We start from the raw sequence: 57,671 nt of genomic DNA, 5'->3' as shown, positions 1-57,671 counted from the left end.
TCTTAGATTGAGCACTTAGCGTCAAATCTTATAGTAAGTACTTAAAGTTAGGACTTGGAATGGAATGAGCACTTAGAGTCCGTTCTTAAAGTAAATGTCTTAAGCAACTGTTAAAATAGCGCCGAGATCAGCATGCTACTTTATCCGCGCCATATGGTACACACTGACAAATTCACCATTTCTAAAGGCAAAATCCTTCGACTCACCTTCAATCACAAAACCAAACTTTTTATACAGACCAATGGCGGCATGATTGTCGGTATAAACCGTTAATTCAATTCGTTTTATATTCATCCATTTATCGGTAAGCTCAAGCATAGCGTTAATCAAAGCGCTACCAACACCGCGGCCTTGATAGCTATCCTTTACCCCCATTCCAAAGGAGGCTGCATGCCTGCGACGGGGTTGCTCGTACACCTCGAAACCCAACTCGCCGACAACTTCACCTTCAATCTCTGCGACATAGCGATGAATATTATTCGATGTTGCCGCAAGGCGTGACTCCCATTTATCGGTCGATGGCCAAGGGAGTTGTAAGGTTCCAGTATAGGCATTTGGGCAGGCATATACGGCTTGAATGGCTGCGGCGTCACGCTTCTCTGCATGCCTAATCGTAATCTTTTCCAATGAGTCCCCTCTATGGTTTTCTAATAAAAAATACCTGTCCGGTTCAACGTACACAGAGCTAAATCCACGAATTAGCTTAGGCACATGAACGAACACAATAGAAAATCGCAACTCTGCCCGCTTCTTATCTAACCGACTTTACGGATGAAGCTCGCATAAGACAAGTATGAAATTTAAAAACTATTGATAAACCTAGTTTTTATATGGATAGGTATCAGTTGATATGAGCATTTAAAACCACGGCGCTATCTCCACAGCCCTACCACACAGCCTCGACAATCCTGCCTCGACATCTAGATTGAAACACTAAGCAAATAAAAAACCCGCTCAAGATAAGTTCTTGGCGGGTTTATGGGATATCGCGACACTTAAGTCGAGCCGAACCGTTCAGCATTAAAATTAAGCTAATATAATCAATCACATTACACTAACTAAACTGAGTCACTGTGTTCTGTCAAAGCGGTAAACGACCATTAAATGACAAGGCTAACGTCGTGCTATCCACGTATTCAAGCTCTCCACCAACGGGTACGCCGTGGGCGATGCGACTGATCATCACCTTATGGCGTCTGGCCATATCAGCAATAAAATGCGCTGTGGCCTCGCCTTCTACCGTCGGATTGGTCGCTAAAATCAACTCGGCAACATCACCCGAAGCCAAGTGGCGCTCGAGTAACGCTAAACCTAGCTCTTCTGGCCCAACACCATCGAGTGGCGATAAATGACCTAAAAGCACAAAGTAGCGACCGGTGAAATGTCCACCCGCCTCAATGGCTAACACATCGGCCGGCGTTTCCACCACACAAATGGTGGAAGACGTGCCGCGTTTATGGCTAGCACAAATCGGACAGAGGGTTTCTTCAGTGTAGGTTCGGCAAGACTGACAATGACCGACGTCACTCATCGCACTGGACAGCGCACTGGCTAATTTAAGCCCTGCTTTTCTGTCGCGCTCGAGTAACTGAAACGCCATACGTTGCGCCGATTTAGGCCCAACCCCAGGTAAACAACGCAGGGACTGAATTAACTCATCTAACAGTGGACTAAATTTCATCGGCTATCTCAATTAAAATGGCATTTTCATGCCTGGAGGTAATTGCATACCACCAGTGACTTCGGCCATTTTAGTTTTTTGATTTTCTTCAATTCGACGGGCAGCGTCATTACAAGCTGCAGCAATCAAATCTTCCAGCATTTCTTTGTCGTCTTCCATCAGGCTTGGGTCGATTTCGACTTTACGCACTGTGTGCGCGCCTGTCATGGTGACTTTCACCAAACCTGCACCCGATTCGCCCACCATTTCCATACGGGCGATTTCTTCCTGCATTTTGGCCATTTTTTCTTGCATCATCTGGGCCTGTTTCATCAGATTGCCCATACCGCCTTTTCCAAACATAGTCTTTTCTCTTCTATTAGGGTTAGTCGCAAGCATTAACGCGGCTAATCTTACTTAAATAAATGGGATTGGCAATCAATGCCGTTATCTTGTTAATAAACTTATGATCTCGATGCCGAGTTTCTCAGCAGCATTACTATAAATAGGTACTTTAAGCTCAAATTTAAACCACGGCGTAACAAATTAACGACCAAACTTTGCCCCTAGGACTCGTTGATTGTCGATAATCGATAGTGGTTAACTCGCGGCCTCAGTTAGCTCAGGTAAAGCTTGTATTTGCTGACTGCGTAAATTCAACAACTCAGGTGGATACACTAAACTATCGGCATCGAGTTCGGCGCCCATACGTTGGATCAACCATTGCACATTGTCATCATGGATCAATGATTGATGCGCCTGTTGCAGCAACTCTTGGTGGAAACGCTTACGTAACTCTAAAGGCGTTTCCCGCTGCGCATCGATTCCTATGACCACTTGTACCCGTCTTGGGTTCCCGAGCGCAGCACTTAAGGCTTGCTCGAGCTGCACTATGGCCACATCGGCCGCTAAATGCTTCTGGTTTGGCTTAAGCAACAGCGGCAAAGGATCGCTCTGGGATTGGCAAACGGAATTCACCGCCAGCTGCCGCACTCGTCCGCCGATCTCTAAGCTCGCCATCAACTTGTACCAATGCAAATCTAATGGATGACCACTAATAGGCTGAGTCGAACTGAGTGCAACGTGTGTCTCCTGCGTGTGTTCAGCATTAGCCGTCTGATTCGGTGCATCATTAGCAGTGTTGTTAGCCTCTAAAGATCCTTGGTCACCGCTGGCTGAGTCGACCTTAATTTCTGAGCCTTGAGCCACCATAACATCAGCAACATCAGCAACATCAGCGATATCATTATTGCCGCACTCAACCTGAGTCGTTTCGATAAGCTCTGCGGTTAACTCTGCTTCTGGCTCAGCCTCCCAAGGCGGACGATCATATGCTGCCGGTTTGACTGGAACAGCAGAAACAGAACTAGCTGAGTCTGCGATCGAAGATACAGATTGATTCAAAGTAATTGGCTCAAGATCTAAGTCAAAATCATCATCGAAATCTATTGTTAAATCGGGATCTAAATCAGCGGCGGGATCGGCAGAGAATGACGCACTTGTCTGACTTGCATCACTTTTACTGGCAGGTTTTGATAAAGTGATCCCATTGGCTTTACTGTTTGGTGTCTTTAATTTTGAGTCCAGTGACGACTTTTTTTCATCACCGTCCTTAACACTTAAGGCATCAAGATCTGATAACAGTGAATCCCGCGCCGCCAACACCGCCGAGAGAATATCATCATCGGCTAAGGATGCGGAGGCTGGTGTTGGAATTGGAATTGATGTCTGAGGAGACACTTGAGCCATTACTACTGACTGACTATCAACTGAGCTTTGCATGCCTACAGCACTTTGGATACTTGCTGCGCTTTGAACATCAGCAGAATGTTGAACACTATCTGAGTGTTGAACATTAGCTGAGTGTTGAACATCATCAGGCACAGCATGAGAGTCAAAACTGTGATGAAAATCATCGTCATTATAAGAGTCAGAAGAAAATTCAACATAAGCATCTTGATAGGAATCGAGCGGTGCTGACTCTTGGGCATAAGCTCCCATCGCTGGATATGAATGCTCGGCTTCAGTTCCATAGGGGCGATGTTCATCTAGCCCCTTTTGCTCAAGCGTATTGTTAGCGGTGGGATTGTTATCCAGTGTGTTCTCAGCTGCGCTGTTGTTATCAGCAGGTGTTGAATCAACAACCATTTCAGCCGCTGCTGGATTAACAATACTCGACTTGGCAGTTGCCCCAATTAATTCAGGAACTTCACTATTATGAGCATCAAGACTGGCAACCGATGCTTCAATGTCAGCAACGGGTTCAGAAATGTGTATAGAAGTCGCTTTAGCGGTTGATACTGTTTGAGTTTGAGGCTCTACCTCTGCATTCACTGTGTCAGTGTTTAAGCTGTCAGCGTTAAATCCCTGACTCTGAGCCTGACTTAAAATCACCGCCTGTTCGGCAATTAATGCCGCATCCGCTTCGAGCTCAGCATCAAGCCCCTGCTCTACAGCATCAGCTGGCTCAATTGACACTTCAGCCGTTGTAACAGCGACCACTTGCGCGGTTTCAACTTGCTGGTTAGCGCTAGTTTGCTCAATTAATGCTGTTTTTTTTTCAGCAGGCACTGTTTCAATGGTATGCGGTTCAGTGCTATGTGGTTCAGCAGTATGTGTTTCTGCAAACTTTTGTTCATTTGCATGGGGAGCTTGCGCTGCAGCAGTTGCCGCAACGGGCGTTTGCCCTTCGGGTAAACGGATCTCAGCGACCGCATCAGGCAGCCAACGCTTTACCGGCTTTTCTGGCACAAATGCGACTGCGCGTAACAGCGCCATCTCAAGACCCGATTTAGGGTCTGGTGCATGGGGTAAATCTTTGCGGCCCGTTAACAGAATCTGATAATAAAGCTGCACTTGCTCCGGTGTCAGCTGCTCGGCAAAGGCGCGAATTTGCGCGCTATACAAAGATTGCTGCGCGGCCGCGGGGGCAAATTGGGTCAAGGTAATTTGATGTAACAGTTCAAGTAAACTGCGCAGCACTTCTTGGGCATCGGCGCCGTACGCGAGCACTTGGGCACAAGTGTGCATTAACACGCCAATATCGGCATCGGTTAAGGCTTTAAGCAAGGCAACCACATGCTGCTCATCAATACTGCCCAGCATAGTTTGCACTTGAGTGAGCATCACATTGCCGCCACCAAAGGCGATCGCTTGATCGGTCAAACTCAAGGCATCACGCATACTGCCATTGGCGGCTTTAGCAAGAAGCTTTAGGGCTTCAACATCAAAGGGAAATTGCTCTTGAGTCAAAATATGATTGAGCTGAGTGCCAATTTCGCTTTGGGTAAGGCTTTTTAAATTGAATTGCAAACAACGGGATAACACAGTCACGGGCAGTTTCTGTGGATCAGTTGTCGCCAAAAGAAATTTAACGTGCTCGGGGGGTTCTTCTAAGGTTTTTAGCAGTGCGTTAAAACTGCTGCGCGACAGCATATGCACTTCGTCGATGAGATAAACCTTAAAACGGCCACGGGTCGGGCGATACTGCACATTGTCTAACAGCTCACGGGTGTCATCGACCTTAGTGCGGGACGCAGCATCGACTTCAATTAAATCGACAAAACGGCCTTGAGCGATTTCCACGCAGCTGCCGCAAACACCACAGGGAGTCGCTGTCACGCCTTGTTCGCAATTTAAGCCTTTGGCAAAGAGTCGCGCCAAGCTGGTTTTACCGACACCGCGCGTTCCCGTAAACAGGTAAGCATGATGTAAGCGCTGCTGGCTTAACGCATTGGTCAAGGCATGCAAAACATGGCTTTGGCCAACCATTTGATCAAATGTGGCAGGGCGCCATTTTCTGGCTAACACCTGATATGACATGGAACTCCCCAGAGTATGTGATACAAGAGCGGGAGCATGCGCCCCGAGAACTTTGAAAGATAACATGCCATGATTTGACATGCCATCAAACTATCCCAAGGCGCCTTTAGCTGCAGATTTATTCGCCTTCAAACTCACAAAGTTTAACCAACTCAAGCCCTAAAGCGGTTAAACGTGCTTCACCACCTAAATCAGGTAATGAGATCACAAAGGCCGCATGTTTAACTTCACCGCCCAGTTGGCGAATGAGTTTAACGGTCGCTTCAATAGTACCGCCAGTCGCGAGTAAATCGTCAACCACTAGCACTTTGTCATTTGGATTAATCGCATCGGTATGAATTTCTAGGCTATCGTGACCGTATTCCAGTTCATAGCTTTGGCTGATAGTCGCACGCGGTAATTTACCCGGTTTACGCACAGGCACAAAACCCACACCCAATTCTAAAGCCAGCGGCGCGCCGAACAAGAAACCACGAGCCTCAGTGCCCACAATTTTGGTAAAGCCTTGGCCACGATAATGTTCAACTAACAAGTCGATGGTCGCTTTATAGGCGGCTGCATTCTCAAGCAAACTGGTGACATCTCGAAATAAAATCCCTTCCTTAGGATAATTAGGAATCGTTTTAATGCTTTGCTTTATCAAGGATAAGGTTTCTGTATTCATAGCCATCATATTTACTTAATAAGTTACTTAATCAATTCACCAACCTAGCGTTGGCGGTATAAAACAAAACGTCCACACTGGGTGGACGCATTGTCGAAAGTCGGACAAAGCTTATGCCGCTTTAGTTTTAGTTGCAACAATCACAACGCACAAGTGATGGAAAGGTTATCAATTTGTGCCTTAGATCAAACCCTGTCGGCACAGTGTTACATCCCTTCACCCATGACGCGGCGAAAACGATTTGCCACACATTGAATCCATAGTGTCGCTCAATCATCCCTCTATTTCAGGGATCCCTTTGAGATACCAGAGTAAGACGAATGCCATCACGAGCAGCAAACCTTTTACCCAAATGATAGGCACCACAATAATACTGACACTAAAACTCAGCGCGCTGACGACCATGGCTTTGCGTTTCAACCCCTTACGCATTGCTCGCTGCTCTTGCCACTGGGTTAAGGCATCGGCAAACCAAGGATGAGTCATCAACCAATGGTGTAAACGTTCACTGGAGCGGGCAAAGCAAAAAGCGGCAAGCAGGATAAACGGCACGGTCGGTAGCAAAGGCAGCACAATACCGAGTAAACCCAAGGCTAACGCGGTTAAACCTAACAATAAAAATAATCCGCGCTTTAATACCATCGATTTACTTACCCTTTATCGGAAAAACAAAAGCCACTCTAAGAGTGGCCAATAGTCTATGCGCTCGAGATTAACGCTCGCTTAAATTAGACCTAAGTGCTTTAACCAAGACAGGCTTGCTGGCAGAGTCGGCAACAGTAAAACTAAAATAAAACCAATAAAATACAAAAAATTAAATGGGTCTTTGAACGGCTGACTACTCATTACAGCTCCTCTAGTATGTGCAAGTATAAGTGCGCAGGAATCGTACAGTGATTGAGATCACAAAACGGCCGACATTGTAGCGGTTTGTCAAATTAATAAAAACCCTCTAACTGTAGGGTTATTGCATTTATTTCGGCAATAATCCCCACCTTAAGACTGACGACCGCGCACTATCCCTTTGGCCGCTAATTGCTCGAGTAACTGAGTACAACCTTGCGCAATAATCTCTGGCGCCATTTGAGGGTAAGTGATTGTTAACCAATCAAGTATCTCTTGAAAACCCGCTTGGCTTTGAGCTTGAAGAAATGCCAGCACCTGCGCACTTAAGGGATTTAACTGTAGGAAACACACTTCGCAATCAACATCTTGATAGAGACAAAAAAACACTGGCGTATCGAGTTGTTGCTGCGGACGATAATCCTGACGAATGTGCTGCACCTCAAAATGATACTGCGCCACCCTCGCCGTCTTCGATAAACATAAGGCCTGCGTCGGAATTTGCGCTGGGCTAAGTTGAGACTCATCCCCACTCACCTGTGCGACCGCAACGGCCAACTCTAGCCATTCATAGTGCGCTAATTCGAGCATAAAAACGGGATCATTTGCCGTGGGCTGATATTGCTGCTGTAAAAAATCTAAAAACTCGCCCGCGATGTCGATAAAAATCGGCGATTGGCAATCGTGCTGGCTAAAAAAGCTCTGCACTAATGCCAACCACTCTTCCTCAGAATACAAACTTTTCAGTACGGGAAAGCCGTTCGACACAAATCCCAGCACATTATTAAAAAATAACTCGCGGTAAACCTGCATACACCGGACATCGGTATCCGCGGGCAATGGCGAAGAGGGATCGCGGATATAATCGATAAAGGATTGCTGCACTTGCTTAAAATCCATTAGGCGATCCTCTTTACAGCATGAGTGCTATTTTGAATTTGGGAACTGACCGCTGCTTGATAAGCGTGGATTTGATTTAGCTCGAGCAACAATTCAGCGGTTGTCGGCAGATTAAAGTCACGCTCAAGCAAGGTCGGCTTTACCCCATGCAAGGCATAGCAACGTTGCAACAATGCCCACACGGGATCGTTAATTGCAGCGCCATGGGTATCAATGAGCAGATCTTCAGCTTGTTTGTAGTGCCCAGCAATATGCAGATAAGCGATGCGCTCCGTCGGCATGGCCTGTAAAAAGGCATCGGCATCGTATTGATGGTTTATCGAGTTCACATAGATGTTGTTCACATCGAGTAGCAGTTTACAATCGGCTTCTTGCAGCACGGCATTAACGAATTCAAGTTCGCTCATTTGTGCACCTGGAGCGGCATAAAAAGACACATTTTCTAAAATAAGCGGCCGCTCTAGAATATCTTCTACTTGCTTGACCCGCGCCGCCACATGCTTTACCGCTGCATCGGTAAAAGGGATAGGCATTAAATCATATAAGTGACCTTGGCCTGAGCAATAACTTAAATGTTCGGAATAGACTTGGATTTGGTGTAAATCCATAAAGGTTTTGATGTTTTTTACAAACGCGAGATCTAAGGGCTCGGGGCTACCAATGGATAAACTCAAACCGTGGCAGTAGAAAGTATGTTGCTCGGTTAGTTCACGAAATTGGCGGCCAAATTTACCACCTAAGGTCATCCAATTCTCAGGCGCCACTTCAAAAAAATTAATCGCTTCAGGCACCTGTGTACAAAACTCACTGAGCATTTCTCGCCGTAAGCCCAGTCCTACCTGTACCGCATTTTTTTGATTATTCATAAAACCTCACGAACGCTTGGTCATCGCTTTAGGATAAAACAAAAGAGACCAGCGCGGGCTGGCCTCTTTAGACTCAATAACCCCCATCACAGCGGGCTCAGTGCAGTCAGATTTATTTCATTTCTTTTTTAACGGCTTCGACTTTAACGTCAACTTTCTCTGCGGTTTTCTTCATATCAGCGCCACATTTCGCTTCACCACACTTACCTTCATGGGCCTTATCCGCGGCTTTTTTCATGTCAGCGCCGCATTTCACTTCGCCACATTTGCCTTCATGGGCTTTATCTGCGGCCGCTTTCTTCATATCCGCGCCACACTTAGCTTCACCACATTTACCTTCTTTGGCTTTTTCAGCAGCGGCTTTCTTCATATCCGCGCCGCATTTGGCTTCACCACATTTGCCTTCTGAGCCGACAATTTGATAACCCGCATCCATTGCTTCAAAACCAAACGGGTTAGTTTGGGCATTGACAGCAAAAGCTGTACTCATGACGACTGAACCTAAGGCCACTGCAACTGCTGTTTTTTTAACTGAATTCATAAATAATCCCTTCTTGTTTATTGAGTAATGTTGACCAACAACAGTATAAGTAGCTGGCTTACTGCAAAAGACCTGCCCTGTTTCAATTCTATTGCAAAAAATATCACTAAATCACAGAAATGGTCAAAATATCCTGCTGGGACAATCAGTTTAGCGTGGATTTTATTTATGGGAGCGCATAATCATCCGCATTCACTCGGCCACTTTGTAACTTAAGGCCGATAAGGTAGAATGCTCGCCCTTTGCAAATAGATATGGGTTTACTGCAGTGCGTGTGATTTTGGCTCCAATGGAAGGCGTAGTAGACGCTTTAATGCGTGACATTCTATCGACCATCAATCCCTACGATTTGCTCGTCACCGAATTTGTGCGTGTGGTAGACCAACTGCTGCCTGAAAAAGTCTTTCTCAAACTTTGTCCTGAGCTACTCAACAACGGCAATACCCCTTCAGGTACGCCAGTGCGAGTGCAGTTACTCGGCCAAGAGCCCCAATGTATGGGCGAAAATGCCCTGCGGGCGATTGAACTCGGTTCACACGGTGTCGATGCCAACTTTGGCTGTCCGGCTAAAATCGTTAACCGCAGCAAAGGTGGCGCCGTATTACTGCAATATCCTGAGAGTGTGCACGATATTGTCAAAGCCATGCGTCAAGCGGTACCGAAAGAACATGCCGTGACCGCCAAAATACGTTTGGGCTACGAAGATAAGTCACTGTTCATGGAAAATGCTATCGCAGTGTATGAAGCCGGAGCAACTGAGCTTGCCATCCATGCGCGTAGTAAAGTCGACGGCTACAGACCGCCCGCCTACTGGGAATACATCACAGAAGTACGCAAACGTTTGCCTATCCCGGTGATCGCCAACGGCGAGATTTGGAACAGCGATGATGCTAAGCGTTGCATCGAAGTCACCGGCTGCGACAGTATTATGATCGGCCGCGGGGCGATTTCATTGCCGAACTTGGCCGATACCATCAAGACAGGTGCAACCCCTTATACTTGGGCGCAAACCTTAGGGCTGATGCTCAGTTATACCCAAAGGGAACTCAATGGCCGCAAGAGCGACTATTATCCCGCCCGAATCAAACAGTGGTTTACCTATCTCAATCGCCAATACCCTGAAGCCGATACCTTGTTCAGAGAGCTGCGCGTGTTTAAAACCACAGAAGAAATCGTCGCGGTATTAGAAGCTGCGCAGCGAAACTTAGGCAACGAATCATAGATGAGTGAGCTACCACAGAACGGCAACAAGCCATATAAGCGTTAGAAATCGAGATTCAATGCGCGGCAATGTGAGCCATGAAAGGGACTTCGCCATAGCACACATAATGCGATAGGAATGAAGTACTTTTTCGATTTTTAACGGCGAAAAAACCTAAAATGTGGCAGATACTTGATCTTTATCATAGTCGTTGGTAGTGGAACTATTAGACTGGACGCCTAGAGTCAAATGAAATAGGCGATTTTACGTGAGCACCACCCATATCAGACATGAATTGTCAGAGCTTGAAGCTAATCTAAGGAAAGAAATCGGCGCGCTCCCTCCGTTCCTCGAAGCCATAGGGGAGCATTATGCTAGCCTGAGTCTGGCAGAATTAATTGATAAATTGGCGCAAACGCCACTGGCCGATCACCCGCTATTTTGCCAGCTGAATAAACTTGATGCCGCCTTTTGTCAGCTCGACTTAGGCCTCTACGGCCTTTGTTCCGACTGCGAAGCGGAAATCGAAACCGAACGCTTAAGCCAAGATCCCACAGAACAACGCTGCGCCTCCTGCGCCGAACATTATCAACACGAACACCGCCACGAGCTGCGCCTCACCCATTGATAGCACTGTTTCGACATCCGGTAAGCAGCCTAATAAGTAGGCAAAAAATAAGCAAAAAAACCTCCGCAAGCGGAGGTTTGAGTTATCCAGGGAGGGCGGACAACCTAAAACTTCTGGTTTATTCTCAGGTAATACGTTCTACCTAACACATCATATAAACCCACATTCACATCGCGATAATCGGCGTAGGTATAATAGTTTGGTGTTTCAGCATCAAACACATTATTCACCCCTACTGTGATAGAGCCGTTATAAGCATGGGTATAACCAAATTGGATATTGTGTTTAAAGTAATTATCGTAATCGACATAACGGTCGGTTTTTTCTAACTCGTTGAAATAACTTGCTGATTGACTACCAATATAGACGACTGTCCATGCGGCAGAGAAATCATCGTATTTCCAACTTGTCGCAAAGTTGCCACGCCAATCGGGTGAGTCTGTTGTTCCTGCGTAATCGATCATCTCTGATTCGGCATTATCCTGCTTCTTAAAATCAAGCACGTGAGTCAAATCCAGTTTGAAATTGAAATCACCAAAGCCAGTTTCTAAGTTATAAGCCGTTACAAAATCGATACCAGAGGTCTCAACTGTGGCTAAATTACGTATTCCCGCCTCAATATACTCAATCTTGCCATCTGGACCACGGGTCACATAGGGAGACGATCCATTCTTGATTTCATCACGCAGAATATCATCTACATCGATCGACTCGATTTTATTGTCGTAGGTGATTGAGTAATAAGATAACTCCAAGTTCCATGCATCAGTGACATTCCAAACACCACCAAAGGTTAACGAGTTACCCTCTTCAGCCTCTAAGTTTGGGTTACCACCAAACCAAGTTTTATGCTGATTATTGGTAGCGCAATATATGGCATCCACGTTACCGGGTTCATTACACCATAGGGAATCCACCGCCTTCTCAAAACTCAAAGATTGAGACGAGAACATTTCACTCATATTTGGCGCACGGAACGAATCACCGTAACTGGCACGCAGTAACAAGCTATCCACTGGGCGCCAGCTCAAACCAAATTTAGGCACCACGGCATCGAAGGTCGATGAGTTGACCACTTCACCTTGAGGCCCAGTCAGAGAGCCTTCCTGCTCATAGCGCTCGTAACGAACCGCGGCAGATAACTCAACATTAGCAGGTAAACCCACTTGAAACTCGAGATACGCAGCACTACGGTCACGCGTGGCATCGACATCATCACCACCCGAGCCACCGGAAATAATCCCCGCCGCTGATTCTGGATCACTGGTTTGCTTAAACTTGATCATTTCATATTCAAGACCACCGACCATAGCGACCGAAAAATCACCGTTATCGACAAGTAATGTCGACGCCAAACCATCTAATTGAGTGCTTTCAAACTTACCTTGATACACCCCAGTATGGGCAGCTTTACGATACAGATCTGTCATCTGTTGCTCCCACTGCTCATAACTCATTCCAGAGGTATTGAAAATATCATATTGCTCTGAATCTATTTCTTGCTGAATAATATTGTCATTGAGTAAATTGTAGTTAAAACTGTTTGTTGTTGAGGTCGCATGCTGAGCATTTAATTCCCAATCGATACCATTACCTGAATCTATTGTGCCAACAAAGCCTCCGAGAATATCAAAATTGTTAGTTTCAGTTAATGTATCTCGCTCGCCAAGTTGCGCACCTCGCATAGAAATCACTAATTCTTCACCAACGGGGTTGTACTTATTATCGGCACTCATCACTGGGGTATTCGTTGATACTGGCGTACCCGCATAACGAGTTTCAGTTTCAGCTAAAGACGCAGAAGCTCGGCCTCGGAATTTAATATTTTCTGAAATTTCATAGGAGAAATTAGATAATAGCGAGTTACGGGTTTGATCACCAAATAACTTAGTCACATTACCATGATTATATAAACAACGACCATCACCTGAGTCTATGGTATTTTCCGTTTTTTCACATATATCTGAATTACTATACCAGCTACCATTGCCTGGTCCATATTTACCATTTGGTACTGAGCTATATCCGCTATAGGCGTTATAACTTGAATCATCCATTCGCCAAATATCACGATCCATTACTGCTTTAGTATCATAATATTCATAGGTGAGAGTGATATTGCCTTTATCTGTATTAAAGCCAGTTGCAAGCGATAAACGGTTAGCATCGCCCCCTTCTACGCTTGGTTGCTCTGTACTGTAATCAAGCTGAAAACCTTCAAACTCTTTCTTAGTGATAATGTTTATCACGCCCGCCACCGCATCGGAACCATAGACTGCTGAAGCGCCATCCCGCAGGATTTCAATACGCTCCACGATAGCCATAGGGATAGAAGATGTATCCGCCACTGAGCCAGAGCTCGAACTCGTGCCTGGCATACGGCGTCCATCTAATAACACTAAGGTCGCAGACGATCCTAAACCGCGTAAATTGACATTACTGGTTGAGCTTGCACCAGAGCCATAACCTGAAATACCACGCCAAGAACCAAAGCTATTTATCGCAGAGTTATTTAATACGTCAGCAACGGTTTTTTCACCTGTCATAGCAATATCTGCAGCATTGATGACAGTCACGGGTGAAACGGTTTCCATATCAACTTGTTTAATACGAGAACCCGTTACTTCAATGCGTTCAACTTTGGTATTTTCTTCTGCTGCATTTATCATTGCAGAAAAACCTAATCCCGAAAAAACCACACTGCTTGTCGCTGCAGTAATTAAACTAGTACGAACGGCTTTGGCCGTCAAACTTAAATAGCGCATTAATCTCTCCTTGAGGTAAATAAAACCCTATGTTTTTATTTTTATATTTAACCAGCGAACTCTATTTCGCTGTAGAGATAATGTTAATACGCTACATTCAAGTCAACTATTAAAACAAATTTATTCCACAATAAAACAAATTGATACACAATCTGATGTATGAAATATCGTCAACAGCAATTAAAAAGTTGATATACATCATGCCATTAAGAAATTAATACCAATTAAAGGAATTAAAAAAATGGCTTGATACAAATTAATTCAATCGTAAACGAATGCAGTGATATACATTTAAATGATACAAACAAATCTAAATGTATCACTAATAATTATTGAGCATTATTTTATACTTCATCAAATATAAAAAATGCCACTCTATTGAGTGGCATTTTTATTTAAACACTAAGTAGTTTTCGATTACTTAAAGTTGGCAACCTTCAACACTGTTTGAGTTTTCATAAACAATATCGCCTATCGGACTGTAGTCAGCAGCTTTAATCGCTTGTTTCTCTTTCAAGAAAGAATAGAGTAAATCAGCATCAACAAAACCCGTTTGGATTGGGCTTTCTAGCTTAGGATAACCGTCACCACCTGCAGCGTTAAAGCTAGGTACAGTGAACTTATAAGTTCCTGTTGGGCTGAAGTTCTCACCATTGATGACACTGATATTGGCAGTCTTAGCTACGCAGTCAATGGTCATTTTCACGCCCGTGATTTGTGCATAACCACCTGAACCAATTTGAATACTACCTACCGCGCCTAAATAAGCCGCAACTTCAGTACCTGTCATTTCGTTCAGAGTCACCATGTTACCGAATGGCTGAACAGTCAGCACGTCACGGTAAGTGATATTGCCAGGTTGAATAGAGGCACGTACACCGCCGGAGTTCATCACGCCAAAATCGGCTTTGACTTTATCACTTTGCGCCATCGCTAACATACGGCCTAAGTTAGTTTGCTTATTACGAACGTTTGCACGCTCGCCATCTAACAGAGCATCCGTAGTTGCTATGACTTCGTCTAACTTAGCTTGACCTTTCTCTTGGTAGTAAGATAGCAGCTCTTTTAACTCAGCATCAGGCTCAATCTTAGTGCCAGCTAAATCAGCAGTCTTCTTGCCCGCGTCATCCAGTTTACGCATATTCACTGGCACAAGTTTATAGCTTGCTAAATGAAGCTCACCGTTAAAGTATTCAAAATCTGCACGACCAACATATTTACCCCATTCATGGGCTTGCATGATCCAAGTACCATTCTGTTTATCTGGAGCACATTCATCGCCTGGTTTAAAGTCAGCGTAGGCTTTGTTGTCAGTACCTGGTTCCATACACACTGGATTTTGTGAATGACCACCAATAACCACTTGCAAATCGCCTTCTTTCAATGCGCGAGCCATAGCCACATCACCAGGGGCATTACTACCGTTATGGCCGTCAGCATAGTGACCCATGTGCGTGGTAGCGAAAATAATATCGGCCGCTTTGGCGTCTTTAATTTCTTTAATCACTTTAGCGACTTCAGTCTTTGGATCGGTGAACTCCAAGCCACTGATGAATTCTGGATTACCAATCTTAGCCGTATCTTCGGTAGTTAAACCTATTACAGCGACTTTAAGACCGTTTACGTCGAATACCTTATAAGCATCAAAGTAACGTTCCCCTAGATTGCCATCTGCATCTTTATGGTAAATATTCGCCGCTAACATAGGGAATTCCGCAAGGCGGCGCTGCATATCAACAACGGATAATGGATTATCAAACTCATGGTTACCAACAGCCATAGCGTCGTAACCAATTTTATTCATACCCGTGAAATCTGGGATCGCATCTTGTAGATCCGATTCTGGCACGCCAGTATTAATGTCGCCACCAGACAGCAATAATGTTTGACCACCATTCTTACTGACTTCTGCACGAATGCTGTCAATTAAGGTTTTACGCGCAGCCATACCGTATTCGCCGTCACTGTTTTCCCAAAAACGGCCGTGGTTATCATTGGTGTGTAAAACGGTAAATGTTGTGCAAGCGCTTCCCGCTTCAGCACATGTTGTTGGGACTTTATCGTCATCACTATTATTACAACCCGCAAGCGCAGCGACAACAGCAGTTGCAACTAGTCCTTTAATAAGCATATGTCTCATTACATCAACCCCTTGATTTTAATTATTTTATCATAGAAAAATTGCCATGAACTCCATCAAGTTCAGCGTCACGGATAATAACAAAGAATAAAGATAAATTGTGTCATTTTTATTAAAAACTTGACATTTATAGGGGAATTCGCGGGCGCTTTAAGACAGATTTGTTTCATATAAAAAATAAGCTGAATGACTGATTTCTATATATTTAGAGAATTAAAAATAAAAATGAAATAAATTAATTTAAATCGTTCAGTATAAATGACTTAGAAAAAATTACAGAAAACAGTGATTGTTCCCATAAAAAAACAAGCATGGGCAATTTTCAATTTACCGCATGCTGTTTTTATCAGCAATTAGACTTCTCTACATTTCAAATCGCTGTAATAACCACTTAGAAATCTCGTTTAACTGCGCAGGGATCACTGAATGCGGCATAGGATAAGTCTGCCACACCACATTATAACCGCCCGTAATTAAGGCTTCTTTGGCTAATGTTCCAGCGGATAGTGGCACTACATCATCCTGTAGACCGTGTTGCTGTAATATGGGTGTATTGCGATTCGCTGCGCTTAATTCAGCGGGTAATACATCGCCCGTCGGTAAATAGCAAGACAGCGCCATAATCCCTGCAAGTTGCTCGGGGAAACGCAGTCCAGAGAATAAACTCATGACTCCGCCCTGACTGAATCCTGCTAATACGATACGCTCGCTCGCAATACCCGCCGCGATTTGTTCGTTAATTAATGCAGCAACCCTTTTCTCCGACTCAAGCACGCCTTGCATATCAGCTCTGTCGTGCAAATCCATGCTTTTAATATCGTACCAAGCGCGCATGACGTAGCCGCCATTAATGGTCACGGCTTGCTCCGGTGCATGGGGGAAAATAAACCGGATAGCATGATCGGCAGGTAAGCCTAATGCAGGCACTACGGGGGCAAATCCGGCACCCGAATCCCCTAATCCATGTAACCAAATGACCACGGCTGTAGCGGGTGTCTTAGGTTCAACGACAATACGCTCGAGAGAAACTGACATACTAAAAAATCCCCAATTCGATATTAAACACTCATCAACTAGAAACTGATGATAAATCTATAAGTTAACCACTATGCACTATGCAGGCGTACTTTATTCCGCATCCATTCCCAGTACATCTTGAATCGCACGTAACTGGGCATTTGAGTCCAACACTAAGCTCCAACGCACACCGCCACCATCGGCGATTAACATAGGTGGCTGACGTCTCAAACCGATATCCTCAGCACTCGCTTGCAGCACGATACTGGCAACATTGAGCCGCACTTGCACTTCGAACTCAGTGACGATTAACTTACCCTGCGAAAAATCTAACACCATTTTGATAACCGCCCTATGTGAAAACGCCGACATCATAGCAAACTTGTGGTCTTTTACCGATGGCATTTCCTTGCCGGCATACGAGCCATTAAAGTTTGATTACATTTGAGCTAACAGTGAGATAACAAATCCACTGGATTATCAGGTAAACTTTTGCCCTATATAGATAGAGCCGATAGAAAACCAAGCAGCATTGATGCTGTTATCGGCCCAAACTCGAACTAAAATACTTCATCATTAGGCTGTTAAATAATGCTTTCACTTCGCAGTACCGTCCTGAGCAGCGCCCTACTTTTTGCGCTGCAACTCCTTCCTAGCACTGATGCCAATAGCGCTACTAATACGCTAGCCGCTGAACCGACTGCCACTGTTGTACAAGCACAGGCGCAGCAGAACCAAGATGCACTGACCTTCGCCAATTACACTGAAGTCAGCGTGAGTCATGTTGAACTAGCCCTTGCCGTCGATTTTAAGCAGAACCGCTTATCCGGTGAAGCCATCCTCGATTTAGCTTGGTATAAGGCGGGGAAAGAACTCATCTTAGATACTCGAGATCTGACGATTAACAGTGTGAGTGCTTTGAATACAACAGGGAAATGGCAAAGCGTGCCCTTTACCTTAGCCAAAGCGGACGTTGTAAAAGGCGCGGCGCTGACCATCAAACTTGCCGATGAAGATACCCAAAAAGTTAAAATCAATTACCACACGTCGAATAATCCATCCGGTATTCAATGGTTAACTCCTGAGCAAACCCAAGGTAAACAGTTACCTTTTATGTTCAGTCAGAGTCAGGCGATTCATGCTCGCAGCTGGATCCCACTGCAAGATACCCCAGCCGTGCGCCAAACCTATAGCGCAACGATTACTGCCGATAAAGCCATTACTGTGGTCATGAGTGCCGATCGTAAAACCCTGTCGAGCACGCAGACCCAATTCACTATGCCGCAGGCGATCCCAGCTTATTTAATCGCCATCGCAGCCGGGCATTTAAAGTTCGCCCCTTTAGATAACATCTCGGGCATTTGGGCTGAGCCAGAAATCCTCGACAAAGCCAGCAAGGAATTTGCCGACACGCCGGAGATGATCAAAATCGCCGCTAAACGTTACGGCGATTACCGTTGGGGACGTTATGACTTGCTTATTTTGCCGCCAAGCTTCCCCTTCGGCGGGATGGAAAATCCACGGCTTTCGTTTATTACGCCAACAGTGATCGCGGGTGATAAAAGTTTAGTGAGTCTGATTGCCCATGAACTTGCCCACTCGTGGTCGGGGAACTTGGTGACCAACGCCACTTGGCGCGATCTCTGGCTTAATGAAGGTTTTACGACCTATGTTGAGAACCGCATCATGGAAGATCTCTACGGCCGCGACCGAGCGCTAATGGAGCAAACCATCGGCTATTCAGAGCTGCTTACCGAGCTTGCAGAACTCACGCCTGGCGATTCAGTGTTGCATGTGGATCTTGGCAAACGCTCACCCGACGAAGCCTTCAGCGGTGTCCCTTATGTAAAAGGTCAGTTGTTTTTACTCTTTTTAGAGCAAAAATTTGGCCGCGAGCGCTTCGATGCCTTTGTAAAAAACTACTTCAATCATTTTGCATTTCAAAGCATTACCACGGCGCAGTTCCGTGAGTATTTATCTTTGAATCTCTTAAACAAATACCCCAATGTGGTCAGTGAGGCTGAAGTGGACACTTGGATTGAAGGGCAAGGTTTGCCATCATTTTTGGTGCAGCCCAACTCCCACGCCTTCGATGATGTCGATGCCCAAAGGCAAACTTGGCTCGACGGTAAACTTAACGCAAGCGAGTTGAAAACCAACACTTGGACAGTGCACCAGTGGTTAAGGTTTATCAACGAAATGCCAAGAGTCAATCTAGACCAAACCAAGCTTGCCGAGCTGGATAAGGCGTTCCATTTTACGGGCACAGGCAACAGTGAAATTGCTTTTGCATGGTATTCGCTCGCCCTAGACAACGGCTATTACGCGGTACTACCCGCATTAAAACAACACTTAACCCATATTGGCCGCATGCGCTTAATCGTGCCGTTATACCAAAAGCTTGCAAGCACAGATCAGTACGATTGGGCCAAGAGCGTCTATCTTAAGGCTCGCAGCGGCTACCATCCACAAACCCAAGTAAGCCTAGATATGATGTTTGCCGACAAACCACTCGAGCATGAACACAGCCATTAGCCAGATAAAGAGCCATTAGCCAGATGAAGTGCCATTAGCAGTTGCGCTAACTATTAAGCCATTAGCACCATAAAAACAAAAAAGCCCAAACCTAGGTTTGGGCTTTTGCTATTCAATCTTCTGCCTCGACTCATTCAACTTATTCTGAACTTATATTCATCTCACATTGAGTCAGATAAAAGCCAAGTGCGAAGCCGAACCCTAAAGATTAGTGGTGATGACCACCAGCGCCATGGGCATGGCCGTGGGCGATTTCTTCATCACTCGCGTCACGTGCAGCAACGACTTCGATATCAAATGTCAGTTCGCGGCCCGCTAATGGATGGTTTACATCCACAGTCGCCATAAACTTACCCACTTTAACGATAGTCACTTGGCGTTGACCTTGGTCAGTATTGACCACAGCAGTCATACCCGGTTTCCACGCAGTCGCGCCCAATAAGTGCTTAACCGACACACGTTGGTGCGCATCAGCATCCGCTACGCGCTCACCGTATGTTTCGGCAGCAGGTAAAGTCACAGTGAATTTTTCACCTATGGCTTTACCATTAATGGCGTTTTCTACACCTGGCATCATGTTGTCATGGCCGTGTAAATAGGCAATCGGATCGCGACCTTCGTTCGTCTCGATCACTTCGCCTTTCTCGTCACGCAGTGTGTAGTTAAACTGCACAACCATATCGTCTTTAATGCTCATCGAATATCCTTTGATTTTCTTCGATTTCAATTGTGGGCCGAGCTTAACAAAACTGAGCTTTTCACTCCACTTTTTTATCCGGCCTAAAAGCGCTCAAAACCCGCAGCGAGCGCTTTTTGGCTACAGTAACTACAGTGACAGTGGCTACAGTGATAGTCCTAAAGCGCTAAACACCTCAGAGCTTGGGAAGCCATCGGCAATCATCTGTTTGCTCCGTTGAAAGGCTTGCAGCCCTGCCACAGAGTTACGCCCCAACACACCATCTGGCTTGCCAACATCAAATCCGGCCTCATTCAGTTTTGCTTGCAGTTGCTTAACTTGCTCGCGACTTAAGCGTGGCTGTTCTGGCGGGCTCACCGTCAAAGGTAAGCCACCATTAATGCGATCGGCGAGATGCCCCACTGTAATGGCATAATACTCAGAGCGATTCCAACGCATGATCACATTGAAGTTCTCATAGCCTAAAAAGGCAGGCCCTGTATGGCCTGCAGGCAAATACAGCGCGGCTTGAATATCCACGGCGGGCAAAGGTTGACCATTCGCTTGCGTGACATTGAGCGCAGCCCATTCCGATAAGGCCAAGGGCTGCTTTGCACCTAAATGGCTGTAACTAAAATCCTTTGGCAATAAGACTTCACGGCCCCAACGTTCATTTCGCTGCCAGCCTAAGTGCTGTAAAAAGTTCGCGGCGGAAGTCAGCGCGTCTGTGGTGCTATTCCATAAATCGGCTTTACCATCGCCGTCACCGTCGACGGCATATTTGGCATAGGCCGACGGCATAAATTGCGTGTGTCCCATGGCGCCAGCCCATGAACCCACCATAGTGTCATCATCGAACTGATACTTTTCTTTCAGCTTTAAGGCTTGCATCAATTCTATAGTGAAATAATTGCTACGGCGTGGCTCACAGGCCAAAGTCGCGAGCGAATTCAATACCGACATCTTGCCTTTATAGGAACCATAGTTCGTTTCAAGCCCCCAAAAAGACAAGATATATTGCGGCGGCACGCCATATTCTTTAGCTAGTTGATTGAGTAAAACGCTGTGTTTTTTCAATAAGCGACGGCCTTCATTGACGCGCCATTCGGTGGCGCGCTTACTGAAATAATTATCGAAGGTCTGGCTGAATTCAGGTTGTTGCTGATCTAGCTCAATCACCCGAGGGACAAATTTCAAATTTGCAATGGTCGAGTTAATCGTCGCCTCTGACAGCCCTTCAGTGCGTGCCCGCGCTTGTAACCCAGTCACACAAGTCGGAAATGCCTCGGCATTCGCTTGTACGCTAGCACTGATATCGGGCATTGGGTTGGCTTCAGCGGCTATGCCACTGGCGTTGCTACTGACTGCGTTAGCACTTGCGCTAGTGTTGGAACAGGCACTCAGGCTGACACAGGCGGCAATACTCGCAAACAGATAAGTTAACCCTTTAATTTTAATCAAATCAACAACTCCAATATTTGATTTAACAACAATGACACAGTAATCACACTGCTGTGGCTAAAAACGACAATCTTCCTTCTTCGAGAAGGCATTGCCCTAGAGAGATATTCACCTTGGCATAACGAGTTAAAGGTTCTACTACAAAAAACCTTTAACGGCCAATGGTATAGAAGACATGTTTCTCCCCCACGGAAAGCCTCTATCTGAGCCACACTTGGTCAGCAAAGCACGCTGCATCAAGGCTTTTCATTGCCAATAATCCTGACCCATAGCGACACGTAACACAATCCTTATCGCCATAAATACCTTGTGGCACCGGCTTATTGCTCAGTTATCCAACACAAGAAAAATCTTAACAAAGAATCCCTTGGTATCGCAGCATGTTACCGTATAATGGATAAGTTAACAGCACACATCAAAGAGACCTATCATGACTGAAATCAATGCGGCTTTGGCTGGCTTTATCAAAAATGTAAAACAACATCAGACGCTTTGGGGTCTAATGGATGAAACTGGCGAAGGCTGGGTCGTTTGTGACTCTTCAGAATTTGAAGACACAGATGTGATGCCATTGTGGTCAAGTGAAGCCACTGCAAAATCCCATTGCAGCGACGAATGGCACGACTACCAACCCGTTGCTATTTCATTAGAAGAATTTCTGGAATATTGGGTGTCGGATCTCAACGACGATGGTGTGTTGATCGGTGTGGATTGGCAGACTGATGAAGATTGCCTCGAACTTGATCCTATTGTTTTAGCAAAAGATTTGGTTGATGTTGAAGAAGTTTAATCCCTTCAATGTGCCATTAATGACATCAAGGACTGAGGTGCTCATCCCTTGATGTCTGCTATCCCGCTTATCGATATTCCCTTCGACCAACGTCATACCTGTTGGTTTTGCGGCGAACCGAGCAATCAACACTTCGAATATATTGCCCACACACATACGCCACATCCTTCATTAGCTGTGCCCGCCTGCAGCGAATGCTTACGATTAGCCAAACAACATCCTTTGAGCTCAATATGGGATTGTCGTATGGCCGTCAAAGATGCACTGATGCGCATTTATGCAAAACACCTCGCGATTGGAATTAATTGGACCGAAGAAGAACTTGCCGAGTCTGAATTTTCCTGCAAAGTGTTTGAAGGCTTTAAGAAAAGTGCTTGGATGATGTACCAGATTGCCCGCGACCGTATCAATGCACCCGGCTGGCCACTGGTATTAGAAGGCGAAGAAATTGACGACCAAGGTTATAACGCAGGTTTCGAATTTGATGGCGTGACCTTTAACTCAGTCAATGCTGCAATCCAGTACTACTCGACGCAATTCACCTTAGAACCACAGTTTTTTGCCGAACTGGTGCGCCTCGTCGGCCGATCAAGATTCAACTACGCCCTACGACTCGCCCGCATCCATATTGCCGCCGCCAAAGAAATGAAACGCCAAGTATTACAAGATGTAGAAGCCGAATTCGCCTCGTAATTGAGCGTTAAATAAAAAGGTAATCTGGTAGGATTTGCACAGAAGCGATGGAAAGGTGACGATTGAATGGCTGATATTAAAAGTCTGATATAAACAGGCCACATTTAAAAACAGTCATTAAAAGCGGTTGTTAAAAGCGGTTGTTAAAAGCGGTTGTTAAAAGCGGTTGTTAAAAGCGGTTGTTAAAAGCGCTGAGCCTACCGATGACCAACACAAGGTCAATCACCGATAGTTCGAATCTCAAAATGCTTAGTGATTAATCACTTGTCTTAATCTTTCTTGTACCACTTCCACCAGCAGATCCGGCTGGAACTTAGAAATAAACTTATCACAGCCCACCTTTTCAACCATGGCATGGTTAAAGCTGCCACTCAGCGAAGTATTCAAGGTAATATATAAATCTGACATAGCTTTATCACCGCGGACTTCAGACGTCAGCTTGTAACCGTCCATCTCTGGCATCTCTGCATCAGTAATCATCATCAACAATTCTTTGGAAACTTGCTTACCTTCATCACGCCATTTTTGTAATAAATTCAATGCCTGCAAGCCATCAGAAGCCTCAATGATTTCTATGCCTAGTTGGCTTAAAGTCTCACGCACCTGACGCCTTGCTGTCGATGAATCGTCCACAATCAAGATTTTTCTGCCTGGCATTTCATGGACTAAGGTTTCATCGAGCACACCTTCAGATAAACTAATATCGTAGTGAATGATCTCCGCCAGTACTTTCTCTACGTCGATAATCGACACTAATTGCGATTTGCCTTGATGTTCGATGCGGGTAATTGCCGTCAGATAATTATTACGCCCCGCCGTTTTCGGCGGCGGCATGATGTCGCTCCATGTCATGTTGATAATGTGCTCAACCTTGCCGACTAAGAAGCCCTGCACGCTGCGGTTATATTCTGTGATGATCATATTGGCATCATCATCCGGCGGCAAAGGTTTAAACCCAATCGCCGAACGTAAATCAATCACAGGGATAGAAATGCCGCGAATATTAGCAACACCATAAATATGAGGATGACTCCCAGGCATGGCATTAAGGGGAGGAAGCTTAACCACTTCTTTGACTTTAAAGACGTTGATGGCAAATAACTGCGTGGAATTAATGCTAAAGAGCAACAACTCGAGGCGGTTCTCACCCACGAGTTTGGTACGCTGATCTACGGTTGCAAGTACGTTTGCCATAATGCTGCTTCTCTACTCTTGAGGAAAATCCTTTCCTCACATGCGACGGATTAGCTCAAATTATAGCGGTAAACTCCCATGAAGAACCATGCCGAGGTGCTATTTTATCTAAAAATTACAACCACTCTCGCAAAATCACGCCGCTAACTTGGTTTACTCCACCCCGAATATCAATGGCGCTGCTGGCTCATGTCTGTGCTCAAGCGGCGAAATAGCCAAAACATTTGGCTTTGGCATAAGTGTGAATATTAGCAAAAGCACGAATATTCAATCCATTCAAAACGAACATTCAATTTGCGTCAGCGGCGTTGCCACCTAACGCAGCACTTTCTGGGCAAGCACCATGCCCGCAAGATCCAAGGCATTTCTGTCGCAGACTATCTCAAACCCCGCTTGACGCAACACAAGTAACCACTCGCGGTGATTAAAGCGATTTTGCTGTGGATGCTCAAATAGGCGTCGACTCAGTGGATTACAAATTGCAGCGCGATATAAGTCCTCTACCACAAAGTAACCGTTTGGTTTCAGTACTCGGGCAACGTCCTTAATGGCTGCCTGCCAATCTGGAATATGGTGGAATACAGCAAAATCAAACACCATATCGAACTCGCCATCGGCAAAGGGAAGACAAGAGGCGTCGGCAACCGAGAAACTCAGCCCTTTCAAACCTTGTGGCCGAGCTTGCCAGCGAGATTGCGCCGCTGCGACCATTTCAGGGTCGATATCCACGGCCGTGATATGTCCTGCGCCAAAATGCTCGCGGATCAACTGAATACCATTACCAAACCCACAACCGATTTCTAATGCACGCTCGCAACGAGCCATAGGTTTAGGCATCATAGACGTGAGTAAAGGCGCTTCGACATGATTTTGTAGCCAAAAACGTATTGGATGCTGAACGAGCTTTTTCTCAAATGGATTTAATTTCATGCCATCCTCTAAATATGGGTAAACTATTGTTGAATAATTTTACTGATCGAACTGCCACTATGGTACGTAATGATAGGAACATAAGTTCACCAGAGGCCACGATGAAATTACCTCTTTTTCCACTACCCATTTGTTTATTGCCCGAAGGTTACACACAACTGCGGGTATTTGAACCTAGATATAAGCGTTTAGTCGCCGAATCGTTAAAGTCAGGCGAAGGCTTTGGCTTATGTATGCTCGAAGAGGATGGCAAAACCATTCAGCCCATAGGCACCTTAGTGCATATTATTGATTTTGAAACCTTACCAGACGGACTATTAGGGATCAGTATTCAAGGTTCAAAACGCTTTAAACTTGATAAAATCAGTGTCGAAGCTGATGGTTTAAAGCGCGGAGACGTCAGTTTAATCGACAATTGGCCTGCTGTACGTATTGCGACCGATGAACGTTACTTGAGTCAAATGTTACAAAACATTCTTAAGGAATATCCACAACATCTCAAGCACTATCAAGCTGAACAGTTTGAAGACATTGCTTGGGTCTGCCAACGCTGGCTAGAAATATTGCCCGTGCAAGCCTCAGAAAAGTACAACTGCATTAATACCTTAGATCATATTATGACCCGAGATCTATTACGGGCCGTGATAAAATAATCCTGTGAATGATCCTTTATTTAAGCCACTCCGTATTGATTGTAAGTTTGACAGTAAAACTGGGCTCAGAAGTGAAACAAGCCTCTCAATTTTGTCGTTACTGATCTCAAACTCAGCACTAACGACTGGGATAAGAGCGAAAATAATGGAAAATATTCAATCACAAAGCAGGCAAAATCGGTATCATGGCCCTATCACGTCTCTGACTCATTCGGCTATGGATAACGACATTCCCGCTGTTAAAACCTGCGAGCCTCAAGCAGATGCTTTAATCACGTTCATGCTTCAAGTAGCAGATAAGCGCGATAGAGCCGCCTTTGGGCACTTATTCCAGCATTTTATGCCCAAGATCCGCGCCTTTGGTTTGCAAAGACTGAATCAACAAGGCTTAGCCATGGATTTAGTTCAAGAAACTATGACCAGCGTGTGGACTAAGGCCCACCTGTACAATGCTGAAAAAGGCTCAGTGACAACTTGGGTGTTTACCATAATGCGTAATCAGTGTTTCGATATGCTGAGACGAGTACAACACAATAAAGAAGATACCTTTGGCGATGATATTTGGCCATTGTGCGATGCAACCATGGCTCAAGACACACTCACTGATCATAAATTGACGGCGAAACTCCTCCAACATCTTGATGCCCTTCCCCTCGCGCAACGACAAGTCGTGCAAGGTATTTACATGCAAGAACTCACTCAACAAGAGTTAGCCGATGCTCTCAAGGTGCCAATAGGGACCATAAAGTCGCGATTAAGACTCGGGCTAGAAAAGTTGAAAAGTTTCTTGGAGACACACAATGATTAAGCATCATCCCCAACCAGAATTACTCGTAAGCCATGCAAATGGGGACTTACCTTTGTCGATGGCCATCGCGGTATCAGCGCATTGCGCGTTATGTGAGACGTGTCGTGAGCAACTTGCCCTATTAACAGAGCAAGCCGCCAATTTGGCTTTAAATCCAGATGATGCTCATGCTGTAAAGCATACTGATAAAGCGACGATTCATACTGCACATATTGCTGAAAACACTCAAGCTACTAATGTACCAGTGGTGGATATTGACGCTATGCTGGCGCAAATCATGGCTCAGCCTGCGGCAACGGATGTGCCTAATAATGCTCCTCTAAATATTCAAGTTAAACAACAGCATTACACAGTGCCATCGGTATTTCGCCAGCATTTGGCTCGTCCTTGGCAGATCCTAGGCAAAGTCAGTCGCATGCGTTTTGATGTCGATGAAATGAACACCCGCGCGAGCTTGTTACACATAGATGCCCAAGGTGAAATCCCGCAACATACCCACAAAGGTTATGAACTAACACTATTACTGGCTGGAGAGTTTTCGGATCTTAATGGTGACTATGTGCCAGGTGATTTTATTGTGCTCGATAGCCAACATCACCACTCACCAAAAACCGTTGACGGTTGTTTATGCTACACAGTGTTAGATGCGCCACTGCATTTTACCAAAGGCCTAAGCAAGCTGCTTAACCCCATAGGTGAACTGATTTATTAAGCCTACTGCCTGCGCTATAGCGTGACTTAATTTATTCAATTTGTTTAGATGAATCAGTTGCTAAATTTTCAGTTACTGAATCTTCAGTTACGAAATAAGCCATTAATCCCATTGAAATAACCTATTTCAGTGGGATTTTTGTTCTATTTTGCGAGCATTTTTAATTCAATTTGCTAGACGTTACTTCATCCTATATTGCCTAAAAAGCCGCATTATGGACACACTGCATTACCGCTAAATACAAGATAAGAACATAACTTATGCCAAGCTTTATTCTTTAAATCAAATAAATAGCCAGAAACAATTCACGTCACCTCAACATTAATCAACAAATAATCACATTGAATAAAAATTAAACTTGCATAAGCTATTTTTTATTGATATACTGCACGTCGTTTTGAGATACACCTTGTTGTTTACCTTTTTAAACCAGCCTGATCATTAGCAATCAGAGTTCGGTCCTCATAAAGAAAGCCTACTACAAGCAAAACCCCATAAGCTCAAGCATTCGATACCACTAAAATCATGTGCTTATGTCTGTGAACTTACTGTTCTCCACACTGTCATAGTATTGTCATTAAGCTATGGTCAACTGGCAGAATCAAGTTAGTCCATTGGCATAATCGACAACATGTATTATTTATCGATTAAGCATCTCTTGATTAATTAATCAAAGATGGGGTAACCTCGATACTCAATAGAACGAATCTTTCGCAAATTGCTAAGGATATTTTATAGTTACAACTATCTCACCTATGGGTGAATTAACAAAAAGGAGTGTGGCATATGTCATACAAAATTAATGGACATGAAATTACAGTGAACTTTCCTGTAGATTCAATCTCAGTAAATAAAACCTCAATTGCTTTTACCGATCGTCAAGGTAAAAACAGACAGACTTTTTCAAAGCGTACTGAAGCCATCAGCTTTATGAAATGGTTATTGTCCGCAAACAAATAAGTCAAAAAAATAAATTAGACGATAAGTTAGAAATAAGTACTGTTATCCCCCGTTTGCTCAAGTGTATTTAATCGGTTTCCATTCTCTTCGCAGTACCGAGCACTTAAGTAAACTGATAGCCGAATGTCACGAACACGCTATCCTTTTTTACGTCATGATGACGAACACATTTGGTTCAGGCTGTATCTCTCTCACACAGATACCTGCCGAACCAAATGAGTCAAATGAGTCAAATCCAGCTTAGATCACCTACTTCCACTGCAGCATCCGCTAATATTCATTCCCATGAATACTGTTAAGTACCTCTTCTATGCCAAAACCCAATACCCAAATCGCCATGCAAAGCTTGATAAACCAGATCAAAGCGACTATTCCACTCAACTTAGAAGAAGCACAATTGTGCCAGGGACAATGTTTAGGTTGTTCGAAAAAAATGCTTGAAATGCTCGATGCAGAAATCAGCTATTGGCAATATTCAGATGCGATACCCAGCCTAAAAGATTTAAAAAACCTCGAAAAGATAGGCCAACGTACCTATAAAATCCTTAAGCGAAACCAGTTGCTGCCTTAATCGCTTGTATTTGCATTTAACTATTTATGGGGCGTTTTACTTATACGACTGAACATCAATTCATAACTGAACTGAACTGAACTGAACTGACAATATGATCCTGATAAAAATCACATTGCCAGTTTTATCTTAGCTATTGTCTATAGTCGTTAAAAATTACAATTCTATAGGCTCAACGTCTGGACTCTGCCAAGCTTGCGCGAATATCTGCCAAAGAATATTCAGTTAAGAGTTCACCATCGGCAAATACGGGGACAAACTCGCAATTGTTAACATCTTGCCAGCTCGCTTGATCTTTAAGATAAAATTGCCCTTGCTCATCTTTAAACACCGCAACCAGTCCCTTAGCCGATTTTTTAGTACCGTCATCGGTTTTAGGATCTTTAAATATTTCTCTGTCTTTACCATCAACTTTCGCAAAGGTCGCTTTCACCGCGTAACCGTCGGTATCTCGGGTCACGTGTTGATAGGTAAAACTGCCAATCCCAAACACAATATTGGTTGACGCAAAACCTTTGGCCTTTAAGCCGGCACAAATGGCTTCAGCCCGCTCAATGGTGATTGAATCGCCATAAATCAGTCCGACATGGCTATCGAGTAATTTGTAACCTTTGGCAGTTGTGCTGCCCCCAAAGACATCCCACAAACACTCGATAGCGCCTTTATACTCAGGGCTCCCCACAGCTGCTTGTGGATCGCCACAAATGATCTTCACCGGACAACCCGTATCAGGCCTAAACACCACTTTACCCTCACGCGCAAGAATACGGTCTTTTAAGGCAACGGTGAACTCTGTCATCACCTGCCAAAAATCCCAAGAATCAGAAACGATACTCACAATGCCGCTAGGATAAATATCTTCAATCAGACGGCGGAACGTCTCTAATTCATTCTCCATACCACCCGCACACATCACACTGTGCTCCGTTGCGGCCACACTGCCGCCAACGAGTTCCTTATCACTGTCTGCAAGATAATATTGTTCAAGAAAATCAATCGCGGGAATGGTATCTGTACCCGTAAAACTGAGTAAATGGGCGGCGCCGCTCATTACCGCAGCCTCTGCACCATACATGCCGCGGAAACTAAAATCATGGCCCTGCCAATCAACAAATGCGATGTCACCATCGGTTTCTAGCGCGTAAGTCTCAAATATTTTGCGGTATTGCAGCGCGGTAGTAGCACTGGTACACATACCCCACACATTCGCGGAAAGGATGGTTTCGAGATAATTGGTCAACCAAAAGAACCGCTCATCGGTATTGTACAAAACCAAGCAAGGCACTTTTAGTGGATACACTGAGCCTTCAGGTAATGCCATGATTTTTATTGGTAAATAATCTAAGTCATGCAACTCCTCAATATGCTGAGTACCGACATTATTTGGCCCGAGATAGTTATTGATACGGCGGGAGAATTGGCGAATGACCTGATCTTTGGGTTGTTGAAAGAAATCACGGTTCCAACTGTCGATCAAGAAATGCTTGATAAAATACTGCAAGCCAAAAAACACCATTTGGTCTGTATAACCACGACGGGATTTACGGGCGGTCAAGTTACTAAAAATCACTTGAGTATTATCGGGATACTGACGACGGTGGTCGACTTTGTAGCCATCAATGGCGGTAACGGGATTCAAGTACATAATATTTTCCTTAATGATTCATATAACTCAAAACAGCATGACAATCACAGAACTCGCTCGAAATATGTGCAGGGACACCTAAACTATCGGTACAAAATAATCTGTCGATGCCCACCTCGCGCAGAGCCGATTCGCTGGCCTTATCTTCATAATGTGACACGATCAAAATGACGCTTTGGGCCCCCTTTTGCTTTAACTTGATGGCAAGTTCGATAAAGGTTCTGCCACCAGCACAAATGTCATCGACGATTAAGCAGGTTTTACCCGATAAATCATCACAGAACACTTCGGTAGCGATAATATGACCATTGACCACATCACGATGCTTATCGGCCCTGATCACCGGCATTCCCTGTAACGCTTTCGCTAAGCCGAATACTTTCTTATTCGCCCCCGCATCGGGTGAGACTAACACTAGCTCACCCGATAATTGAGCTGCAATCGCAGCGACAAAGCTTTGGTTGTCAATAACTTGCACTCGGTCTAACAATGCGGCGGTGACATCGCTGTGCGGGTCAAAAATGCTGACTGAAGTATATTGCTGCTGATTAATCAGGCTGGCATAGACTTTTACCGATAAGGCCTCGCCCACATTACACACTCTATCTTGGCGGGCGCCCGGCATATAAGGAAGTAACAGATCGATTTGCTCTGCACCGCTGCGGCGTAATGCATCAGTTAACAACAAGAGCTGCATGATGGAATGATCGCCACGATAGCCGAAGAAAAGTGTGACGCGTTTCGCTGGAGGAACCAGCAGTTGAACATGATTCTCCCCCGCGCCAAATTGAAATAAACGGTAATGAGCCTCATCACTAGCTGCGGGTAACTGATAAAAATCGGCTTGCAGTTGTTGAGCGTTAACAGTGCCTTGATACGCTTGAATGCTTTTAGATGCTTGAATACGTTGAGACATACTAACCTCCTGTCTATGGCAAGATTACCGCAATTAACGGCGCCCTTGTTGTCTACAGAACCAATAGTGTCTTAAAGACATTATTATGTAAAGTTGATTTTTAGACTATTTATGACGAAATAAAAGCCATTGATATACCTAAATTGCATATAGTGTCTTTTAGACACTATATGCAATTTAGGTAACTGAATAGGAAAAAAGCTGTTGAGTAATATCAAAACCTAAAACATAAGCAGTTGTCATTAGCCCCATGAAAACGCGTTTCAATCTGCAACGACTTTGATCAACATTCTAAATTTCTTAAGAATCGGTACGATGCGGTATCGGGTTTCAAGCGGTATAAATTCGCAGGACGCCCCCGTTCAGTGCGCTTCAATCCGGTATCGATCAATAAATCGGCCTGTTCAACCCGCCGACGAAAAGATTTACCTTGGATAGGCTTACCCAGTAAAACTTCATGTACATGCTGCAGTTCTGGCAAGGTAAAAGGTTCAGACAGTGCAAAGCCTGGCACTAAAGAATATAAGGCTTTCTGTGTTAAGCGTTCCCGCGCTTGCTCAATTAACTGCAGATGATCAAACGCTAATGGCATCTGTAACACATCCTCTAACGGCCACCACTTAACATCACTCACTGAATCAATTTGGATTTGGCAGGCTTGATAACTCATCAAGGCGGTGTAACACACAGTCACGGACCAGCCTCTTATATCACGGCCACTATTACCCACAGTGCATAGCTGCTCAATATAAGGTGGCACTACCGCGGTTTTCTCATGCAGTTTACGTAATACGGTTTGTTCTAAGGATTGATCGCAATTTTCATCTATAAAGCCTCCGGGTAATCCCCACAAACCTAAAAAAGGATGGTTTGAACGTTGCACTAAGAGTACTTTAAGCTGCTGATCATGGTAGGTAAACAATACGGCATCCACTGTCAGTAGCTGAGCCTTGAAAGCCTTAGGATCGTAATTGGCAAGATGTTCCGCTTCAGTCATGAGTATTCCCCATCATTCAATATCATAAGCTTAACTTAGGCATGACACAGCTTCAAACACATTATGTCTTAGCGTCACTAAGTAAATAGCCTGCACCGTGGGCTTAGCTACTTTAGCCAAATTTACGCTGATAACGCGGCAACATAGTCTCATTCCCCAATAATCCGCCTTGATGCAAATACATCACATGATCTAATTCACTACGCTGTAAGTAATCCTCAAGCACAATAAAACCTAAGGGATCGTAGATTAATTCAAACTGAACTCCTGAGGCACAAACCCGCTGCCACATGGCATAGAATTCAGGGTAGAGTTTACCAAAGTGATATTTTTTGCCGACATTCACGATATGTGGATGCTCGAGAGTATTTGGATTAAGCATAGAGAATTGTAAACGTAAATAATCATCGCCGCCCACCACGGCGCAAGTCACGACGCGAATCGCCGTTTGCTGACGAATAAAGTACTGATTTAAAAATAACGCCGTCGTCCCCGTCCCCGACGGTAAAAATACTGTTAAATCGACTAAATCATTCGCCTGCGCAAATTGCACTATTTCTTGCGCCAATACATTTACCCCGTATTCAGCGTAGGAACAACGTCCACCCTCTGGGATAAAAAGCGCCGTCGGCTCATTCGCGAGTACTTGAGTCTCGATATACTCTTGGCAACTCAGTCGCGCACCACCCGTTTGCAAAGCAGGGTCACAACTAACATTAAGGTCAGATAAAACCTGAGGTTCATCCTGCGACTGAGTAAACGCCAGCTTTTGCGCCATTAACTCACTTAAGTCGATAATATTGGCGCCATTTGCCAATGCCGCAGCGTAATTCCCCGTGGGATGCTTAACAATCTGACTGGCAATATGGTCAACATAAAAATCACACTGCCAGCCTTTCATCTTGGCCAATGTTGATAGGGAATACAAAGAGTTCGCTAAGGGTGAGCCATGGCCTATCACCTTGGTGATGCCGGCAAACTCATGATCTAAAAAGTAGCCGAATTTACGTGCTTTATTGCCGCTAAACGCTGGATGCAATAAATCATCACGTTTTAGAAATATTTCTCGACCAGCAAAGGCAAAAATATCGACGGGGGAATTTGCAAACATCAGGCTACTCAAACGATTAAATACTCTGGCTTTTAAGCCATTGGATGGAATGGCTAGTTTAACGCCACCTTTGATCTTCTGCTCTTAAGAAATTAGCAATTTAGCGAAGAATTAGTGAAAATCACAAATAAAGCTTAAACAGGTGGATGTAAGGCATTGATTTTTTAAAACAAAATAATTGGCACGTTTCTCGCTTAGTCATTGGCATATATTCAGTTTATCAAAGCTAACAGCATTCATTACAGCTAACGATAAAGGCTAAAAAAGTAACATAAGGAGTTTTCAATGGCAGTATTACGCTTAATATTCAACATCGCTTGGTTTGTGCTCGGTGGATTTGTGATGGGACTCGCTTGGTGGCTCGCAGGTATCCTGTGTTTTATCAGCATTATTGGTATTCCCTTTGGCCGCGCCTGCTTTGTTATCGGTGAAATGACCTTCTGGCCATTTGGCCAAGAACAAATCAGCCGTCGTCACTTAACCGGACGTGACGATTTAGGCACAGGTGCCCTAGGCATGGTGGGAAATATTATTTGGTTCTTGCTGTTTGGAATCTGGTTAGCCATAGGCCACTTAGCCCATGCCCTAGCCTGTTTTGTGACTATTATCGGTATTCCCTTTGGAATACAGCATCTTAAATTGGCGTTACTTAGCCTAACACCGATAGGTCAAACCGTCGTGGCTAAAGCCTGATCGGTAGTGAGTTACCCGTCTTAGCGCTGTTCATTGCCGATGATTTACTGTGGAGAATGGATAGCGCTTTTTCATCCCATACTGAAAATATCGCCTCGTTAAAAGCCATTTCTTCCTCCAGTAAATCGTTGCAACTGTATTGAGTATGGGCATATTGCGCATGGGCAGGTTCATCATCCTCTTGAACCTCAGCTTGCGGCTTAGTCGGCTCCACAATTGCCAACAGATAGTGTGCCAGTTTTGCAGGGGCATCAATGGCCGCATCATGACCGCAATACGCTAATACTATCAAATCCGTGTGAAAGTGCTGTGCCAAGGCTTTGCTCGATGCCATGCTCACCAAAGCATCACGGTCGCCACAGAGTACACTTATCGGCACTTCCACGGTCAATGGACACTGATATTGAAAAGCCGCCCACAGTTGCCGCCAGGCGTTACGAATAGTTGGCGACGATTGGCGGCGAAATTCACTCCATTCGGCAATTAAACTGCAGTCTCGCCGATGACGAAAACTGGTTAAACGCACTATCGTCGACTCGATGGGATGTAAGGCTTTACCTCGAGCCCGCAAGAAAAACGCCTTCAATGCATTCAGTGGATTAAATCTTTGATACCAAGCAGATAAATTTGCCGCACTGCTGTTTAGTACAAATACATGCCTTATCTGCCAAGGTCGCTGACGCGCCATTTCCAGCGCTAACATACCGCCCATAGACAAACCGAGAAGGTAAATGGCTTCTCCTTCTTGTACCTGCTCATCCAATTGCTGCCACACTGCATGGGCATAGTCAGCAATCTTAAGCGGACTGGCCTCGGTTGATAGCGTTCCATTGCCCAGCAAGTCAGGAGTCAGTACTCGCAGCCCCTTTTGTCGCAGTCGCTGATCGAAGCCATTCCAGTGGCGTTGATCACGCATTAATCCCCGCAATAACACCCAAGTTGTCATGACTGTGGCTCCCGATACCAATACTGCAGCGCGCACTCAGTAAGTTCAGTCAAACGTTCAGGCGTTAACTGCTCTAACGATTGTGCGTAGGCCGCTTCCATCATAAATTGCATCAGCACTGTGTGCCTGCGTAAAATTCTGTGGTGACGATGTGTTTTCTGCGGATTGAAAAAACCTGCAAAATTAAATATTTGTCTGGGATTTTTCTTTATCCAAGCCCAGGATCCCATCTCTAATGTCAAAGGCAGAAACGGTACCTGTGCATGGGGATCGGCCACTTGATGTTGGCGATAGAGGTAATCCCAAATATCCCCATGGGTGCGATAAAACTGGCTCTGGGGTGCAAGCCGATAATGGCCATGATGGGGATAACTCTGTTCAAACAATTGTTTTAGATGAAAAATATAATTGGCATTTTCGAAGGCGGTACGTGTATGGGCGTAGGGGAACCAAATATGATCACTCAAGCCAAAGCCTGAGTGAGCATCGAGGGAAATCAAACTGGTGCTGCGGCTCAGCAATTGCTGTACATAGGCAACTAAGCCAGCGGTTTCAAGCTCCATTCCCCCCATGCCGCGATACCAAGGCAGCCGCGACGATAAACGCTGCCCTCCCACCATAAAGGAGACTTTTTCGCTGGATTCTATCGGGGCGTTACGCATCAAATCCACTTGATTGCCATTACCCCGCGTTCCCATAAATAAACCAACGGGATTCACCACAGGCACAAAAGCTAGCCGCACGCCCGTTAGCATCTGTTGTAGATGTTTATCCCACACCAGCCGCTGCAACAAACTGTTCAGCAATGCCAAGATGACTTGAGAGCCAATACGTTCAACCCCATGCACGCCGCCCACAAAGAGTACTGTCGGACAGGGCTTCTCTCCTCCGCCCAGTTCAACACTGTAGAGAGGAAAATGTTCGTGACGAAATGGGATGTCGGCAAGAATTTGATACTGCAACTTAAGATGGTGAGTATCAATGAGTTGTTGCAATGTATCTAACTCAAAGGGAAGTTTATTCATGTCACCTTAATCAAAAAATGAGAGAGCAACTCATGCCGTTAAGGTGATGCTAATAGTGAACAAAGACAGAATGATGACAGGTGGTATATCTGATGTAATTTTAAGAGGAATAGGCTGAAAATAGAGGAAAAATAAGGGGTAAAATAGAGAGCACACTAACCTAAATCATGCATTAGTCTTCACGATACAGTAGCTCTCCGATGATGGTTTCGACGTCAATTTGCGCCAAGCCTTGGTCGAAAATATCTCGCCAACGTCGACCTTCTTCGGTATTACGAAACGCAATATAAAGCTGCTTATTCGCTAAAATTTGGCGGTTGATTTGCAATTTATCCGCCAGCGGCTGCAAGGGCTTTTGCTTAAGTAAATAGTGCAGCACGTTGACATCGATTACCGCAGCATCAATACGGCCTGCGGCCACTTTCTTAATATTGTGCTCATCTGAAGTAACGGCTTCAGTCGGCTGAACGCCTGTGGAAATCATGCGATCTAACGCCTGAGTATTCACATAATCTTTCACCACACCTAAGGTATAGCGATTCAGATCTTCGACATAATTCCAACTCACAGGATGGGCTTTTTGCTCCACCAGCCCCAAAGGACCGTCGCCAATGGATTTAGAAAAAACAAACTTTTCAGTCTCAAAGTAATACTCAGGGAAATAACCCAGATAGTCAGAATTAGGCATACTGGCGAGCTTTACAGCGCGGCTCCATGGGTAAAAATCCACTTCTAATTGGTGCCCCATCACTTTGAGCGCCGCCCGCGCCACAGCAATACTCGCGCCCTGCTCTGCTAACTGCTGCCCCGAATAAGGCGGCCAAAGTAAGGATGTCAGCATTAAGGTATCCGCCTTAGCCGTGCTTAATCCCATGGAGGAAAGGCAACACGCAAGGAGCATTAAACGCCATCGAACCATTTGGGACTCCTTAGCCTGCAGAATGGATTGACTACTAAATCATCGACAAATTGAGCTTTAGTTTTTATCTGCCAAGATTTTTTCTCTGGTTTTAGTATAGCCATGAAGCCACTGCGGGGAAGTGAAGTTTTGTTACAATTAGGCTGACGACATAAGCTGCCAATAAATGAGCAAAGGATTAGACTGAAAACTGATATACAGTTAGCACACAACTGATAGTCAGTTGACAGTAGATCTTGATTCAATTAACTCACCATAAGGCCAACTCCTATGCGCAAAGTTACCTTTTTCAATCACGCGCCGTCCTCCCATGCAAAAGGCGCGATAACTAAAGCGGGGATCACTGTGATTGGCGCAGCTTTAACCTTGCTCGGGCTGGTCTTTTTACTCTTACCCGGCCCAGGTTTACTCTTGATCATCTTAGGATTGGCGCTGCTCAGCACACAATATGCGTGGGCAAAGCTGGCGCTGCGTCGTAGTCAGCGAAAGTTAACTCAAAGTGCGGCTTGGCTTGATGGCATGACTCGTCGACTCTTCCGTTAACTCGTTAACTTGTCGGTTAAACGACACCTATAGACTGAATAAAATTCAAGCCGCATTGCGCGGCTTGAAAGTCAAAAAAGCAGGCTCGCCAAATCACATCACTTAAGCATTAATATCTTCATATAACTCTTGATACATCAACTCACGCATTTTGAATTTCTGAATTTTCCCCGTCACTGTCATTGGGTACTGATCCACAAACTTGATGTAACGCGGTACTTTAAAGTAGGCAAACTTCTCGGTGAGGAAATGACGAATATCTTCTTCGGTAATCGCGGAGCCTGAGCGGACTTTAATCCAAGCACACACTTCCTCACCGTATTTATCGCTTTGAACACCAAAGACCGCCGCATCCTGCACATCTTTATGGGTGTAAAGTTTCTCTTCAATCTCACGGGGATAGATATTTTCGCCACCGCGAATAATCATATCTTTAATGCGACCCACAATTTGCACATAACCTTGCTCATCCATTTGGCCGATATCGCCCGAATGTAGCCAGCCCGCACTGTCTATGGTCGCCGCCGTTTTTTCGGGATCGTTCCAATAGCACTGCATAATGCAATAACCGCGACTACAGACTTCACCGGGTTGGTTAATTGGCAACACCTCACCAAATTCGTCAACTATTTTCACTTCGGTATGGGGCAAAGCACGGCCAACAGTGAGCACACGTTTCTCAACTGGCGAATCGATTTCAGTAATGTGATTGAGCGGACTGCACTCAGTCTGACCATAACCAATCAGCACTTCTTTCATATACATGAGATTTTGTACCCGGCGCATCACTTCTTCTGGGCAAGTTGCCCCCGCCATCACGCCGGTCCGTAAAGAACTCAAATCAAAACGCGTAAATTCAGGATGCTCAAGCTCGGCAATAAACATGGTCGGTACGCCATGTAAAGCGGTGCACCGCTCTTGCTCAATCACGTGCAATGTCGTAAAGGGATCGAAGGATTCGCCGGGGAACACAGCCGCTGCGCCTTTAGCTAAGCAGACTAAACTTCCGAGCACCATGCCAAAACAATGGTATAAGGGCACAGGAATACAGAGTTTATCGTGGCAGGTAAACTTCATCGCCTCTGCGACTAAATAGCCATTATTCAAAATGTTATAGTGGGATAAGGTCGCACCTTTCGGGCTGCCCGTCGTGCCAGAGGTAAACTGGATATTAATCGAATCATACGGGCTTAATGCTTTGCCGATACTTTCGAGTGCCGCCTTGTCATCGGCGGTCACATCGACGAGCAAGTCATCAAAATTCAACATGCCGACGGATTTTTCAGCGCCCATACGGATCACAAACTCGAGATCAGGAACGGCCTTCGCCTGTAGTTGACCCGCAGGGCAAGAAGTTAGCTCAGGCGCCAATTCGTATAGCATTTCTAGGTAATTGCTGGATTTAAACTTGTCGGCACAAATTACCGCGCGGCACCCCACATTACTCAGCGCGTATTGCAACTCTTCCGGTCGATAAGCGGGGTTAATACACACCATGATGGCGCCAATTTTAGCGGTCGCATATTGAGTTAAACACCATTCAATATTGTTGGGTGACCAAATGCCCACCCTATCGCCGGGCTGAATACCAAGCTTCAATAATCCTGTGGCGAGCGCCTCGATTTGAGCGAGATATTGGCGATAGTTCCAGCGGATATGTTGATGATGTACGACAACGGCTAATTGGTCGGGATAGGTTGCCGCAATCTCATCAAGATACTGACCTATGGTTTTCTCAACGAGTTTCGGTGATCGCACACCATGAAACTCGCTAACGTTGAGCGGACTGATAACTTGGCTTGTTGGAACTGACATTAAGGCCTCCGTGCATTTATTATTATGGTTAGCGAGGTCCAAACTAACCAATCCACGGATCATGTCACAAGCAAAAAAGCACTTTATTAGACTAAAGAGTAAGATAATCGATTAAATAACAATCCATTAAAGTGCGGGTTAGCGGCTGATAAATTCAAGATGAGTACTCGACTTAGGCACATTTAAGCTTTGCAAGCGCTCAACAATGGCCAGTAAAATCCCTTGGCGACGCATATTCTCTAACACGCCAGGGCTAAAGACCTCAAGTCGCGTCATGGCGGTCAGCAGCAATTTGCATTGTGCTATGCTCGCTTCACGAATGTAGGCGGGTTTATCGACTAAGTAACTGTTGTTATACCAATAGTCCCAAGTGAAATTTGCCAATAACCAACCTTGGGTTGTCAGGTCATTAATAAATTCCAGCATCCGCTCATGGCTTAGGATCACATCACCCGCTGTAAAATCCTTAAGATATTTAGTGTATAAACCACAGTCGGACGTCATTGTTGAAGTTCCCATAACACACCTCACAGGTTTTGATTGCCACTGCTGCCACAACTTGTATGGCACCAATCACAAACCGAGATCGAATTTGACGCTTTGCCTTAGTATCGAGAATCTGCATAAGGCATACCAAATAAGATTGCTGCTCACAGGCTAAGCCACCTTATCTGAACCGAAACTTAATCAAACTCACAATGTTTGATATGAGTGACGAACTGGGGTGTTCGATAAAATTAAGATAAACTCAGAGATATTGAAGCGCTTAACGGCAACTATGAATAAAGGAAACAAGATGAACTACTGGCTTATGAAATCTGAACCCGACGAATTTAGCATAGATGATCTTAAGGCTTGCCCGAACCAAACCGAAGCTTGGCATGGGATACGTAACTATCAGGCGCGTAACTTTATGCGCGATGAGATGCAGATTGGCGATCAGGTATTTTTTTACCATTCAAGCTGCAAAGTACCCGGTATTGTCGGTATCGCTAAAGTCGTGACAAATGCGTATCCCGATAGCACGGCCTTCGATCCCGAATCTAAGTATTTCGACCCTAAGTCAGATCCGACCAAACCAAGATGGCTACGAGTGGATATCCGCTTTGTCGAAAAATTTAACGATATTATTCCCTTAAGCTTGATTAAAAACCTGCCGCAATTGGCCGACATGTATTTAGTGTCTAAGGGCTCAAGGCTGAGTATCCAACCTGTGACCGCCGAACAATGGCAAGCTGTGCTAATGTTAACCCGTTGAGTTTAAGCATCTCGACTCAGTAACGTTCAGCTAAGGTTCATTTAAGATACACTATCGTCACAGTATTAACTCAATGCCCTTTGGAGCACAGATGAATAAATCAACGTCAGTGGTTATCGCAGGACTCGTGCTCAGCTTAATGGCGCCTATCTCAGTTTTTGCTAAAGATGGCCATGAACACGAGCACCACAAAAAAGAGAAAGGCTTACCACCTGGATTACAGAAAAAGGTCGACCACGGTGAACGTTTACCACCCGGTTGGCAGAAAAAACTCCATCGTGGTGATGTGCTTGAGCATGATATTTATGACCGCGGTCGTATCATTGTGCCCTTAGACAGAGATGGGATTATTAGCATCCAAGTCGAAGGCGCATTGATCAAACTCGATAACAACAGCCGTAAAATCCTCGATATCGTCAATATCATTACCGAATAACGCAAGACATTCGCGAAATGGCTAATCACAGCAGTTTTATTAGCACGCCCAGTTCTTATTAGGGCGTGCCATCATCCCAAATCATGATGCTTGCACAACCCTATCCCCTGTCTGTACTTCTATTTATCCCACAATTCCTCGCGAGTTAATGACTACAGTTACAATTAAGCAACATACTGATATTTATCATATCTTTACTATCAGACGCTTGGTCACCTATCGGCTGAATGCTAGACTCAGCCAGTGCTAATATGCGTATAAACTTAAATGAAATTTCTTCGGCGGTACTCAAGGTTTTAGCCTGAACAGAAGGCTAAGCCCCTGACATCAAAGTATTGGTATCAAGTTCTTTGCATAAAGTTATAGCATCGAACCGAATCAGATAAGCGTTATCAAAAGGCACTCACGCAGCTAAAGTAACCAAAGCAGCCAAAGCAGCCAAAGCAGCCAAAGCAGCCAAAGCAGCCAAAGCAGCCAAAGCAGCCAAAGCAGCGACTAAAGCAAAACCTTAACGACACTCATAGCATCCCTATAATAACCGCAGACTAAAGCTGGATTTTGACAATGGAACATACTTCACTTCAACGGGTTAAGCAGGCGATTATTGCGGGATTCTGGGCATCACTCGCCAGTATTTCTGTGGGTTTTCTCTTTAAGCTTTGGTTAGCACAATGGGTCGCCAAAGCGGATCTAGCGCTCTATCACACGGTTATCGATATTATCTCACTGTCGCTGATCCTGATGACAGGATTTCGCTCCTCTATGGTGGTGACTTACTCCCAGACCAAGCAAGATGTGGATATCACCAATATATTCCGCTACAGCTTGATCGCTATGGTGCTGCTGACATGGGGCTTAGTCTTGCCCTATATCAAACACAAACTTCACCTTAACGTTGAATATTTTCAACTGGTTGGCATTATTTTGAGCATGGGACTCAAGGTGTATTTTACCAATCAAATCGCTATGTACCGACTATATGCCATCTCCAATCGAGTGACTTGGCTTGAGCCACTCGCGCAAGTGACCAGCTTTTTCTTGTGTTTCTATGGGTTAAAACAAACGGCCATAGCCTCACTCTTTTACAGCATGACACTGTCATCGCTCATCGTTGCCTTATATATGTACTTAAAACGGCGCAAAGATATCGCCACGCCGCCCTTAAGTGCGGTGCATTTTGATACGGGCTTACGCAGTTTTATGAAGAAAAGCCTGACAGCGTCCATGGAAGCCGGTGCCAGTATCTTGATGATTTACATCACAGTACTGCTGACCATTGCCTATTTCAGCATAGATGAACTGGGTGATTTCCAAGTAGTAGTGCGGCCGATGATCACTTACCTCACATTACTGTTTGTCTTCCCCATCTACCGCTTTGTGCTGCCCGAAGTTGCTGTGTGTGTACGAGAAAAGCGCTTTGATGAAGTGCAACAAATCAAGTCATGGCTGACTAAAGTCTCCCTGTGGATCAGCGGGGTGTTTTTCGTCGCTATGATATTCGCGAGCAAGCCATTGGTGGCTTGGTTATTCCCCGAGCAATACATTAAAGCGGCACCAGTATTAATGCATTTCTCTATGTTTTTTATATTTATGATGCTCAACGGCTATCAGTTAGCCTATATCAAAGCCCACGGCTATTTTACCCAAAGCCTGCTCATTCGCCTCGCCGGTATCGCAGTGCTGGTAGGTACTTTCTACGCTTACCGCCTATATACCGAGAATGTCGTCGCAGTGATTTTAGCCTTGGGCACAGGCTATTTGATGATGTATCTGATATCGAAACTGGTGGAAAGACGCATTCAGCAAAGCCTTAACAACGGCGAAAACGCTTAAAACGTTGAAGGAAATGACAGGCTTCAACTAAAAAGGCATCCCAGAGGATTATCTGGAATGCCTTAAGAAGAGACAGCATGATTGCAAAATGGTGCTGTGATTGACTTACATCGATTTAGCTTAAGGTTTAACGCCCATCAAGCATGCGGCCAAGACCACCAAGCACTGAACCTTCACCGCGATCACTGCCACCCGCAGATGGGGCATGGGCGATAATGCGATCCGCCATTCGTGAGAATGGCAAGCTTTGCAGCCAAACCGTGCCATGGCCTTTTAGGGTCGCTAAAAATAAACCTTCGCCGCCAAATACCATAGACTTTAACGAGCCTGCGCGCTCAATGTCGTAATCTATCCCAGGCGTAAATCCAACCAGACAACCAGTATCAACCCTTAAGGTTTCGCCTCGCAGTTCTTTCTTCACTAAGGTGCCGCCCGCATGGATAAAAGTCATGCCATCGCCTTGTAGGCTTTGCAGAATAAACCCTTCGCCACCGAAAAAGCCCGTGCCTAAACGGCGATTAAATTTCATCGTCACCCGTGTACCTAAAGCCGCCGCTAAAAAACTGTCCTTTTGACAGATAAGCTCGCCGCCATACTCGGCTAAGTCGATCGCAAGGATAGTGCCCGGATAAGGTGCAGCAAAGGCGACTTTACGCTTTTGGTTGCCTTGATTGGTAAAGTGAGTCATAAAAATGCTCTCACCCGTCAGCACCCGCTTACCTGCGCCCATCAACTTGCCAAAAAAGCCGGACTCTGGTTCAGAGCCATCGCCCATTTTGGCCTCAAAGCTAATATCTTGCTCTAGGTAGTTCATCGCGCCCGCTTCGGCGACCACGGTTTCGTTAGGATCGAGCTCCACTTCAACCAACTGCATACTGTGGCCGATGATTTCATAATCCACTTCATGACAACGTCTAGACATACTGTTCCCCTTAACTGTCAGTTCCTTGTTACTAGCCTTTAGATTGACCACGATGGACGACTCTTTACCTATCGTGGCTCAATTTCACTCTCAATCTAGCACTTAACTTATGACATAAAATGTCAAAATGCGATTATTTTATGCGGTAACTTGTATCAAAAGATGACAAACGGCGACTTATCAACCTAAACCCACACCATTAAACTGCTCAGCCTTAGCAAACTCCTCTAATATCAACTCGGTAAAAAGTTGTCCCGCACGGCCTAATGGCCGCTCTAAGGTCGAGACAAGCTGTGGAATAAAGGTAAAACGGCTGCCACCGACAAAGTCGATTTCAACTAACTCCCCTTTCGCCAACTCTTCTTGCACTAAAAAATCCGGCAACCAGCCAAAACCTAAACCTTTTAACAAAGCGTTCTTTTTCATGATAAAGCCTGAAAGATAAAACACTTTATCGCCGCCAAATTGCATTTCATCGCGGTAACTTTTATTGGGCGAAGAGTCTTCGATAGTTAATTCCACGTGTTGCTGCAGTTCAGCCAAACTAATTTCGCGAATAAAAGACAAAGGATGCGAAGCACTTGCCACCAGCACACTGGTGATGGCTGGCAAAGGTTGCGGATGATAATAGGGGCCAGTGCGATAATCTTTCACTAACATCAAGTCGGCATTATCCCGCTCGAATCTATGTTGTACGCCGCCTAAAAATTCCATATTGAGCTGAATTTTAGTGGGGATTTGATGTTCAGCCATACGCTTTAAAGCCGTCATAATTGGCTCCATCGGCAAGGCTCCATCTATCACTAGCTCTAGCTTTGGTTCCCAGCCTTCACTGAAACGGCTGGCAAGATGTTCAATGTTTGCAAGGTGTTGCAACAATCTTCGCCCCTCGGCCAAAATCACCCGGCCCTCTTGCGTCAGCTCTGCACGATATTGCTCACGGCTAAAAAGCTGCACGCCTAAGTGCTCTTCTAACTTTTTAACTTGATAACTCACCGCCGATTGCGCCTTGTGTAACCGCTCCGCCGCCTTGGCAAAACTGCCCTCTTCCACCAGCACTTGCAGCACATTAAAAGCATCAATATCGATGCGCATGGTCACTCCTTGGCTCTTATGAACATGTCACGGAAACACTACGATTCGTAAAGATTAGAATACCATCTAATTTTTAGATTGAGATAACGGATTTATTATTCTTTTTTTTGTTCATTCAAGCAACTAAATTGATAATAAGATCACACTAATGCAACTTGAAGCATAACGACCAGCGATGTAGGTAATCCTGCAACGCAATATTGAAGGAATAACCATGCCATTTTATGTGAAACAAGGCCAGATCCCCCATAAGCGCCATATCGCATTTGAAAAGGAAAACGGCGAGCTTTACCGTGAAGAGTTGTTCTCAACCCATGGTTTTTCCAATATTTATTCCAATAAATATCACCACAACATGCCAACCAAAGCGTTGGAAGTAGCGCCCTATAGCCTAAGCCATGGTGCCAATTGGGAAGATTCACTGGTCCAAAACTATAAACTCGATTCCCGCGATGCCGACCGAGAAGGTAATTTTTTCAGCGCCCGTAACAAGATCTTTTATAACAATGACTTAGCACTTTATACCGCCAAAGTCAGCGCCGATACCGACAAGTTTTACCGTAATGCCTATGCCGATGAAGTGGTTTTTGTTCACGAAGGCGAAGGCACACTCTACAGCGAGTACGGCACGATTAAGGTTCAAAAGTGGGACTATCTCGTGATCCCACGCGGCACGACTTATCAACTTAAATTCAACGATTACAGCAATGTGCGACTTTTCGTTATCGAGTCATTCTCTATGGTGGAAGTGCCTAAGCATTTCCGTAACGAGTATGGTCAGCTATTAGAATCGGCACCTTACTGCGAGCGCGATTTGCGCGTGCCCACATTGCAAGATGCTGTGGTTGAGCGCGGCGCCTTCCCCTTAGTGTGTAAGTTTGGCGATAAGTACCAACTCACCACACTTGAATGGCATCCCTTTGATTTAGTGGGTTGGGATGGCTGTGTTTACCCTTGGGCATTCAACATTACCGAATACGCGCCAAAAGTGGGCAAAATCCATCTGCCGCCTTCTGATCACTTAGTCTTTACTGCCCATAACTTTGTGATTTGTAACTTCGTGCCGCGCCCCTACGATTTCCACCCGAAATCGATTCCAGCGCCTTATTACCACAACAACATCGACAGCGACGAAGTTTTGTACTACGTCGATGGCGACTTTATGAGCCGCACGGGCATTGAAGCGGGTTACATGACCCTACATCAAAAAGGTGTGGCCCACGGCCCACAACCGGGTCGCACTGAAGCCTCGATTGGCAAAAAAGAAACCAATGAATACGCAGTGATGGTGGACACATTCGCCCCACTTAAATTAACCGAACATGTACAAAATTGCATGAGCAAAGACTACAACCGCTCTTGGCTAGAAGACTAGCCCTAAGCCACCAGCGCACCGAAAAGGTTGCGTATCCCAACGAAATTAAAGGGATAAAGAGTGTCGGCGGTTGAACTAAAATAATGAGGAAAACATCATGGCAAGCGAACTAAATCCACTGGGCTTATTAGGTATCGAATTCACTGAATTCGCCAGCCCTGATACTGATTTTATGCACAAAGTCTTTATCGATTTTGGTTTTTCACTGCTGAAAAAAGCCAAGAACAAAGACATTCTGTACTACAAACAGAATGACATTAACTTTTTGCTCAACACTGAGCGCGAAGGTTTCTCTGCTAAGTTTGCTAAATCCCACGGCCCAGCCATTTGTTCTATGGGCTGGCGGGTAGAAGATGCTGGCTTTGCCTATCGCGTTGCCGTTGAACGGGGTGCAAAACCCGCCGATGATGCCAATAAAGATCTGCCTTATCCTGCGATTTACGGCATTGGCGACAGCTTAATTTATTTCATCGACACCTTCGGCGCAGATAACAATATCTATGCCGCTGATTTTGAAGACTTAGACGAGCAAGTGATCACCCAAGAGAAAGGCTTTATCGAAGTCGATCACTTAACCAACAACGTCTACAAAGGCACAATGGAACATTGGGCTAACTTCTATAAAAACATTTTTGGTTTTACTGAAGTGCGCTACTTTGACATCAGCGGCGTACAAACTGCGCTAGTGTCATACGCCCTGCGTTCGCCCGATGGCAGCTTCTGTATTCCGATTAACGAAGGTAAAGGCAGCGATAAGAACCAAATCGATGAATACCTGAAGGAATACAATGGCCCAGGTGTGCAGCATTTAGCCTTTAGAAGTCGCGATATCGTAAAATCTCTGGATGCGATGGAAGGCAGTTCAATCCAATGCCTAGACATCATCCCTGAATACTACGACACCATATTTGAGAAGTTGCCGCAGGTGACTGAGAATCGTGAGCGCATCAAACATCACCAAATTTTGGTGGATGGCGATGAATCCGGTTATTTACTGCAGATTTTCACTAAAAACCTGTTCGGACCGATTTTTATCGAAATCATCCAACGCAAAAATAACTTAGGTTTTGGCGAAGGCAACTTTACTGCTCTGTTTGAATCGATTGAACGGGATCAAATGCGCCGCGGCGTACTGTAAGTTTTTATCCTGCTAATAAAAAACGGTACGCACTGCGTACCGTTTTTGTTTCTACGACTATCTAAATCGTCATCTAAATCAGCATCAGCATTGACGCCAATCACTCGGCATCGACCTTCCTGCATTATTCCACATTGATGGGTTTGATAACCTTGCAAGGGTTGCCAGCCGCCACACAGTTAGCCGGAATGCTCTTATTAACTACGCTGCCAGCACCGATGACACAATTATCGCCAATGGTCACACCGGGCAACACTGAGACATTACCGCCAAGCCAAACATTATTGCCGATTTGAATTGGCGCGCCGTATTCCGTCGTTTGCCGTGCAATGGGATCAATCGGATGCGTAGCGGTAGAAATCATCACATGGGGACCAAACATCACGTTATCGCCAATCGAGACTGAGCAAACATCTAATATGGTTAGATTATGATTAGCATAAAATTGTTTACCAATATGGATGTTATAACCGTAGTCGCAAAAGAAATTAGGCTCAATATGGGCGCAGTTTGGCATATCAAGCAGGCCACGAAGGTGATCCATACGGGCATCAAGCAAAGTCGGTTCGGCAAGATTAAACTGATGGCAAACGGATTTCGCCCGCATCCGCTCAGCCAATAACTCATCATCCCAAGCCTTATAGGGCTTACCCGCTAACATTTTTTGTTTCTCAGTCATCGTATTGTCAACATTCCATCCATGATGACCTAACCCTAACAATCGATTAATGAAAGTTCAAGAACTGCCTTATATGCTATTGAATGAACTACCCATCTTGCTGACAGAACATTTAACTAACAGCCAATGTGAGTCACATTCAAGAACTCGATTTCAATCGAGACAAAGGTCGTTGCCTTTGTTCGTCATCACAATAGAGTTCTGCAAATAAATACACTAGACACAAACTGTTCAGCGGCATGACCGGATTTGTCCAAATCATTCGGCTGTGACGCCCTGCTTCACCGAAGATTTCAAGCAATAAATCCGAAGCCCCATCGAGCGCTTTAGGATGTTCAAAGCAAGATTGATGCACATTTAACACCCCTTCCAAGCGATAAATTTGTTTTATCCGCGAAAGCTCACCGCAAGCCTGTTTCAATTGGGCAATGGCATTTAGGGTCGCAAGACGACAGGCAGCGTAGCCTTCGCTCACAGTATGATCGGCGCCCAATTGTCCTTGATACTGAAGCTCGCCCTCTAAATAGGGAAACTGACCCGAAGTCATTAACTGACTGCCGACAATTGAATAGGGTTCATAATTCCCAAGAGCCGCAGCAACCTCAGGTAGTTCAAGCCCAGCCGCCACAAGCCGCGATTCAGGTGTGATCATCATAATGTCACCTCCTGATATGAGACTTTCGCAGGATTAAGCAACGGGGCTAACCAGGTCGTCAAATGCTGAGGATTGACTGTCAGCCAGTTCGCAACGGCCTCATCTTCCGTCATTCCTTGTCGATTAACCGCATAATCGAGTTCTGCAACCATTTGATTCGATAATACTATGTTATCAAGTACTTGAATTTGTGCAGGCGAGAAATTAACCACTAACTCGCGTTCACGGGCGAGCAATACCGCTTTATCTTTTCCCCCGAGTAAACCTTTGGGGTCCTGAAGATCGCGAATACCGTATTGATGGTGTAAAAATTGTGGATGCCACAAAGGAACGATCACCCACTCGTTTACCGCTACGGCAGACTCAAAAGCCGCGACACAGTCGGCCTGAGTGCCTGTTCTAAATTGATAACCCGCCGCCGTTAATCCATATTGCGTCATAATATTTTTAGAAAATCGCGTGATCCCCGCCCCCTCACCAATCCCTTGAATGATGGGCCGCATACGTTGCCGCACGTCAGGCTTGAGTAAATCCTCAATGCTCGACACTTGCTCAGCAGGCACATAATCGGGTACGCCCCAGAGCGCATAGGGCTCATAATGTAGCCCGAGTTGCCGCGTAGCAACTCGCTCTTCGACACCTTGTCGATAAATCCCATGGCTATGGGGCAGCCATGCTGAACACAGCATATCCACTGTGCCTTCACCTAGCTTCTCAAAATTAGCCTCGTGCAATGCATAGCTTCGTTGCACCTCTTTGCCCATAATCCCTATCACATGAGCCACCACAGCGGCGGTGACACGATGAAAACTTAAGTCCGTCACTCCCATGCGAATCTTCGGCTTACCCTGTGAGCTCTCCATATTTGTACTCGTATTCAATGAATTCATACCTATCACACCTCGAGGAAATAATGCCACTGATGCCAAACTGCCCAATCCCAGCGTTTGCAATAATTGCCTTCTAAAAACATTAATCTCCGCCATGTTCAGGCTCCTTGGTGTCTAAAATAGTGAGCCTATCCATCACAATCCCTACGATGGCGTTGTCCTTTGCATAAGGGAATATCATCTCTACTTTGATGCCATTCGGGTCTTCAAGGAACAACTGATGCTCACCAATCTCAGGCACAATTCGTTCCTGAAAAATCATCCTCTGCTGGCATAAATGCTGCTGCATCTGCTGTAAATCCTTGCCACGAAACGACAAATGGTCAACACGTCCCGAGCCATAAATATTTCTGCTTTCCCCTAAGTAGGCATCTAGCGCCTGATCGCCCGCTTCCACTAAATGCAAAATGGGCTTATTTGAGGCATAGAGCCAATGTCCAGGAAAACCAAACTGTGGCCGCCAACCTAATTTCAATCCAAGGATGACTTGATAAAACAACAGTGTTTCAACCAGTTTGGGCGTTCTGATGGTAAAGTGATCCAATCCGATAATGTTCATATTGTCATCCTCTGGATGTCGTGACTCAGTGACTCGGTATAACCAAGTGCAAATCCAAACCGTTTTAATCCGCAAAAATCGTGTGAATAAATTCAGTTCAAATAAGCACTTGACGTAAGGTTATAAGATTAATGGTTAAGGTTAATTACCACGAACGCCCGCCGCTAACGGCTTAAAACGGAAAATATAATAAGGTGGACTGTTTTCAGCTTTGCCATTATTTAATGGTGCCGATAACGGTAATTGCGCAGCCCCAGAGTACAAGTAACCTTGCTTGCCATAACTCACACCGTCGGGCCAAACCATACGTTCATCATGGACATAAGTGCGATACTGGCGAGAATCTGCAGGGATCACACCAATAGCCCGCTCTCCCACTTCTGTTAGATACAAATTATTCGCTTCATCAATACTTAAGCCACCGTTGTCGGGCTTATCGGCATAAGCCTCCACTTTGGCAGAGAGTGCCGCAGGCGTTAACGAAGGATTGATGAGATCTGTCATCCGCACACGGTAAACTTTGTCTTTATTCATCGGGGCAAAGTAGAGCCATGTTTGGGTTTTATCTAAAGCAATGCCATCGGCACCCACATAGACTTCAATCTGCTTTCTATCTTTTGAGTCTTTATCGATAATCAGTGGCCGCTGTAAGTCTGGCATCACACTGTTATCACCCTGTAATAGGCGCCGACTTTTCCCTGTATTTAAGTCCACAACTACCAGCGCAGCCTTTTCACCAATGGGACCCGTGCCAATCCCCTCATCGGCAATCACAATCGCTTGATGTCGAGATGAGATAACAAAGTCATTATGTTGTGACTCAGGAAGAGAGACTGGCGCGGGCAAATGAATAATGCGATCTAATTGATTTTTCTTGGTATCCCATGCCACTAATTTAGGCTCAATACGTGGCGCCTGCTGGCCAGAGTCTAATAGCCAAACTCTGTCTTGATCGTCGGTTCGCAGCCCCAACACCCAATTAAGGCAAGTGTCAGGTTCTTTCGCTTTGCCCTGCGGATCATGGCATTGCTGCCAATCCGAATTAGGGAATGGCTTAGTACTACCATCCGCTAAAAGCTCTGCCACCTTAATGTTAGGTTGATAGAAAGGGTGATAACTGAAAATCAATCGATCATCTGATGTGAAAGTAATACCGCCCACAGCCCCATCAAGTTCGGCAAAGACTTCCATTTTTGCCAGCGGCTCAGTCTGTGTCGCCCATGAGTGAGAACACAACAAACTGCTTGCCAGTAGAGTAAAAGCCTTTGATAACATGGGGTATGTAATGCGCGTAGATAATATGGTCATCTTCATTCCTCCTAACGTGGGCCAGCTAAAAGCGTTAAACTTGCTTCGCCTAATCTATGCTGCCAAAGATAGAATCCCACCAAAGCGGGTGTTGATCCCTTGTCTATCGGCAACTGCGCCACATCCAAAGCATGCACTGTCCATACATAGCTGTGTTCACGTCCCTCTGGTGGACAAGGTCCAAAGAATCCAGGTTTACCTAAATCGGTATTAGCTTCAATGGCACCACTGGGTAGCACTCCGCCATTCACACCACCTGCGAGAGTCGACACCTGTGCCGGAATGTCATACACAACACGGTGCCAAAAACCACTGCCAGTCGGCGCATCTTTGTCATATAAAGTGACAGCAAAGCTCTTGGTACCGGCAGGTACATTTTGCCAAGCTAAACGCGGCGCAATATTTTCGCCCGAACAACCAAATTGATTCCAATAATACTCAGGAGGGAAGCTTGAATTATCGGCAAGATTACTTTGTAAACTAAACACTTTGGTACTGTTGTCAGCCATAACGTTATTAATGCTGGCAGCCAAAACAACACTCAGTAAGAAGGTATATTTACTTGCGGATAGAGATGATTTGATCATATACAGAATCCATTATTAAACTGTTGTATAACAGTTATTGATAATTAATTTAAGAATGGGGTTAGCATATCAATCAAATAAATATTGATAAGTCGTGTCTCGCTGATATGAGTTTCAAAAATTATTAGATAATCTAAACATGCTTCAGCGTTATTTTTCAATTATAGTATTGGCGGCACGAGTGAATGAATAACGGTAAGCCGCAAGATAACGATAATGAAGCGAGTAACCTAATGACCGAACAAGAATGCGCTATGACTCAGGCAAGCTATCAGCCTTGGTTCCCCGTAGAAAGAAAGCTTAAACCCCATCCTGATTTGAGCTGCAGATTAGAGGGGGTATCGTTGACCTTACTGTGGCAAGAGCTTAATGACTGTGCGTTCTCGATGGAAATTCACTTCCCAACGATCGCAGGTATTCTGGTGATTGATGAATCAAGTTATCAAACTTTTTCAAATAGCATCCATGTTAATCTGAATGATGATTTAGGCAGTAATATCAATAATGAAAAAATCAATACGCCATTCCCTATCGATACCGATTTAAATATGACAAACCCATCCAGGTCCGATTATTTTTCTTTACCTTGGCCAATATGGAAGTCGGTAAAAAATGCACGTCGTCCTTATTATGGCGAATTAGGCGAACATATTTACCAGAGTCTATACAGTTATTATATTGTGGGTGCCGATAGCGTGTATTTGATCGATACTGAAACAAAACCTGAAATCAAAATCTTATCTTGTTAGCAGCAGGATGACTCTGCACATAATTCACGCCAGTGCACTAACCGTTCACACCCCAAATGGGTAACCGACAAAAAATATCGTTCGCTAACACAACCGATTACATTTATGTGTTGTCAGGCCAAAACAAGCGCATTGGCTAAACCCGCAGTTTTCATTACACTATCGGCCTTCTCATCTTCACCAAAGAATGACCAAACCATGCCTGATTTTGCCTTACTCGCGGTGTTTATCCCGACTTTTTTCTTTGTTTCTATCACGCCGGGCATGTGCATGACACTCGCCATGACCCTGGGTATGAGCATAGGTGTGCGCCGCACCCTGTGGATGATGCTGGGTGAACTGGTAGGCGTGGCGTTGGTGGCGACAGCCGCCGTGATGGGCGTGGCCAGTATCATGCTCAACTATCCCGAAGTCTTTCAAATCTTCAAATGGGTTGGCGGAATTTATTTAGGCTTTATCGGCGTACAGATGTGGCGCGCGCGCGGCAAGATGGCCATATTAAGTGATGATGACACTAACCCCAGAGCCAGCAATGTTACCTTGATCTCTCAAGGCTTTATTACCGCCATTGCCAATCCAAAAGGTTGGGCATTTATGGTGTCGCTACTACCCCCTTTTATCAATGCCGAGCGCGAAGTTGCGCCGCAGCTACTCGCACTGCTGAGCATTATCATGGTGACCGAGTTTACCTCTATGCTCGCCTACGCCAGCGGCGGTAAAAGCCTGCGTATTTTCCTAAGCCGCGGCGATAATATTCGCTGGTTAAACCGCATTGCAGGCAGCCTGATGATAGGCGTGGGCGTGTGGTTAGCCATGAGCTAACATTCATAGCTAACCGTTTGAATTAAAAGCTTAGATAGAACTGCTTAGGCTGTACTACATAGGTTGAACAAGCACGACATAAATGAGAGCCCAATAAGGTCCCGTTAACTCGGTCTTTTATTAGGGCTCTTTTTTGTAGGGCAAAACAGCTCGCATCTGCGCCATATATTGCTGCATTTGCTGTGCTTCTTGCTCAACAAAATCGGCAATCGCCGCCCTAAATCCTAAGTGGGCGATATTATGGTAGGAATACATTTCAACAGGTTCAAAGCCGCGCAGCACCTTATGCTCGCCCTGTGCCCCCGCATCAAACATCTGGAACCCATGTTCAATACAGTATTGAATACCTTGGTAATAACAGGCCTCAAAATGCAAGCCGTCGAGCTCAACCGTTGTGCCCCAATAACGGCCATATAAGCATTTTTGCCCTTGAGTATTCTCGCCTTTGAGATATAAGGCGCCTGCTACCATCTCGCCCTTGGCATCTTCGACCACCAAGAGTAGGACTTGCGCAGCGAGCTGTGCCCCCAACTGCTGAAAAAAAGTTGGCGTTAAATAGCCGCGATGACCGGAGCGCTTAAGGTAAGTTAATTGATAACATTGGATAAACGTCTGCCATTGCGAAGCGGTGATCTGCTCCCCTTCGACAAACTGAAACTTAAGATTAAAAGGCTGTAACTGCGCCCGCTCCTTCAAGATATTCTTACGCTTACGGGAACTAAAGCCCGCCAGAAAATCATTAAAATCCCGATAACTGCGATTATGCCAGTGGAACTGAGTACCTAAGCGTTTTAACAGCGAATTTGGCAAACTTTCAAATAACGGCGTTTGTGTTGGGGTAACAAACAGGCTATGCCATGAGGAAATCGGGTTATCGCCCAGCCCTGGCTGATTAAGAATAGCTTCCTCAAGTACGAGATTATCCTGCGCTGATATTAGTCGGCGATTCAATGTCAGCAGCAGTAATGCCGCCACGCGCAGTTGTTCAACGCTATCGAATGCAGGATGAATGCCCATCCTTCGCCCTTGCACTGGGGTAAAAGGAATCGCATTCACCCATTTAGGATAATAATCGAGTCCATGGCGCTCATAGGCTTCGGCCCACGCCCAATCGAACACATACTCGCCGTAGGAGTGAGACTTTTGATACAAGGGCATCACCGCCACCAGCGATAATGGCTTGAAGTGCTTAGCCGCTTGCCGACTTATCAGTGCCCCTGTAGCCAAAGGCGACAGGCTTTCATCGGTACTTACGACATCATTTAATCTGTCACCCACATCAAACACGCATAAATGCCGCGGCGTCCAACCCGTTGCAGCGCAGGCCGAATGACTTTGCTCTAGCGCCAACAAAAACTCATGGCGACAGAAGGGATTCGCCTCCCCCATAACAGCATTCCACGCACTGGCCGAAATGTCCGACATTGAGCTCGCAAAGGCAAAGATAAGCTGTCTCATTGGGTAAATTCTCGTCCTTTACGGATCTTAACTAATATACAAGGTTGCAATTAAGCCTAATTCTCGGCACATTGCATAGCCATAATGAAAATAAATTCAGGATTGAGTATGCGTCCAACAAGACCTTTTAGACCTCTTATTCTCGCCATTGCCATGGCGCTTCCCCTACTATCATCACCCAGTCTGCTTGCCGAAGAATCGTCGATTTTCAGCCAGATGGCTACAGCACAACCTGTGTGGGCCAAGCATGGCATGGTTGCCAGCCAAGAAACACTCGCCAGTCGCACTGGTGTTGAGATCCTAAAACAAGGCGGCAATGCCGTTGATGCGGCCGTGGCCGTGGCCTTCAGTTTGGCAGTTACCTTACCACGTGCTGGTAATATCGGTGGCGGCGGTTTTATGTTGGTACATATTGCCAAAGAAAACAAAACCATCGCTATCGATTACCGTGAAATGGCGCCATCTAAAGCCAAGAAAGACATTTTCCTCGACGAGAATGGCGATGCAGTTGAGAAGCTGAGCCGCGAACACGGCCTTGCTGTGGGTGTCCCAGGTACAGTCATGGGCATGAGCTTAGCCCTTGAAAAATATGGCACTATGACACTCGCACAAGTCACTGCTCCTGCAATTAAAATGGCGCAGGAAGGCATTAGCGTGACGCCAGATCTTGCCCAATCCCTTGCAGGTCTAAAACGCCGCATGACCCAATGGCCAACCACAGCCGCTATCTTCTACAAAGCCGACGGCAGCGATTATCAAGTTGATGATATTCTTAAACAACCTGAGCTTGCCCATTCATTAAGTCTGATCGCTGAAAAAGGCACTAAAGGATTCTACGAAGGTGAAACCGCCACTAAGCTCATCAATGCGGTGAAGGATGCTGGCGGCATTATGACTTTAGACGACCTTAAAAATTATAAGGTTGTAGAACGCGAACCCGTGCGCGGCGAATACCGTGGCTACGAGGTTGTGTCTATGCCACCGCCATCATCTGGCGGCGTGCACATCATAGAAATGCTTAATGTGTTGCAACAATTCCCGATTGATAAACTCGGCCACAATACGGCGCAGACGATTCATCTGATGGCAGAAACTATGAAGCACGCCTATAGCGACCGCAGCGAATACTTAGGCGATCCCGACTTTTATAAGGTGCCCGTCAAAGCCTTAACCAGTAAGGACTATGCCCAAAAAATCGCCAGCCAAATTGCGATGAATAAAACAACGCCAAGCGCCGAAATTAAGCCAGGTAAACTCGCGCCCTATGAGAGCGACCAAACCACTCACTTCTCGGTAGTGGATAAATGGGGCAATGCGGTTTCAAACACTTACACCTTAAACTTCAGCTACGGCTCAGGTTTAGTGGCCAAGGGAACTGGCATTTTGCTCAATAACGAGATGGATGATTTCTCGGCCAAACCCGGCGTGCCAAACGGCTACGGTTTAGTTGGCGGTGATGCCAATGCGGTCGAAGGTAATAAGCGCCCATTGAGCTCCATGAGCCCAACAATAGTGATGAAGGATGGCAAACCCTTCCTCGTCACTGGCAGCCCAGGCGGCTCACGCATTATCACCACCACACTGCAGATCATCATGAATGTGATCGACCATGGATTAAACATCGCCGAAGCCAGTAATGCAGCGCGGGTACACCATCAATGGCTGCCCGATGAGCTACGAGTAGAATCCAGCTTAAACCGCGATACCATTTCCCTGCTCGAAGCCAAAGGCCACAAAGTGAAAGTACAGTCCGCTATGGGCAGCACACAATCAATCATGGTGACTGAACAAGGGATTTTTGGCGCGTCTGATCCACGCCACTCGGGTAGCGAAGCCATCGGCTACTAGCATCTCCTGATGCCAATGTTAGTAAAAGATATGGATGTAAAGAGATGAGTGAGAGAAATAGGTGGATGAGATAAAAGGATTTATGACCTATTCGATCTAGGTCATAAACTCTGAATAAAGCGTGTCCTTCCGCTCAGTGAATGCAAACTCTCGCTTAAAAAAGCCCTGCTATACATCACTGTATAAGCAGGGCTTTTTATTGTGTGGAAAAGTTATTGTGCTGATTTACATTGTTTTTTACTTTAGTTCTCCTGCAATAGAGTCATGAAATGACATACTAAACACAACTCACTTCAGGACAGAAGGTGTAGGCAAATTGTACTGGGTGACCTGTTATTTCAGTCACAGGGATCTAAGTGTTGGCTGGTATTCAATCATATAGGCTTGCCATGGCATTCACTCTCCGACACGCAGCTAGT

General features: G+C 45.3%; 55 protein-coding genes. 20 read left to right on the top strand and 35 right to left on the bottom strand.

All coding sequences use genetic code 11. The features are described 5' to 3' along the window. Positions 1-135: 135 nt before the first annotated feature. From Q4Q49_RS17140 to Q4Q49_RS17100, 9 genes are all read right to left on the bottom strand, one after another. A complete protein-coding gene (locus Q4Q49_RS17140) occupies positions 136-627 on the bottom strand; it encodes a GNAT family N-acetyltransferase (protein WP_311890678.1) in 492 nt (163 codons plus the stop codon). 454 nt (positions 628-1,081) lie between these two features. Continuing rightward, entirely contained in the window at positions 1,082-1,681 is a 600-nt protein-coding gene (recR, locus tag Q4Q49_RS17135) for a recombination mediator RecR (RefSeq protein ID WP_006082081.1), read from the bottom strand. Between the two features lie 12 nt (positions 1,682-1,693). Continuing rightward, positions 1,694-2,023 (bottom strand): YbaB/EbfC family nucleoid-associated protein, encoded by a 330-nt coding sequence (locus tag Q4Q49_RS17130; protein WP_028759630.1) that lies wholly within the window; start codon positions 2,021-2,023, stop codon positions 1,694-1,696. A 237-nt stretch (positions 2,024-2,260) separates the two neighbouring features. Then, positions 2,261-5,563 carry a DNA polymerase III subunit gamma/tau gene (gene dnaX, locus Q4Q49_RS17125; protein ID WP_409373242.1) on the bottom strand — a complete coding sequence of 1,101 codons (3,303 nt, stop codon included), beginning with the start codon at positions 5,561-5,563 and terminating at the stop codon, positions 2,261-2,263. A gap of 37 nt (positions 5,564-5,600) precedes the next feature. Further along, complete coding sequence (apt, locus tag Q4Q49_RS17120) at positions 5,601-6,152, bottom strand: adenine phosphoribosyltransferase (protein WP_086010671.1); 552 nt, start codon at positions 6,150-6,152, stop codon at positions 5,601-5,603. A 267-nt stretch (positions 6,153-6,419) separates the two neighbouring features. Then, positions 6,420-6,788, bottom strand: a complete 369-nt coding sequence (locus tag Q4Q49_RS17115; protein ID WP_311999932.1) for a YbaN family protein — start codon at positions 6,786-6,788, stop codon at positions 6,420-6,422. Positions 6,789-7,142: 354 nt separating this feature from the next. Continuing rightward, positions 7,143-7,889, bottom strand: coding sequence for a putative DNA-binding domain-containing protein (locus Q4Q49_RS17110; protein ID WP_311999931.1), 747 nt, complete (start codon positions 7,887-7,889; stop codon positions 7,143-7,145). After that, complete coding sequence (locus Q4Q49_RS17105; RefSeq protein ID WP_311999930.1) at positions 7,889-8,755, bottom strand: DUF692 domain-containing protein; 867 nt, start codon at positions 8,753-8,755, stop codon at positions 7,889-7,891. Before Q4Q49_RS17105 ends, Q4Q49_RS17110 begins: the two co-directional genes overlap by 1 nt. 112 nt (positions 8,756-8,867) lie before the next feature. Continuing rightward, the gene (locus tag Q4Q49_RS17100) at positions 8,868-9,296 is read right to left on the bottom strand and encodes a hypothetical protein (RefSeq protein ID WP_311999929.1); all 429 of its coding nucleotides are present in this window, start codon (positions 9,294-9,296) and stop codon (positions 8,868-8,870) included. Between the two features lie 268 nt (positions 9,297-9,564). On the opposite strand from Q4Q49_RS17100, the gene Q4Q49_RS17095 reads away from it, so the two are divergent. After that, on the top strand, positions 9,565-10,518 hold the full coding sequence (locus Q4Q49_RS17095; protein WP_011847064.1) for a tRNA-dihydrouridine synthase: 954 nt from the start codon (positions 9,565-9,567) through the stop codon (positions 10,516-10,518). A 247-nt stretch (positions 10,519-10,765) separates the two neighbouring features. Then, on the top strand, positions 10,766-11,125 hold the full coding sequence (locus tag Q4Q49_RS17090) for a TraR/DksA C4-type zinc finger protein (protein WP_011847065.1): 360 nt from the start codon (positions 10,766-10,768) through the stop codon (positions 11,123-11,125). Positions 11,126-11,229: 104 nt separating this feature from the next. On the opposite strand, the gene Q4Q49_RS17085 is transcribed toward Q4Q49_RS17090, so the two are convergent. The 4 genes from Q4Q49_RS17085 to Q4Q49_RS17070 all read right to left on the bottom strand — a co-directional run bounded on the left by Q4Q49_RS17085 (position 11,230) and on the right by Q4Q49_RS17070 (position 17,386). Then, positions 11,230-13,890: a TonB-dependent receptor gene (locus Q4Q49_RS17085; RefSeq protein WP_311991159.1), complete on the bottom strand. Its 2,661-nt coding sequence runs from the start codon at positions 13,888-13,890 to the stop codon at positions 11,230-11,232. A 421-nt stretch (positions 13,891-14,311) separates the two neighbouring features. After that, on the bottom strand, positions 14,312-16,030 hold the full coding sequence (gene ushA / locus Q4Q49_RS17080; RefSeq protein ID WP_311991158.1) for a bifunctional UDP-sugar hydrolase/5'-nucleotidase UshA: 1,719 nt from the start codon (positions 16,028-16,030) through the stop codon (positions 14,312-14,314). A gap of 363 nt (positions 16,031-16,393) precedes the next feature. Then, on the bottom strand, positions 16,394-17,065 hold the full coding sequence (locus Q4Q49_RS17075) for an alpha/beta hydrolase (RefSeq protein ID WP_107404340.1): 672 nt from the start codon (positions 17,063-17,065) through the stop codon (positions 16,394-16,396). 93 nt (positions 17,066-17,158) lie between these two features. Beyond that, a complete protein-coding gene (locus Q4Q49_RS17070) occupies positions 17,159-17,386 on the bottom strand; it encodes a DUF3389 family protein (protein WP_006082094.1) in 228 nt (75 codons plus the stop codon). A 252-nt stretch (positions 17,387-17,638) separates the two neighbouring features. Between Q4Q49_RS17070 and Q4Q49_RS17065 the strand changes: the two genes are divergently transcribed. Beyond that, on the top strand, positions 17,639-19,582 hold the full coding sequence (locus tag Q4Q49_RS17065) for a M1 family metallopeptidase (RefSeq protein WP_311999928.1): 1,944 nt from the start codon (positions 17,639-17,641) through the stop codon (positions 19,580-19,582). A 208-nt stretch (positions 19,583-19,790) separates the two neighbouring features. On the opposite strand, the gene Q4Q49_RS17060 is transcribed toward Q4Q49_RS17065, so the two are convergent. Further along, positions 19,791-20,279 carry a peptidylprolyl isomerase gene (locus Q4Q49_RS17060; protein ID WP_226058395.1) on the bottom strand — a complete coding sequence of 163 codons (489 nt, stop codon included), beginning with the start codon at positions 20,277-20,279 and terminating at the stop codon, positions 19,791-19,793. Between the two features lie 144 nt (positions 20,280-20,423). Beyond that, complete coding sequence (locus Q4Q49_RS17055; protein ID WP_311999927.1) at positions 20,424-21,719, bottom strand: lytic murein transglycosylase; 1,296 nt, start codon at positions 21,717-21,719, stop codon at positions 20,424-20,426. A 430-nt stretch (positions 21,720-22,149) separates the two neighbouring features. Here Q4Q49_RS17055 and Q4Q49_RS17050 point away from each other — a divergent pair, with 430 nt between their 5' ends. Continuing rightward, positions 22,150-22,509, top strand: a complete 360-nt coding sequence (locus Q4Q49_RS17050) for a DUF2750 domain-containing protein (RefSeq protein ID WP_006082098.1) — start codon at positions 22,150-22,152, stop codon at positions 22,507-22,509. Positions 22,510-22,560: 51 nt separating this feature from the next. Beyond that, positions 22,561-23,202 (top strand): hypothetical protein, encoded by a 642-nt coding sequence (locus tag Q4Q49_RS17045; RefSeq protein WP_311991155.1) that lies wholly within the window; start codon positions 22,561-22,563, stop codon positions 23,200-23,202. Positions 23,203-23,451: 249 nt separating this feature from the next. Here the strand turns inward: Q4Q49_RS17045 and Q4Q49_RS17040 are convergent, their stop codons facing one another. Both Q4Q49_RS17040 and Q4Q49_RS17035 read right to left on the bottom strand, forming a co-directional pair. Beyond that, positions 23,452-24,396, bottom strand: a complete 945-nt coding sequence (locus Q4Q49_RS17040) for a chemotaxis protein CheV (RefSeq protein WP_311999926.1) — start codon at positions 24,394-24,396, stop codon at positions 23,452-23,454. 315 nt (positions 24,397-24,711) lie between these two features. Next, positions 24,712-25,326: a class I SAM-dependent methyltransferase gene (locus Q4Q49_RS17035; RefSeq protein ID WP_259563977.1), complete on the bottom strand. Its 615-nt coding sequence runs from the start codon at positions 25,324-25,326 to the stop codon at positions 24,712-24,714. Between the two features lie 101 nt (positions 25,327-25,427). Between Q4Q49_RS17035 and Q4Q49_RS17030 the strand changes: the two genes are divergently transcribed. The 5 genes from Q4Q49_RS17030 to Q4Q49_RS17010 all read left to right on the top strand — a co-directional run bounded on the left by Q4Q49_RS17030 (position 25,428) and on the right by Q4Q49_RS17010 (position 29,030). Next, the gene (locus Q4Q49_RS17030; protein WP_259563976.1) at positions 25,428-25,979 is read left to right on the top strand and encodes an LON peptidase substrate-binding domain-containing protein; all 552 of its coding nucleotides are present in this window, start codon (positions 25,428-25,430) and stop codon (positions 25,977-25,979) included. A 145-nt stretch (positions 25,980-26,124) separates the two neighbouring features. Then, positions 26,125-26,787 carry a sigma-70 family RNA polymerase sigma factor gene (locus Q4Q49_RS17025; protein WP_220777787.1) on the top strand — a complete coding sequence of 221 codons (663 nt, stop codon included), beginning with the start codon at positions 26,125-26,127 and terminating at the stop codon, positions 26,785-26,787. Beyond that, positions 26,780-27,499: a ChrR family anti-sigma-E factor gene (locus Q4Q49_RS17020; RefSeq protein ID WP_311999924.1), complete on the top strand. Its 720-nt coding sequence runs from the start codon at positions 26,780-26,782 to the stop codon at positions 27,497-27,499. The genes Q4Q49_RS17025 and Q4Q49_RS17020 overlap by 8 nt, the downstream gene beginning before the upstream one ends. A 786-nt stretch (positions 27,500-28,285) precedes the next feature. Then, positions 28,286-28,459, top strand: coding sequence for a hypothetical protein (locus Q4Q49_RS17015; RefSeq protein WP_006082106.1), 174 nt, complete (start codon positions 28,286-28,288; stop codon positions 28,457-28,459). 310 nt (positions 28,460-28,769) lie between these two features. Beyond that, complete coding sequence (locus Q4Q49_RS17010; protein WP_220590521.1) at positions 28,770-29,030, top strand: hypothetical protein; 261 nt, start codon at positions 28,770-28,772, stop codon at positions 29,028-29,030. Positions 29,031-29,202: 172 nt separating this feature from the next. Here the strand turns inward: Q4Q49_RS17010 and Q4Q49_RS17005 are convergent, their stop codons facing one another. The 4 genes from Q4Q49_RS17005 to Q4Q49_RS16990 all read right to left on the bottom strand — a co-directional run bounded on the left by Q4Q49_RS17005 (position 29,203) and on the right by Q4Q49_RS16990 (position 33,699). Beyond that, entirely contained in the window at positions 29,203-30,675 is a 1,473-nt protein-coding gene (locus tag Q4Q49_RS17005) for a nicotinate phosphoribosyltransferase (protein WP_311999923.1), read from the bottom strand. Positions 30,676-30,685: 10 nt separating this feature from the next. Beyond that, the gene (gene prs / locus Q4Q49_RS17000; protein WP_311999922.1) at positions 30,686-31,591 is read right to left on the bottom strand and encodes a ribose-phosphate diphosphokinase; all 906 of its coding nucleotides are present in this window, start codon (positions 31,589-31,591) and stop codon (positions 30,686-30,688) included. Between the two features lie 283 nt (positions 31,592-31,874). After that, positions 31,875-32,588 carry an NrtR DNA-binding winged helix domain-containing protein gene (locus Q4Q49_RS16995; RefSeq protein WP_311999921.1) on the bottom strand — a complete coding sequence of 238 codons (714 nt, stop codon included), beginning with the start codon at positions 32,586-32,588 and terminating at the stop codon, positions 31,875-31,877. 112 nt (positions 32,589-32,700) lie between these two features. After that, positions 32,701-33,699, bottom strand: coding sequence for a pyridoxal-phosphate dependent enzyme (locus tag Q4Q49_RS16990; protein WP_311999920.1), 999 nt, complete (start codon positions 33,697-33,699; stop codon positions 32,701-32,703). Between the two features lie 285 nt (positions 33,700-33,984). Here Q4Q49_RS16990 and Q4Q49_RS16985 point away from each other — a divergent pair, with 285 nt between their 5' ends. Further along, positions 33,985-34,392, top strand: a complete 408-nt coding sequence (locus tag Q4Q49_RS16985; protein ID WP_063883059.1) for a YccF domain-containing protein — start codon at positions 33,985-33,987, stop codon at positions 34,390-34,392. Here the strand turns inward: Q4Q49_RS16985 and Q4Q49_RS16980 are convergent. The 3 genes from Q4Q49_RS16980 to Q4Q49_RS16970 all read right to left on the bottom strand — a co-directional run bounded on the left by Q4Q49_RS16980 (position 34,382) and on the right by Q4Q49_RS16970 (position 37,282). Beyond that, positions 34,382-35,338: an alpha/beta hydrolase gene (locus tag Q4Q49_RS16980; protein WP_311999919.1), complete on the bottom strand. Its 957-nt coding sequence runs from the start codon at positions 35,336-35,338 to the stop codon at positions 34,382-34,384. The two genes, Q4Q49_RS16985 and Q4Q49_RS16980, sit on opposite strands and share 11 nt — an antisense overlap. Continuing rightward, complete coding sequence (locus tag Q4Q49_RS16975) at positions 35,335-36,363, bottom strand: M14 family zinc carboxypeptidase (RefSeq protein ID WP_311999918.1); 1,029 nt, start codon at positions 36,361-36,363, stop codon at positions 35,335-35,337. Before Q4Q49_RS16975 ends, Q4Q49_RS16980 begins: the two co-directional genes overlap by 4 nt. A 172-nt stretch (positions 36,364-36,535) precedes the next feature. Further along, on the bottom strand, positions 36,536-37,282 hold the full coding sequence (locus Q4Q49_RS16970; RefSeq protein ID WP_311999916.1) for a transporter substrate-binding domain-containing protein: 747 nt from the start codon (positions 37,280-37,282) through the stop codon (positions 36,536-36,538). 270 nt (positions 37,283-37,552) lie between these two features. On the opposite strand from Q4Q49_RS16970, the gene Q4Q49_RS16965 reads away from it, so the two are divergent. Continuing rightward, positions 37,553-37,825, top strand: a complete 273-nt coding sequence (locus tag Q4Q49_RS16965) for a PGPGW domain-containing protein (RefSeq protein WP_259524260.1) — start codon at positions 37,553-37,555, stop codon at positions 37,823-37,825. Between the two features lie 102 nt (positions 37,826-37,927). On the opposite strand, the gene Q4Q49_RS16960 is transcribed toward Q4Q49_RS16965, so the two are convergent. After that, positions 37,928-39,640 (bottom strand): AMP-binding protein, encoded by a 1,713-nt coding sequence (locus tag Q4Q49_RS16960; RefSeq protein WP_311999915.1) that lies wholly within the window; start codon positions 39,638-39,640, stop codon positions 37,928-37,930. Positions 39,641-39,778: 138 nt separating this feature from the next. Beyond that, positions 39,779-40,159: a DUF6508 domain-containing protein gene (locus Q4Q49_RS16955; RefSeq protein ID WP_006082114.1), complete on the bottom strand. Its 381-nt coding sequence runs from the start codon at positions 40,157-40,159 to the stop codon at positions 39,779-39,781. A gap of 277 nt (positions 40,160-40,436) precedes the next feature. Here Q4Q49_RS16955 and Q4Q49_RS16950 point away from each other — a divergent pair, with 277 nt between their 5' ends. From Q4Q49_RS16950 to Q4Q49_RS16940, 3 genes are all read left to right on the top strand, one after another. Beyond that, positions 40,437-40,898 carry an EVE domain-containing protein gene (locus tag Q4Q49_RS16950; protein WP_311999914.1) on the top strand — a complete coding sequence of 154 codons (462 nt, stop codon included), beginning with the start codon at positions 40,437-40,439 and terminating at the stop codon, positions 40,896-40,898. 91 nt (positions 40,899-40,989) lie between these two features. Then, positions 40,990-41,334 carry a hypothetical protein gene (locus tag Q4Q49_RS16945; RefSeq protein ID WP_011847087.1) on the top strand — a complete coding sequence of 115 codons (345 nt, stop codon included), beginning with the start codon at positions 40,990-40,992 and terminating at the stop codon, positions 41,332-41,334. Positions 41,335-41,898: 564 nt separating this feature from the next. Continuing rightward, the gene (locus Q4Q49_RS16940) at positions 41,899-43,167 is read left to right on the top strand and encodes a hypothetical protein (RefSeq protein WP_311999913.1); all 1,269 of its coding nucleotides are present in this window, start codon (positions 41,899-41,901) and stop codon (positions 43,165-43,167) included. A gap of 127 nt (positions 43,168-43,294) precedes the next feature. Here the strand turns inward: Q4Q49_RS16940 and Q4Q49_RS16935 are convergent, their stop codons facing one another. Beyond that, complete coding sequence (locus Q4Q49_RS16935) at positions 43,295-44,089, bottom strand: TIGR00266 family protein (RefSeq protein WP_126491714.1); 795 nt, start codon at positions 44,087-44,089, stop codon at positions 43,295-43,297. Between the two features lie 180 nt (positions 44,090-44,269). Beyond that, on the bottom strand, positions 44,270-45,184 hold the full coding sequence (locus Q4Q49_RS16930; protein WP_311999912.1) for a LysR family transcriptional regulator: 915 nt from the start codon (positions 45,182-45,184) through the stop codon (positions 44,270-44,272). A 214-nt stretch (positions 45,185-45,398) separates the two neighbouring features. On the opposite strand from Q4Q49_RS16930, the gene Q4Q49_RS16925 reads away from it, so the two are divergent. Both Q4Q49_RS16925 and hppD read left to right on the top strand, forming a co-directional pair. After that, positions 45,399-46,559 carry a homogentisate 1,2-dioxygenase gene (locus Q4Q49_RS16925; RefSeq protein WP_311999911.1) on the top strand — a complete coding sequence of 387 codons (1,161 nt, stop codon included), beginning with the start codon at positions 45,399-45,401 and terminating at the stop codon, positions 46,557-46,559. 97 nt (positions 46,560-46,656) lie between these two features. Then, the gene (hppD, locus tag Q4Q49_RS16920; RefSeq protein ID WP_011847092.1) at positions 46,657-47,697 is read left to right on the top strand and encodes a 4-hydroxyphenylpyruvate dioxygenase; all 1,041 of its coding nucleotides are present in this window, start codon (positions 46,657-46,659) and stop codon (positions 47,695-47,697) included. Between the two features lie 124 nt (positions 47,698-47,821). Here hppD and Q4Q49_RS16915 read toward each other — a convergent pair whose 3' ends face one another. From Q4Q49_RS16915 to Q4Q49_RS16890, 6 genes are all read right to left on the bottom strand, one after another. After that, positions 47,822-48,376 carry a sugar O-acetyltransferase gene (locus Q4Q49_RS16915; protein WP_311890652.1) on the bottom strand — a complete coding sequence of 185 codons (555 nt, stop codon included), beginning with the start codon at positions 48,374-48,376 and terminating at the stop codon, positions 47,822-47,824. Between the two features lie 139 nt (positions 48,377-48,515). Next, complete coding sequence (locus Q4Q49_RS16910) at positions 48,516-49,031, bottom strand: Atu1372/SO_1960 family protein (RefSeq protein WP_063883071.1); 516 nt, start codon at positions 49,029-49,031, stop codon at positions 48,516-48,518. Beyond that, a complete protein-coding gene (locus tag Q4Q49_RS16905) occupies positions 49,028-50,017 on the bottom strand; it encodes a glycine betaine ABC transporter substrate-binding protein (RefSeq protein ID WP_311890651.1) in 990 nt (329 codons plus the stop codon). Before Q4Q49_RS16905 ends, Q4Q49_RS16910 begins: the two co-directional genes overlap by 4 nt. Then, positions 50,004-50,480, bottom strand: a complete 477-nt coding sequence (locus Q4Q49_RS16900) for a VOC family protein (RefSeq protein WP_259590325.1) — start codon at positions 50,478-50,480, stop codon at positions 50,004-50,006. The genes Q4Q49_RS16905 and Q4Q49_RS16900 overlap by 14 nt, the downstream gene beginning before the upstream one ends. Before the next feature lie 141 nt (positions 50,481-50,621). Further along, entirely contained in the window at positions 50,622-51,788 is a 1,167-nt protein-coding gene (locus Q4Q49_RS16895) for an L-dopachrome tautomerase-related protein (protein WP_311890650.1), read from the bottom strand. Positions 51,789-51,799: 11 nt separating this feature from the next. Beyond that, positions 51,800-52,375: a YbhB/YbcL family Raf kinase inhibitor-like protein gene (locus Q4Q49_RS16890; RefSeq protein ID WP_063883073.1), complete on the bottom strand. Its 576-nt coding sequence runs from the start codon at positions 52,373-52,375 to the stop codon at positions 51,800-51,802. 185 nt (positions 52,376-52,560) lie between these two features. Here Q4Q49_RS16890 and Q4Q49_RS16885 point away from each other — a divergent pair, with 185 nt between their 5' ends. Beyond that, positions 52,561-53,124 (top strand): hypothetical protein, encoded by a 564-nt coding sequence (locus tag Q4Q49_RS16885; protein WP_063883074.1) that lies wholly within the window; start codon positions 52,561-52,563, stop codon positions 53,122-53,124. Positions 53,125-53,322: 198 nt separating this feature from the next. Next, entirely contained in the window at positions 53,323-53,946 is a 624-nt protein-coding gene (locus Q4Q49_RS16880) for a LysE family translocator (RefSeq protein WP_311999910.1), read from the top strand. A gap of 120 nt (positions 53,947-54,066) precedes the next feature. Here the strand turns inward: Q4Q49_RS16880 and Q4Q49_RS16875 are convergent, their stop codons facing one another. After that, positions 54,067-55,404, bottom strand: a complete 1,338-nt coding sequence (locus Q4Q49_RS16875; protein WP_311999909.1) for a GNAT family N-acetyltransferase — start codon at positions 55,402-55,404, stop codon at positions 54,067-54,069. 108 nt (positions 55,405-55,512) lie between these two features. Between Q4Q49_RS16875 and ggt the strand changes: the two genes are divergently transcribed. Next, positions 55,513-57,252: a gamma-glutamyltransferase gene (gene ggt, locus Q4Q49_RS16870; protein WP_012197285.1), complete on the top strand. Its 1,740-nt coding sequence runs from the start codon at positions 55,513-55,515 to the stop codon at positions 57,250-57,252. Positions 57,253-57,671: the final 419 nt, after the last annotated feature.

It is taken from the genome of Shewanella sp. SP1S1-7 (genome assembly GCF_031932105.1).
Lineage (GTDB): Bacteria > Pseudomonadota > Gammaproteobacteria > Enterobacterales > Shewanellaceae > Shewanella > Shewanella baltica.
Note: the sequence above shows the minus strand (reverse complement) of the source record. Positions and strands in the feature narration are given on the sequence as shown.

Excerpts from the sequence above, each read along its gene's own strand:
- Q4Q49_RS16885 (WP_063883074.1), top strand. The coding sequence starts at position 52,561 with ATGAATAACGGTAAGCCGCAAGATAACGATAATGAAGCGAGTAACCTA.
- Q4Q49_RS17035 (WP_259563977.1), bottom strand. The coding sequence starts at position 25,326 with ATGAAATTAAATCCATTTGAGAAAAAGCTCGTTCAGCATCCAATACGT.
- Q4Q49_RS16900 (WP_259590325.1), bottom strand. The coding sequence starts at position 50,480 with ATGAACATTATCGGATTGGATCACTTTACCATCAGAACGCCCAAACTG.
- Q4Q49_RS16990 (WP_311999920.1), bottom strand. The coding sequence starts at position 33,699 with ATGTTTGCAAATTCCCCCGTCGATATTTTTGCCTTTGCTGGTCGAGAA.
- apt (WP_086010671.1), bottom strand. The coding sequence starts at position 6,152 with ATGGCTATGAATACAGAAACCTTATCCTTGATAAAGCAAAGCATTAAA.
- Q4Q49_RS16910 (WP_063883071.1), bottom strand. The coding sequence starts at position 49,031 with ATGATGATCACACCTGAATCGCGGCTTGTGGCGGCTGGGCTTGAACTA.
- Q4Q49_RS17100 (WP_311999929.1), bottom strand. The coding sequence starts at position 9,296 with ATGAATTCAGTTAAAAAAACAGCAGTTGCAGTGGCCTTAGGTTCAGTC.
- Q4Q49_RS16960 (WP_311999915.1), bottom strand. The coding sequence starts at position 39,640 with ATGTCAGTTCCAACAAGCCAAGTTATCAGTCCGCTCAACGTTAGCGAG.
- Q4Q49_RS17075 (WP_107404340.1), bottom strand. The coding sequence starts at position 17,065 with ATGTCAGTTTCTCTCGAGCGTATTGTCGTTGAACCTAAGACACCCGCT.
- Q4Q49_RS16980 (WP_311999919.1), bottom strand. The coding sequence starts at position 35,338 with ATGACAACTTGGGTGTTATTGCGGGGATTAATGCGTGATCAACGCCAC.
- Q4Q49_RS17040 (WP_311999926.1), bottom strand. The coding sequence starts at position 24,396 with ATGGCAAACGTACTTGCAACCGTAGATCAGCGTACCAAACTCGTGGGT.
- Q4Q49_RS16940 (WP_311999913.1), top strand. The coding sequence starts at position 41,899 with ATGGAACATACTTCACTTCAACGGGTTAAGCAGGCGATTATTGCGGGA.
- Q4Q49_RS16915 (WP_311890652.1), bottom strand. The coding sequence starts at position 48,376 with ATGACTGAGAAACAAAAAATGTTAGCGGGTAAGCCCTATAAGGCTTGG.
- Q4Q49_RS16930 (WP_311999912.1), bottom strand. The coding sequence starts at position 45,184 with ATGCGCATCGATATTGATGCTTTTAATGTGCTGCAAGTGCTGGTGGAA.
- Q4Q49_RS16995 (WP_311999921.1), bottom strand. The coding sequence starts at position 32,588 with ATGACTGAAGCGGAACATCTTGCCAATTACGATCCTAAGGCTTTCAAG.
- Q4Q49_RS17045 (WP_311991155.1), top strand. The coding sequence starts at position 22,561 with ATGTCTGCTATCCCGCTTATCGATATTCCCTTCGACCAACGTCATACC.
- Q4Q49_RS16955 (WP_006082114.1), bottom strand. The coding sequence starts at position 40,159 with ATGGGAACTTCAACAATGACGTCCGACTGTGGTTTATACACTAAATAT.
- Q4Q49_RS17085 (WP_311991159.1), bottom strand. The coding sequence starts at position 13,890 with ATGCGCTATTTAAGTTTGACGGCCAAAGCCGTTCGTACTAGTTTAATT.
- Q4Q49_RS17115 (WP_311999932.1), bottom strand. The coding sequence starts at position 6,788 with ATGGTATTAAAGCGCGGATTATTTTTATTGTTAGGTTTAACCGCGTTA.
- Q4Q49_RS16925 (WP_311999911.1), top strand. The coding sequence starts at position 45,399 with ATGCCATTTTATGTGAAACAAGGCCAGATCCCCCATAAGCGCCATATC.
- Q4Q49_RS16905 (WP_311890651.1), bottom strand. The coding sequence starts at position 50,017 with ATGGCGGAGATTAATGTTTTTAGAAGGCAATTATTGCAAACGCTGGGA.
- Q4Q49_RS17060 (WP_226058395.1), bottom strand. The coding sequence starts at position 20,279 with ATGAGCATTAAAGACGATATGGTTGTGCAGTTTAACTACACACTGCGT.
- Q4Q49_RS17110 (WP_311999931.1), bottom strand. The coding sequence starts at position 7,889 with ATGGATTTTAAGCAAGTGCAGCAATCCTTTATCGATTATATCCGCGAT.
- Q4Q49_RS17065 (WP_311999928.1), top strand. The coding sequence starts at position 17,639 with ATGCTTTCACTTCGCAGTACCGTCCTGAGCAGCGCCCTACTTTTTGCG.
- Q4Q49_RS17015 (WP_006082106.1), top strand. The coding sequence starts at position 28,286 with ATGTCATACAAAATTAATGGACATGAAATTACAGTGAACTTTCCTGTA.
- Q4Q49_RS16950 (WP_311999914.1), top strand. The coding sequence starts at position 40,437 with ATGAACTACTGGCTTATGAAATCTGAACCCGACGAATTTAGCATAGAT.
- Q4Q49_RS16975 (WP_311999918.1), bottom strand. The coding sequence starts at position 36,363 with ATGAATAAACTTCCCTTTGAGTTAGATACATTGCAACAACTCATTGAT.
- recR (WP_006082081.1), bottom strand. The coding sequence starts at position 1,681 with ATGAAATTTAGTCCACTGTTAGATGAGTTAATTCAGTCCCTGCGTTGT.
- Q4Q49_RS16890 (WP_063883073.1), bottom strand. The coding sequence starts at position 52,375 with ATGATCAAATCATCTCTATCCGCAAGTAAATATACCTTCTTACTGAGT.
- hppD (WP_011847092.1), top strand. The coding sequence starts at position 46,657 with ATGGCAAGCGAACTAAATCCACTGGGCTTATTAGGTATCGAATTCACT.
- Q4Q49_RS16965 (WP_259524260.1), top strand. The coding sequence starts at position 37,553 with ATGCGCAAAGTTACCTTTTTCAATCACGCGCCGTCCTCCCATGCAAAA.
- dnaX (WP_409373242.1), bottom strand. The coding sequence starts at position 5,563 with ATGTCAAATCATGGCATGTTATCTTTCAAAGTTCTCGGGGCGCATGCT.
- Q4Q49_RS16985 (WP_063883059.1), top strand. The coding sequence starts at position 33,985 with ATGGCAGTATTACGCTTAATATTCAACATCGCTTGGTTTGTGCTCGGT.
- Q4Q49_RS16880 (WP_311999910.1), top strand. The coding sequence starts at position 53,323 with ATGCCTGATTTTGCCTTACTCGCGGTGTTTATCCCGACTTTTTTCTTT.
- Q4Q49_RS16945 (WP_011847087.1), top strand. The coding sequence starts at position 40,990 with ATGAATAAATCAACGTCAGTGGTTATCGCAGGACTCGTGCTCAGCTTA.
- Q4Q49_RS17010 (WP_220590521.1), top strand. The coding sequence starts at position 28,770 with ATGCCAAAACCCAATACCCAAATCGCCATGCAAAGCTTGATAAACCAG.
- prs (WP_311999922.1), bottom strand. The coding sequence starts at position 31,591 with ATGTCTCAACGTATTCAAGCATCTAAAAGCATTCAAGCGTATCAAGGC.
- ggt (WP_012197285.1), top strand. The coding sequence starts at position 55,513 with ATGCGTCCAACAAGACCTTTTAGACCTCTTATTCTCGCCATTGCCATG.
- Q4Q49_RS16935 (WP_126491714.1), bottom strand. The coding sequence starts at position 44,089 with ATGTCTAGACGTTGTCATGAAGTGGATTATGAAATCATCGGCCACAGT.
- Q4Q49_RS17025 (WP_220777787.1), top strand. The coding sequence starts at position 26,125 with ATGGAAAATATTCAATCACAAAGCAGGCAAAATCGGTATCATGGCCCT.
- Q4Q49_RS17070 (WP_006082094.1), bottom strand. The coding sequence starts at position 17,386 with ATGGTGTTAGATTTTTCGCAGGGTAAGTTAATCGTCACTGAGTTCGAA.
- ushA (WP_311991158.1), bottom strand. The coding sequence starts at position 16,030 with ATGAGACATATGCTTATTAAAGGACTAGTTGCAACTGCTGTTGTCGCT.
- Q4Q49_RS17130 (WP_028759630.1), bottom strand. The coding sequence starts at position 2,023 with ATGTTTGGAAAAGGCGGTATGGGCAATCTGATGAAACAGGCCCAGATG.
- Q4Q49_RS16895 (WP_311890650.1), bottom strand. The coding sequence starts at position 51,788 with ATGACCATATTATCTACGCGCATTACATACCCCATGTTATCAAAGGCT.
- Q4Q49_RS17005 (WP_311999923.1), bottom strand. The coding sequence starts at position 30,675 with ATGTACTTGAATCCCGTTACCGCCATTGATGGCTACAAAGTCGACCAC.
- Q4Q49_RS17020 (WP_311999924.1), top strand. The coding sequence starts at position 26,780 with ATGATTAAGCATCATCCCCAACCAGAATTACTCGTAAGCCATGCAAAT.
- Q4Q49_RS16970 (WP_311999916.1), bottom strand. The coding sequence starts at position 37,282 with ATGGTTCGATGGCGTTTAATGCTCCTTGCGTGTTGCCTTTCCTCCATG.
- Q4Q49_RS17030 (WP_259563976.1), top strand. The coding sequence starts at position 25,428 with ATGAAATTACCTCTTTTTCCACTACCCATTTGTTTATTGCCCGAAGGT.
- Q4Q49_RS17050 (WP_006082098.1), top strand. The coding sequence starts at position 22,150 with ATGACTGAAATCAATGCGGCTTTGGCTGGCTTTATCAAAAATGTAAAA.
- Q4Q49_RS17105 (WP_311999930.1), bottom strand. The coding sequence starts at position 8,755 with ATGAATAATCAAAAAAATGCGGTACAGGTAGGACTGGGCTTACGGCGA.
- Q4Q49_RS16875 (WP_311999909.1), bottom strand. The coding sequence starts at position 55,404 with ATGAGACAGCTTATCTTTGCCTTTGCGAGCTCAATGTCGGACATTTCG.